Origin of the sequence: Streptomyces sp. MMBL 11-1 (assembly GCF_028622875.1) — a bacterium.
Classification (GTDB): domain Bacteria; phylum Actinomycetota; class Actinomycetes; order Streptomycetales; family Streptomycetaceae; genus Streptomyces.
In genome coordinates, this window is sequence record NZ_CP117709.1 from 1,422,612 (window position 1) to 1,480,282 (window position 57,671).

The 57,671-nt window shown below is 71.7% G+C and carries 45 protein-coding genes and 1 pseudogene (2 of these 46 cut by a window edge); 14 read left to right on the top strand and 32 right to left on the bottom strand.

The features are described from left to right. Together PSQ21_RS06070 and PSQ21_RS06075 are read left to right on the top strand one after the other, a co-directional pair. On the top strand, positions 1-221 hold the 3' portion of the coding sequence (locus tag PSQ21_RS06070) for a hypothetical protein (protein WP_274029372.1). Its footprint begins 1 nt before the window's first position; the window shows 221 of its 222 coding nt (coding positions 2-222); only part of the start codon is in view: it crosses the left edge, with 2 bases visible at positions 1-2; its stop codon occupies positions 219-221. Positions 222-296: 75 nt separating this feature from the next. After that, positions 297-1,535: a TerD family protein gene (locus PSQ21_RS06075; protein ID WP_274029373.1), complete on the top strand. Its 1,239-nt coding sequence runs from the start codon at positions 297-299 to the stop codon at positions 1,533-1,535. A gap of 108 nt (positions 1,536-1,643) precedes the next feature. Here the strand turns inward: PSQ21_RS06075 and PSQ21_RS06080 are convergent, their stop codons facing one another. The 4 genes and pseudogenes from PSQ21_RS06080 to PSQ21_RS06095 all read right to left on the bottom strand — a co-directional run bounded on the left by PSQ21_RS06080 (position 1,644) and on the right by PSQ21_RS06095 (position 4,522). Next, positions 1,644-1,868 (bottom strand): hypothetical protein, encoded by a 225-nt coding sequence (locus PSQ21_RS06080; protein WP_032752687.1) that lies wholly within the window; start codon positions 1,866-1,868, stop codon positions 1,644-1,646. 28 nt (positions 1,869-1,896) lie between these two features. Further along, positions 1,897-2,099 (bottom strand): annotated as a pseudogene (locus tag PSQ21_RS06085) (hypothetical protein); the annotation flags it as partial. A 91-nt stretch (positions 2,100-2,190) separates the two neighbouring features. Further along, positions 2,191-3,684 (bottom strand): hypothetical protein, encoded by a 1,494-nt coding sequence (locus PSQ21_RS06090; protein ID WP_274029374.1) that lies wholly within the window; start codon positions 3,682-3,684, stop codon positions 2,191-2,193. 97 nt (positions 3,685-3,781) lie between these two features. Next, positions 3,782-4,522: an antibiotic biosynthesis monooxygenase gene (locus PSQ21_RS06095; protein ID WP_274029375.1), complete on the bottom strand. Its 741-nt coding sequence runs from the start codon at positions 4,520-4,522 to the stop codon at positions 3,782-3,784. A gap of 171 nt (positions 4,523-4,693) precedes the next feature. Between PSQ21_RS06095 and PSQ21_RS06100 the strand changes: the two genes are divergently transcribed. Continuing rightward, positions 4,694-5,479 carry a phosphodiesterase gene (locus PSQ21_RS06100; RefSeq protein WP_274029376.1) on the top strand — a complete coding sequence of 262 codons (786 nt, stop codon included), beginning with the start codon at positions 4,694-4,696 and terminating at the stop codon, positions 5,477-5,479. A gap of 92 nt (positions 5,480-5,571) precedes the next feature. Here PSQ21_RS06100 and PSQ21_RS06105 read toward each other — a convergent pair whose 3' ends face one another. After that, entirely contained in the window at positions 5,572-6,237 is a 666-nt protein-coding gene (locus PSQ21_RS06105) for a DUF4232 domain-containing protein (protein ID WP_397992294.1), read from the bottom strand. 171 nt (positions 6,238-6,408) lie between these two features. Between PSQ21_RS06105 and dapA the strand changes: the two genes are divergently transcribed. After that, positions 6,409-7,290, top strand: a complete 882-nt coding sequence (gene dapA / locus PSQ21_RS06110; protein ID WP_274029377.1) for a 4-hydroxy-tetrahydrodipicolinate synthase — start codon at positions 6,409-6,411, stop codon at positions 7,288-7,290. A gap of 37 nt (positions 7,291-7,327) precedes the next feature. Here the strand turns inward: dapA and dapD are convergent, their stop codons facing one another. The 7 genes from dapD to PSQ21_RS06145 all read right to left on the bottom strand — a co-directional run bounded on the left by dapD (position 7,328) and on the right by PSQ21_RS06145 (position 12,738). Next, positions 7,328-8,326: a 2,3,4,5-tetrahydropyridine-2,6-dicarboxylate N-succinyltransferase gene (gene dapD, locus PSQ21_RS06115; protein WP_274029378.1), complete on the bottom strand. Its 999-nt coding sequence runs from the start codon at positions 8,324-8,326 to the stop codon at positions 7,328-7,330. 132 nt (positions 8,327-8,458) lie between these two features. Further along, positions 8,459-8,968, bottom strand: coding sequence for a peptidase S26 family protein (locus PSQ21_RS06120; protein WP_274029379.1), 510 nt, complete (start codon positions 8,966-8,968; stop codon positions 8,459-8,461). After that, positions 8,965-10,941 (bottom strand): ABC transporter ATP-binding protein, encoded by a 1,977-nt coding sequence (locus PSQ21_RS06125; RefSeq protein WP_397992363.1) that lies wholly within the window; start codon positions 10,939-10,941, stop codon positions 8,965-8,967. Before PSQ21_RS06125 ends, PSQ21_RS06120 begins: the two co-directional genes overlap by 4 nt. Further along, on the bottom strand, positions 10,938-11,582 hold the full coding sequence (locus PSQ21_RS06130; RefSeq protein ID WP_274029381.1) for a redoxin domain-containing protein: 645 nt from the start codon (positions 11,580-11,582) through the stop codon (positions 10,938-10,940). The genes PSQ21_RS06125 and PSQ21_RS06130 overlap by 4 nt, the downstream gene beginning before the upstream one ends. After that, the gene (locus PSQ21_RS06135; protein WP_274029382.1) at positions 11,579-12,142 is read right to left on the bottom strand and encodes a MauE/DoxX family redox-associated membrane protein; all 564 of its coding nucleotides are present in this window, start codon (positions 12,140-12,142) and stop codon (positions 11,579-11,581) included. Before PSQ21_RS06135 ends, PSQ21_RS06130 begins: the two co-directional genes overlap by 4 nt. Before the next feature lie 112 nt (positions 12,143-12,254). After that, positions 12,255-12,470 carry a hypothetical protein gene (locus tag PSQ21_RS06140; protein WP_274029383.1) on the bottom strand — a complete coding sequence of 72 codons (216 nt, stop codon included), beginning with the start codon at positions 12,468-12,470 and terminating at the stop codon, positions 12,255-12,257. A 46-nt stretch (positions 12,471-12,516) separates the two neighbouring features. Next, positions 12,517-12,738 carry a hypothetical protein gene (locus PSQ21_RS06145; protein ID WP_274029384.1) on the bottom strand — a complete coding sequence of 74 codons (222 nt, stop codon included), beginning with the start codon at positions 12,736-12,738 and terminating at the stop codon, positions 12,517-12,519. A 431-nt stretch (positions 12,739-13,169) separates the two neighbouring features. On the opposite strand from PSQ21_RS06145, the gene PSQ21_RS06150 reads away from it, so the two are divergent. Continuing rightward, on the top strand, positions 13,170-15,569 hold the full coding sequence (locus PSQ21_RS06150) for an AfsR/SARP family transcriptional regulator (RefSeq protein ID WP_274029385.1): 2,400 nt from the start codon (positions 13,170-13,172) through the stop codon (positions 15,567-15,569). A 183-nt stretch (positions 15,570-15,752) separates the two neighbouring features. Here the strand turns inward: PSQ21_RS06150 and PSQ21_RS06155 are convergent, their stop codons facing one another. Together PSQ21_RS06155 and PSQ21_RS06160 are read right to left on the bottom strand one after the other, a co-directional pair. Then, the gene (locus tag PSQ21_RS06155) at positions 15,753-16,328 is read right to left on the bottom strand and encodes a TetR/AcrR family transcriptional regulator (RefSeq protein WP_274029386.1); all 576 of its coding nucleotides are present in this window, start codon (positions 16,326-16,328) and stop codon (positions 15,753-15,755) included. Then, positions 16,328-16,654: a DMT family transporter gene (locus PSQ21_RS06160; protein WP_274029387.1), complete on the bottom strand. Its 327-nt coding sequence runs from the start codon at positions 16,652-16,654 to the stop codon at positions 16,328-16,330. Before PSQ21_RS06160 ends, PSQ21_RS06155 begins: the two co-directional genes overlap by 1 nt. A 299-nt stretch (positions 16,655-16,953) precedes the next feature. Here PSQ21_RS06160 and PSQ21_RS06165 point away from each other — a divergent pair, with 299 nt between their 5' ends. After that, the gene (locus PSQ21_RS06165) at positions 16,954-17,943 is read left to right on the top strand and encodes a hypothetical protein (protein WP_274029388.1); all 990 of its coding nucleotides are present in this window, start codon (positions 16,954-16,956) and stop codon (positions 17,941-17,943) included. A 23-nt stretch (positions 17,944-17,966) separates the two neighbouring features. On the opposite strand, the gene PSQ21_RS06170 is transcribed toward PSQ21_RS06165, so the two are convergent. The 9 genes from PSQ21_RS06170 to PSQ21_RS06210 all read right to left on the bottom strand — a co-directional run bounded on the left by PSQ21_RS06170 (position 17,967) and on the right by PSQ21_RS06210 (position 25,178). Continuing rightward, positions 17,967-18,332: a VOC family protein gene (locus PSQ21_RS06170; RefSeq protein WP_274029389.1), complete on the bottom strand. Its 366-nt coding sequence runs from the start codon at positions 18,330-18,332 to the stop codon at positions 17,967-17,969. A gap of 86 nt (positions 18,333-18,418) precedes the next feature. Then, entirely contained in the window at positions 18,419-18,757 is a 339-nt protein-coding gene (locus PSQ21_RS06175; RefSeq protein WP_003969897.1) for a metal-sulfur cluster assembly factor, read from the bottom strand. Then, the gene (gene sufU / locus PSQ21_RS06180; protein WP_274029390.1) at positions 18,754-19,209 is read right to left on the bottom strand and encodes a Fe-S cluster assembly sulfur transfer protein SufU; all 456 of its coding nucleotides are present in this window, start codon (positions 19,207-19,209) and stop codon (positions 18,754-18,756) included. Before sufU ends, PSQ21_RS06175 begins: the two co-directional genes overlap by 4 nt. Before the next feature lie 10 nt (positions 19,210-19,219). After that, complete coding sequence (locus PSQ21_RS06185; protein ID WP_274029391.1) at positions 19,220-20,488, bottom strand: cysteine desulfurase; 1,269 nt, start codon at positions 20,486-20,488, stop codon at positions 19,220-19,222. Beyond that, complete coding sequence (gene sufC, locus PSQ21_RS06190) at positions 20,485-21,249, bottom strand: Fe-S cluster assembly ATPase SufC (RefSeq protein ID WP_007448470.1); 765 nt, start codon at positions 21,247-21,249, stop codon at positions 20,485-20,487. The genes PSQ21_RS06185 and sufC overlap by 4 nt, the downstream gene beginning before the upstream one ends. Before the next feature lie 7 nt (positions 21,250-21,256). Next, positions 21,257-21,574, bottom strand: a complete 318-nt coding sequence (locus PSQ21_RS06195; protein WP_097867842.1) for a bifunctional 3-phenylpropionate/cinnamic acid dioxygenase ferredoxin subunit — start codon at positions 21,572-21,574, stop codon at positions 21,257-21,259. Further along, the gene (gene sufD, locus PSQ21_RS06200; RefSeq protein ID WP_274029392.1) at positions 21,574-22,755 is read right to left on the bottom strand and encodes a Fe-S cluster assembly protein SufD; all 1,182 of its coding nucleotides are present in this window, start codon (positions 22,753-22,755) and stop codon (positions 21,574-21,576) included. Before sufD ends, PSQ21_RS06195 begins: the two co-directional genes overlap by 1 nt. A 261-nt stretch (positions 22,756-23,016) precedes the next feature. Then, complete coding sequence (gene sufB, locus PSQ21_RS06205; RefSeq protein WP_003969891.1) at positions 23,017-24,438, bottom strand: Fe-S cluster assembly protein SufB; 1,422 nt, start codon at positions 24,436-24,438, stop codon at positions 23,017-23,019. Continuing rightward, positions 24,435-25,178 (bottom strand): helix-turn-helix transcriptional regulator, encoded by a 744-nt coding sequence (locus tag PSQ21_RS06210; protein WP_274029393.1) that lies wholly within the window; start codon positions 25,176-25,178, stop codon positions 24,435-24,437. The genes sufB and PSQ21_RS06210 overlap by 4 nt, the downstream gene beginning before the upstream one ends. Positions 25,179-25,314: 136 nt before the next feature. On the opposite strand from PSQ21_RS06210, the gene PSQ21_RS06215 reads away from it, so the two are divergent. The 3 genes from PSQ21_RS06215 to PSQ21_RS06225 all read left to right on the top strand — a co-directional run bounded on the left by PSQ21_RS06215 (position 25,315) and on the right by PSQ21_RS06225 (position 28,091). After that, positions 25,315-26,256, top strand: coding sequence for an ABC transporter ATP-binding protein (locus tag PSQ21_RS06215; protein WP_274029394.1), 942 nt, complete (start codon positions 25,315-25,317; stop codon positions 26,254-26,256). Further along, positions 26,253-27,020, top strand: a complete 768-nt coding sequence (locus tag PSQ21_RS06220; protein WP_274029395.1) for an ABC transporter permease — start codon at positions 26,253-26,255, stop codon at positions 27,018-27,020. Before PSQ21_RS06215 ends, PSQ21_RS06220 begins: the two co-directional genes overlap by 4 nt. Before the next feature lie 87 nt (positions 27,021-27,107). Beyond that, positions 27,108-28,091: a COX15/CtaA family protein gene (locus tag PSQ21_RS06225; protein WP_274029396.1), complete on the top strand. Its 984-nt coding sequence runs from the start codon at positions 27,108-27,110 to the stop codon at positions 28,089-28,091. A 152-nt stretch (positions 28,092-28,243) separates the two neighbouring features. Here PSQ21_RS06225 and PSQ21_RS06230 read toward each other — a convergent pair whose 3' ends face one another. Both PSQ21_RS06230 and PSQ21_RS06235 read right to left on the bottom strand, forming a co-directional pair. Further along, positions 28,244-28,621 carry a hypothetical protein gene (locus PSQ21_RS06230; protein ID WP_274029397.1) on the bottom strand — a complete coding sequence of 126 codons (378 nt, stop codon included), beginning with the start codon at positions 28,619-28,621 and terminating at the stop codon, positions 28,244-28,246. Positions 28,622-28,713: 92 nt separating this feature from the next. Beyond that, the gene (locus PSQ21_RS06235) at positions 28,714-29,667 is read right to left on the bottom strand and encodes a heme o synthase (RefSeq protein WP_274029398.1); all 954 of its coding nucleotides are present in this window, start codon (positions 29,665-29,667) and stop codon (positions 28,714-28,716) included. Positions 29,668-29,952: 285 nt separating this feature from the next. Between PSQ21_RS06235 and tkt the strand changes: the two genes are divergently transcribed. From tkt to pgl, 5 genes are read left to right on the top strand one after another with little or no spacing between them, the layout of a single operon-like run. Next, the gene (gene tkt / locus PSQ21_RS06240) at positions 29,953-32,040 is read left to right on the top strand and encodes a transketolase (protein ID WP_274029399.1); all 2,088 of its coding nucleotides are present in this window, start codon (positions 29,953-29,955) and stop codon (positions 32,038-32,040) included. 34 nt (positions 32,041-32,074) lie between these two features. Beyond that, positions 32,075-33,193, top strand: coding sequence for a transaldolase (tal, locus tag PSQ21_RS06245; protein WP_069756315.1), 1,119 nt, complete (start codon positions 32,075-32,077; stop codon positions 33,191-33,193). A gap of 5 nt (positions 33,194-33,198) precedes the next feature. After that, the gene (gene zwf, locus PSQ21_RS06250) at positions 33,199-34,731 is read left to right on the top strand and encodes a glucose-6-phosphate dehydrogenase (protein WP_274029400.1); all 1,533 of its coding nucleotides are present in this window, start codon (positions 33,199-33,201) and stop codon (positions 34,729-34,731) included. Next, on the top strand, positions 34,728-35,768 hold the full coding sequence (gene opcA / locus PSQ21_RS06255; protein WP_274029401.1) for a glucose-6-phosphate dehydrogenase assembly protein OpcA: 1,041 nt from the start codon (positions 34,728-34,730) through the stop codon (positions 35,766-35,768). Before zwf ends, opcA begins: the two co-directional genes overlap by 4 nt. Further along, positions 35,765-36,547 carry a 6-phosphogluconolactonase gene (gene pgl, locus PSQ21_RS06260; protein WP_274029402.1) on the top strand — a complete coding sequence of 261 codons (783 nt, stop codon included), beginning with the start codon at positions 35,765-35,767 and terminating at the stop codon, positions 36,545-36,547. Before opcA ends, pgl begins: the two co-directional genes overlap by 4 nt. 95 nt (positions 36,548-36,642) lie before the next feature. On the opposite strand, the gene PSQ21_RS06265 is transcribed toward pgl, so the two are convergent. The 7 genes from PSQ21_RS06265 to PSQ21_RS06295 all read right to left on the bottom strand — a co-directional run. Further along, positions 36,643-37,431, bottom strand: a complete 789-nt coding sequence (locus PSQ21_RS06265; protein WP_274029403.1) for a barstar family protein — start codon at positions 37,429-37,431, stop codon at positions 36,643-36,645. A 170-nt stretch (positions 37,432-37,601) separates the two neighbouring features. Then, on the bottom strand, positions 37,602-38,828 hold the full coding sequence (locus tag PSQ21_RS06270) for a cytochrome P450 family protein (protein ID WP_274029404.1): 1,227 nt from the start codon (positions 38,826-38,828) through the stop codon (positions 37,602-37,604). Further along, positions 38,828-39,904, bottom strand: coding sequence for a hypothetical protein (locus PSQ21_RS06275; protein WP_274029405.1), 1,077 nt, complete (start codon positions 39,902-39,904; stop codon positions 38,828-38,830). Before PSQ21_RS06275 ends, PSQ21_RS06270 begins: the two co-directional genes overlap by 1 nt. A 134-nt stretch (positions 39,905-40,038) precedes the next feature. Then, complete coding sequence (locus PSQ21_RS06280) at positions 40,039-40,824, bottom strand: ABC transporter permease (RefSeq protein ID WP_274029406.1); 786 nt, start codon at positions 40,822-40,824, stop codon at positions 40,039-40,041. Next, positions 40,821-41,834 (bottom strand): ATP-binding cassette domain-containing protein, encoded by a 1,014-nt coding sequence (locus PSQ21_RS06285; RefSeq protein WP_274029407.1) that lies wholly within the window; start codon positions 41,832-41,834, stop codon positions 40,821-40,823. Before PSQ21_RS06285 ends, PSQ21_RS06280 begins: the two co-directional genes overlap by 4 nt. 127 nt (positions 41,835-41,961) lie before the next feature. Beyond that, a complete protein-coding gene (locus tag PSQ21_RS06290; RefSeq protein ID WP_274029408.1) occupies positions 41,962-42,996 on the bottom strand; it encodes a hypothetical protein in 1,035 nt (344 codons plus the stop codon). 60 nt (positions 42,997-43,056) lie between these two features. After that, positions 43,057-57,671, bottom strand: partial view of a non-ribosomal peptide synthase/polyketide synthase gene (locus tag PSQ21_RS06295; RefSeq protein ID WP_274029409.1) — the 3' portion only. The gene runs 3,550 nt beyond the window's last position; 14,615 of the gene's 18,165 nt are visible here — the last part of the coding sequence; the start codon falls outside the window, past its right edge; the stop codon is at positions 43,057-43,059.

Sequence of the window (57,671 nt, forward strand, 5' to 3'; positions counted from 1 at the left end):
TGCCGAGACCTTCCGGATTCCAGTACGAACAGCACGGCGACCAGAGCGTCACCATCACCCACCACGGCCGCCCCGCGGGCACCCTGCGCGGCGGCCGGGCGGCGAAGTTCCTGGCCGAGGTGGGCTCGGGCGACGCCCAGCTGGTGATGGCGCGCTGGACCGGCGCGTACAAGCACGGCAACGAGCGCACCGCCCGCGACCACCCCCGCAACCGCCGCTGAGAGCCCTCCGACGGCCATCCTCCGGACGGCCGAAGGTAAGGGAACGGCAAAGCCGGGTCGTTCGTTACCCCGTGCATGACCGCAATGACCCCCGGCTCGAACATCCCTCTCTCCGCCGCCCGCGTGGCGGTGGACGTCGCCGCTCCGGTGCGGCTCGACGTCTCGGGCCTGCTGCTCACCGCCGACGGCAAGGTGCGCTCCGACGACGACTTCATCTTCTACAACCAGCCCTCGGGCCCGGGCGTGACCTACCGCTCCGGCGGGGGCTCCACGCCCGACGCGATCGTGGTGGACACCGCGGCCGTCCCGCCGGGCATCGAGAAGATCGTCGTCACCGCGAGCCCCGACGCCGCGGGCCAGACCTTCCAGGGCGTCGAGCCCACCGCCACCGTGCGCAACGCGGATGACGGCAGCGCGCTCGCCACCTTCACCCCGCCGCGGCTGGGCACCGAGACGGCGCTCGTGGTCATCGAGATCTACCTGCGCAACGGGGCCTGGAAGGCCCGCGCGGTCGGCCAGGGTTACGCGAACGGGCTGGCCGGGATCGCCACGGACTTCGGCGTCTCGGTCGAGGAGCCCGCGGCCCCGGTCGCCCCTCCGGCTCCGACGGCCCCCGCCCCGGCCGCCGCCGCGCCGCCCGCTCCGGTCGCCGCCCCCGTCGACCCGCGGATCACCCCGCCCGCTCCGGCCGCCCCGCCCGCTCCCCCGGCGGCCCCGGCCGCGCCCGCGGGCTCCGGGAAGATCAACCTGGACAAGGGCCGGGTCAACCTCCAGAAGAACCAGACCGTGTCCCTCGTCAAGGGCGGCGCCCCGCTGCTCTCGCGGGTCAGGATGGGCCTGGGCTGGGAGCCCGCCTTCCGCGGCAAGGACATCGACCTGGACGCGTCGGTGATCGCCTACGGCCCCAACCGCAACCACCTGGACAGCTGCTACTTCGGCAAGCTGACCATCCTGAACGGGGCGATCAAGCACTCCGGCGACAACCTCACCGGTGAGGGCGCGGGCGACGACGAGGTGATCATGGTGGACCTCGGCCGGATCCCCGCCGAGGCGACCGGCCTGGTCTTCACGGTGAACTCGTTCACCGGCCAGAAGTTCAACGAGGTGGCCAAGGCCTACTGCCGGCTGATCGACGACGCGTCCGGCGAGGAGCTGGTCCGCTTCGACCTCACCGGCGCCGAACCGCAGACCGGCGTGATGATGGCCAAGCTCATCAAGCAGTTCACCGGCGAGTGGGAGATGACCGCGATGGGCGAGTTCGTGAAGTCACGCACCGTGCGGGGCATGGTCAAGCCCGCCGCCAAGTCCCTGTAACCACCGTGGGCCCTCGCCGGGGGGCCGCAACGGAGTCCGGGGCGCCTGAAGGGATTCAGGCGCCCCGGGTCCGGAGAAGACGGACGCTGCTCGTACTCGTCCCGCGTCTCAGAGCTTGGTCAGTTTGGAGTACGGGCTCAGGATCCTTCCCTGACGCCCCGAGAAGTCGATGAGGACTGCGTCGTTGTCGCCCTCGACAGCAAGGATCCTGCCGAGCCCGAACTGGTCGTGCGACACCCTGTCGCCCACATCGAAGCATTCGACCGGTGGGGCCTCCTGGGCCGGGCGGTTGAAGGGACTGGAAGGCAGGTGACGCCGGGCTGACTGTTTCATTAAGTCGAGTATGCGCCCTGTGAGGGCCCTACGCCATGCCCGTCGGCGCCCGGGGCCCCAGACGTGCCGGATTCGTAATCAGCGCCCACCACGGCCGGTCAGCGCTTCCTCCCGCCTCCAGCGGCGGAACCAGGCGGCACGCCGCACCGGAAAGACCCCCGAACGTGTGGCGGTTTCCGTCACCGGACGGGCGTGGCCGGACCGGTATCCGGCCGGATTCCCGGTGGGGACGGCGAGCCACTGACAGCCGCTTTGTAAGAGCGGAGCTCCTCGGCCGAGCGGCGCTCGGGCGGAGCCCCGAGCGCCGCTCCGGGCCGAGCCCTCAACCGCCCGCGCGCGAGCGGGCCTTGAACGCCGCCTTGCGGGCGCTCTTGGCGGCCTTCTTGTCGCTGTGCAGCCGGCCCATGGCCTCCAGCACATCGGCGGTGGCCGGGTGGTCGACGCGCCAGACCTCGTCGAAGAAGCCGCTGTGCTGCGCGGAGAGCCCCTCGACCAGTCCCTGGAGCTCGTCCAGCTCGCCGTCCGCGTCCAGCTGGGCGGCGATGGTGTCGATGGCCAGCCAGAAGATCATGTTCTCCGGCGGGGCGGGCACGTCGGCCGCGCCGCGCTCCGCGAGCCAGACGCGGGCCAGGCCGCCCAGCTCGGGGTCGCCGAGCACCGCGCGCACGGCGGGCTCCGCCTCGGGGCCCGCCAGGGCGAGGGCCTGCTGGCAGTGGAGGCGGCGCAGCGGCGCGCCCTCGTCCGCGCCGCGGGCGGCGGCCAGCAGCTCGGCCGCAGCGGACACCGCGCCCTCCGCGCCGTGCCCCGCGAGCCAGAGCTTGACCTCGGCGCGGGCGGCGGACTCCGGGTAGTGGGCGATGCCGTCGAGGAGGGCGTCGGCGCCCTTGCCCGCGAGGTCGCCGACGGCGGGGGCGTCCATCCCGGCCTCCAGCATCCGGGCCCGGACGCCGTACAGGCCGAGGGGGGTGAGCTTGACCATGCCGTACCGGGTGACGTCCTCGTCGTCGGCCCCGGCGGCGGAGGCGTCCGCGGCTTCGCCCTCCTCGACCAGCAACGCCTCGTCGACCGGGCGGTATTCGACGATCCCGATGGGTTCGAGGAGCCGGAACTGGTCGTCGAGGCGCATCATCGCCTCGGACACCTGCTCCAGGATGTCGTCGGTCGGCTCACCCATGTCGTCGGGGACGATCATCGAGGCGGCGAGGGCGGGCAGCGGGACCGGTCCTTCGCCCGCGCCGTTGTCCGCGAGGGTGAGCAGGTAGAGGTTGCCGAGGACGCCGTCGAGGAACTCCGCCTCGGCCTCCGGGTCCCAGTCCAGGGCGTCGAAGTCGATCGAGCCGTCCTCACCGACGAGGTCCGCGAAGTCGTCCAGGACGGGCGCGGTGGCGTCGGCGTGCACGGCGTCCAGGCCGTCGAGCCAGATGTCCAGCACGTCCTGCGGGGAGCCGCCGGTGAGGAGGGCCAGGTTCTCGCCCGTGGTGACGGTGCCCTCGGCCTCGCCGTCCGTGCCCCCGTCGCCCTCTGCCTCGCCCTCCTCGGGGTCGGTGACGTCGAGGAGGCCGGTGTCCACGGCGAGCCGCCAGGCCTCGCTGGCGTAGGCGGCACCGTCCTCGTCCGCCTGGAGGCCGAGGTGCTCGGCGGCGGCGGGCAGCTGGTCCTCGACGAGCTCGCCGCCGGCGCCGACCCGGGTGTCCGGTCCTGCCCACCGGGCGAGCTTGACGGCGCGGACGAACAACGGAGCGGCGAGCGCGTCCCGTGCCAGTTCGGCCTCGGAGTTCAGCCGCACCGGCGGCAGGGAGGGGCGCTCTGCGGACATCGGTGGTTCTCCTCGGTGCGTGCTCGGGGCATACGGAGTGCGTACGCGGTTCAGCCGCCCAAGCCTAGACGCAATGCGCCGCGTGCCGCCCGCCGCTTCACCACATACCGCCCGCCCGCGCCCCCTGTGCGCCGGCGCCCGGCTCCAAGCTGAGCACGGGGGTGTAGCGGTGCACGCCGCCGCCGGTCATGCCCGGGTAGTTCTGGACGCGTTCCCAGCGCGGGGACGGGGAGCCGATGCCCTCTCCGGGTGCGGCGAGGGCCGCGATGTGGTGCTCGGCGCTCTCCCACTCGGCGTAGTTGAGGACCCGGGTGCCGTCGGTGCTGACGTGGAAGTGCGCGGAGATGCCGCCGGGGGGCAGTTCGGCCTCTTCGCCGAGCGCCTCGAACACCGCGTCCACCCAGTCGCGTTGGCGGGCCGGGTCGGGCCCGTCGAACTCGACGTCCACGATGACGAGGCAGCCGGTCTTCCGGGTGTCGCCCTCGGCCCGGAGACCGGAGCGGTACAGCTCGTACGTGCGCAGCGCGAGGCGCTCGATGCCGGGGACGGCGGCGTCGATCTCGGCGTTGCGGTCGCCGCGGCTGTCCCGTACGAATTCCTGGTAGGCCTGCTCGTCGGCCCACTGGGAGTAGTGCAGCAGGGTCGCGCCGTCCTCCCCCGCGTAGACGCTGTAGGAGAGCAGGCCGGGGTGCGGCCATTCCCGGCTCTCCCAGGTCTTCCGGATGGCGTCGACGGCCGCTCGCTGCCGCCGCGGTGTCCCCACGTTCCAGGTGCTGGCCTTGGCGATCCGGGCGTCGGTGCGGGCCGGGTCGGGGCGGTCGGTGAGGTGCGTGGTCATGGCGGTGGTCCTTTCGTCACGCGCGCCGGTCGGTGCGCCGTGACCACCACGGTGTCTCCTCAAGTCCGGTTGAGGTCAAGGCCGTTGTGCCGGGCGGCGGGCCGCGCCCTGTTCGCCCACGGCGTGAGCGGCCTCGGGTGCGCCGGAGGCCGCCGGGGAAGGACCGTGGACATGACCCTCTCCGTGGCACACCTGAGCGACCCGCACCTGACGACCGGCCCCCGGGCGGCGGCCCCCGCCGCCGGGTTGCGGGCCGCCCTGCGCCGGGTGCTCGCCCTGGACCCGCTGCCGGACTGCGTCGTGATCACCGGCGATCTCACCGAGGGCGGGGAGCCGGGCGCGTACGCGGCCCTGCGCGAGGAGGTCGGCGCGTTCCCGCTGCCCCTGCATCTGGTGACGGGCAACCACGACGCGCCGGAGGCTCTCGTGGGCGCGTTCGGCGGGACGCGCTTCCTGGGCGGGGGGACGCGGACGTCGTACGCGGTGGAGCACCCGGCGTTCACCGTCGTGGTCCTGGACTCCCGGGTGGCCGGTGCGCCGGGCGGCCGGCTGGGGGCCGAGCAGCTGTCCCGGCTGGACCGGGAGCTCTCCCGACGCCCCGGCGCACCGGCCCTCGTCTGTCTGCACCATCCGCCGGTTCCGGTCGGCATTCCGTTCCTGGACGGGATGCGCCTGGCGGACGGCCCCGCGCTGGCGGAGGTGGTCGCCGCGCACCCCAGGGTCGCGCGGGTGCTGGCGGGCCATGTGCACCGCCCCGTCACGGCGCCTTTCGCGGGCAGCACGCTGGCGGTCGCGCCGAGTACGTACCGGCAGAGCGGGCTGGTGCTACGGGAGGGGGTGCCGGGCTACCGCGACGAGCCCCCTGCCTTTCTGCTGCACGTCCTGCCGGAGGGGCCGTCCGGCACCGACTGGGTCACCCATACCGTCCCCACGGCCGCAACCGCGCCGGACCGCTGACGCCGCCGGACCTCCGGACCCTCCCCGTCCCCGCCCCCGTCCCCGCCCCCGTGCCCGAGCTTGCGCGCCAAACCGCTGACGGCCTCGCCTCATCAGGTGCCGAGTTCGGTGCGCCAGGCCGTCGTGTTGAGTTCGTCCATCAGCCGGATGTCGTGACCCTCCAGCGGGAAGACCCGCGCCGGGAGACCGGGGGCGGCGGAGATCTCCAGGGCGTCACCCTCGATGAGGTCGCCGCCCTCGGGGGTGGAGACCCAGGCGAGGATCGACTTGACGGTGCGGCCGGGGTCCAGCAGGACCTTCTTCGGGCCCGGGTCGCCGCCGAAGTACGAGCCGTCCTCGTTGACCTTGACGGGGAGGCCCCGGCCGTCCTCGCCGAGGGCGCGTACCGAGGGGTAGCCGTCGACGGCGTAGGGCTCGCTGCCGCAGTTGGTGAGCGTGAGCACGACGGCCCGGTGCATCATCCCGGTCTCCACCGGGCCCATGTCCACCACGGCCCCGGAGGCGGGGCACTTCCCGGGCGGGGCGGGGGTCGGGGCGGTCTGTGCCGTGTCGCCGTAGGCGGGCGCGGGGGTCGGTGGCAGCGTCTCGGCGCGGACGATGCCGGAGCGGGGCGGGGAAGCGGACGGGGCGGGGTCCCGTTCCTCGCCCTCGCCGGCCGGGACGAGGAAGCCGGAGCAGCCGGTCAGAGCGGTCAGCGTCGCCGCCAGCAGCACGGCCGAGGCCTGTCTCCGCACCCGTACGCACACACCCATGCCCATGCCCCCCACCTCTCGCCGCCCCGTCGGCGCGGCCTGTCGTCCATGTGCTGATCATGTCAGAAGAGGTGTCGAGAGCAGCCTCCGCACCCGCGGACTCTTCAGCGTCTCTTGCCAATCGCCCCAAGAAGATCTAAGTGGACCTACACGGTGCCGGGAGCCGACACTTCGGACATGACCGCCACCGCACCACGCCCCTTCGGCCGCACACTCTGCGCCATGATCACGCCCTTCACCGCCACCGGGGCCCTGGACCCCGACGCCGCCCGTGCGCAGGCCGCGCGCCTGGTGGCGGAGGGCTGCGACGGGATCGTCCTCAGCGGCACCACGGGCGAGTCCCCCACGACGACGGACGCCGAGAAGGCCGCTCTGCTGCGGGCCGTCCGCGCGGAGGTCGGTGCCGGGGTGCCGCTGCTCACCGGCGTCGGGGGGCCGGACACCGCGCACACCCTGCGCCTGGCGCGGGAGGCCGAGGAGGCGGGCGCGGACGGGCTGCTGGTGGTGAGCCCGTACTACAGCCGCCCTCCACAGGCAGCCGTCGAGGCGTATTTCCTGCGGGTCGCGGACTCCACCGGTCTGCCGCTGATGCTGTACGACATTCCCGGCCGCACCGGCGTGCGGATCGAGCCGGAAACCCTGCTGCGGCTGGCTGAGCACCCGCGCGTGGTGGCGGTCAAGGACTGCTCCTACGACCTGCTCGGCTCGACGAAGGTGATGGCCCGCACCTCGCTGGCGTACTACTCGGGCTGCGAGGAGCTGAATCTGCCGCTGTACGCGGTGGGCGGTGCGGGGTACGTCAGCACGGTCGCGAACGTGGCCCCGCGCCAGGTACGGGCTCCGCTGGACGCGTTCGACGCGGGCCGCACCGACGAGGCGGCCCGGCTCAACGGGCTCACGGCGCGCCTCGTCGAGCTGATGATGGCGAGCGGCCTCCCCGGAACCGTCACCGTGAAGGCGCTGCTGGACGCCGGGCCGGTCCGGGAACCGCTGCAGCCCGCCGGGCGCGGGGCGGCCGACGGGCTGCGTGCGGCGTACGAGGAACTCCTCGCGGCCTGATCTCCTGGCGGCCTGATCTCCTCGCCTGGTGAACGGGTCAGTTGTGGGCGTGCAGGACCTCGTTGAGCCCGCCCCACACCGCGTTGTTCGGGCGGGCCTCGACGGTGCCGGTGACCGAGTTGCGGCGGAAGAGGATGTTGGAGGCGCCGGACAGCTCGCGGGCCTTGACGACCTGGCCGTCCGGCAGCGTGATCCGCGTGCCGGCGGTGACGTAGAGACCGGCCTCGACGACGCACTCGTCGCCGAGCGCGATCCCGACGCCCGCTTCCGCGCCGACCAGGCAGCGCTCGCCGATGACGATGCGCTCCGTGCCGCCGCCGGAGAGGGTGCCCATGGTGGACGCGCCGCCGCCGATGTCCGAGCCGTCGCCGACAACGACGCCCGCGGAGATGCGGCCCTCGACCATGGAGGTGCCGAGGGTGCCCGCGTTGAAGTTGACGAAGCCCTCGTGCATGACGGTGGTCCCGGCGGCGAGGTGCGCGCCGAGCCGGACGCGGTCGGCGTCGGCGACGCGTACGCCCTTGGGGGCGACGTAGTCCGTCATCCGGGGGAACTTGTCGACCGAGGTGACCTGGAGGTGCAGGCCCTCGGCGCGGGCGTTGAGCCGCACGCGCTCCAGGTCGTCGACGGCGACCGGGCCGAGCGAGGTCCAGGCGACGTTGGCGAGCAGCCCGAAGAGCCCGTCCAGGTTCTGGCCGTGCGGCCGGACGAGCCGGTGCGAGAGCAGGTGCAGGCGCAGGTAGGCGTCGTGCGCGTCGAGCGGCTTGTCGTCGAGCGAGGAGATGACCGTGGACACGGCGACGATCTCGACGCCGCGCCGGGCGTCCACGCCGAGGGCCTTGGCGGCGCCCTCACCGAGCCGGTTGACCGCCTCGTCCGGGCTGAGGCGCGTCGTACCGGCCGGGCCGGGGTCGGAGGTCAGCTCGGGGGCGGGGAACCAGGTGTCGAGGACGGTGCCGTCACCGGCGACGGTGGCGAGGCCGGCGGCGACGGCGCCGGTGGTGCGGGCAGAACCCTGGGAAGTCGTGTCGGTCATGAACAGCAACCTAACCGGCCGGGGCCCGCTCGGGCGAACCGGTCTCAGCGTGCGGCCTCTCCCCCGCCGCCCTCGCGCGCTCCCCCGGTGCGGGCAGTCGCCGCGCCGCCGGCACCGCTCCTCCGACACCCCTCAAGTGCTGTCCCGCGATTCCCGGCGGGCGCGCGGCAACAGCCCTCGGCGCGTGCCCGGCGGCTCCTGCCCGGGTCCTGATCCGCCGGGACGTACGGGGGTGTGCCGAGGCAGGGGGCGTATCACCCTGCCGGTCAGCAGAGTGCGGGGGACATAGCCGAAGCGGCGGGAGTCGAGGCTCACGGGCTGGTTGTCGCCCAGGACCAGGTAGTGGCCGGAAGGCACGACCGAGCCGGGCGGGACGTCCAGCCGCTCGGCCATGAGCGCGGGGACCGGGTCGCCGGGGCCGGCGGCGATCCGTTTGATGATCAGGCCCTCGCGCGTGAGCCCCTCGTCCCGCGCGCCGGAGGGCGGTTCGAGGACGACGACATCGCCCCGGGCCACCCGGCGCGGGCCACGGCGCACCAGGACGCGGTCCCCGTCGTGGAGGGCGGGTTCCATGCTCGGGCCGGTGACGGTGACGGCCAGCAGGCGGGTCCGCAGCAGACGGCGGGCGAGGCGCACGATCACGGGGGTCCTCCGCCCGGGGAGGCTCCCGCCACCACGTCGGCGGGCGGCCTCGGCGCGGCCCCGGTGGCGTGGACCGGCGGGGCGGGTAGGGAAGACCCCGCGTCGTGCGCGACGGCGTCGGGCGCGTACCCGCTGGCCTGGAGGGTGAACAGCCGGGCGTACACCCCGGAACGGCGCATCAGATCGGCGTGCGGTCCCCGTTCGACGATCCGGCCGTCCTCCAGGACCACGATCATGTCCGCGTCGCGCACGGTGTTGAGGCGGTGGGAGATGAGCAGCCCCGCCCGGCCCGCTCGGTGGCGTCGCAGCCGGTGGTGGATCTCGTACTCCGCCTCGGGGTCGAGGCCGGAGCCGGGTTCGTCCAGGACGAGGAGGTCGGCGTCGTCCCGGATCAGGGAGCGGGCGAGGGCGAGCCGCTGCCACTGGCCGCCGGAGAGGACGACGCCGGTCGTGGCGTCGTCCTTGTCCTGCTCGCTGAAGAAGATCCGGCTCAGCAGGGTGTCATAGCCGTGGGGCAGGCCCGTCAGCCGGTCGTGGACTCCCGCGACGCGGGCGGCCTCTTCCACCCGGTCACCGTCCCGGAGTGCGGTGAGGTCGCCGAGGGCGATGTTCTCGCGGGCGGTCAGGTCGTACTCCATGAAGTCCTGGAAGGTGGCCCCCATCCGGCGGCGCAGCTCACGCGGGCACAGTTCGCGCAGGTCGACGCCGTCCCAGAGGATCTGTCCCCGGGTGGGATCGTAGAACCGGCACACCAGCTTCACCAGCGTGGACTTCCCGGCGCCGTTGAGACCGACGAGGCCCACGGCCTGTCCGGCGGGCAGGACCAGGTCGACGCCCCGGAGCACCCAGGGCTGGTCCTCCCCGTACCGGAACCACACATCGCGGAACTCCACCGAGTGGCGCAGCGGCGGCACGGGGCGGGGCCGGACGGGCAGGGGCAGGTCGGGCTCGGCGTCGGTCACGGCGAGGAAGTGGCGGAACATCAGGAGGGCGTGGTGGCCCGTGGCGAATTCGACGGCGAGTCCGGCCAGCGCCGACTGGACCGCGGGCAGTGCGGTGACCAGGACGGTCACCCCGCCGACGGTGATCTGCCCGGAGCGGGCTGCCGAGACCGCCCACAGCAGTCCGGCCCCCGCCACCAGGGCGGAGAGCAGCGCGAGCCCCGCCTGGACGGCCAGCTCCTGCCGGTCCATGCCCCGTTTCGCCGCATCCGAGGTACGGCGCTCCGCGACCATCCGGTCACCGAGGAAGCGCCCCAGGCCGAAGAGCCGGATCTCCTTCGCGGCCCGCAGGTCGGTCAGCAGGGCGCTGTAGAACAGCTCCCGACGCTCCACCGGGCCCACCGACCAGACGAGGGCGGCCCGTCGGCGGCTGAGCGCGATCTCGGCGCCGAGGACGAGGACGCCGGAGGTCAGGACGGCCGCCGCCATCCAGGGGCCCAGCAGGGTGAGCGCGCCGAGGAATCCGGTGAGGGTCACCGCCGCGCCGACGGTGCCGATGACGCTGCCGACCGCGTCGACCGGTGCGGAGCCGCCGTACTGACGGGCCATCCGCAGCCGGTCCAGGAAGCGCGGGTTCTCGTAGGGGCCGATGCCCGTGAACCGGTCGACGGCGGTGTGCAGTTCGATCTGCGCGCGCAGCCCGACCGCCCGGCCGAGCTGGGCCCGCAGATACTGGAGGAACTGGGGGACGACGGCCAGGGCGACCCCGCAGCCGACCAGCAGCAGGACCGGACCGGTGAGGGAACCGCCGGCGGAGGGGGCGGCGACCAGGCGGTCGATCACGGCCTTGAGGGTCCAGGCGGCGGCGACCGGGGCGGCGGACGCGGCCACCGTGAGCGTCAGCCAGCCCGCCAGGGTGGCGGGCGCCGCCCGGCCGGCCAGGCGGACCGCGGCGACCAGGACGGTACGGAGCGGGGAGGGGCGGGGCTCGTCACCGGGCCGGGCGACGACGACGGGGGCGGGCCCGGTCATCGGGCCGCGACGGGGGTGCGGGGCCACAGTCCGACTTCCGTCACCACGAGACCGCCGTCGGGGCCGCGCCCGACCCGTACGCAGCTGGGAAAGGCCTTGACGGCGAACGCCGTGGTCACCGGGCCGTCATAGGGTTCCTTGACGGTCGGCACCACGGCGGCCAGAGCGGCGGCCATGGATCCGGTGTCCTCGCCGGACCTGTCCGGTCCGCGTGAGTCCCGATCCCCGTGCGAGCCGTGCGAGCCCTGTGTGTCGTGCGAGCCGCGTGTGTCGTGCGTGTCGCTGACGACGACGGCGAGCACCTGCCGGGCCTCCTCGGGGCTGTCCGCGTACCGGGCGACGAAGCCGGGCAGCTTGTCGCGACAGGGCGCGCAGGTGGGCGAGAAGAACGCGACGAGGGTTCCGTCGGCGAGGTCCCGGTCGGTGACGGGGCTGTCGGGCGGGCCGGCGGTGAAGGAGGGCACAGGGGTGCCGACGCTCGCGGTCCCGGACATGCCTCCGGGGGAAGCGGCGGCCGGCACCGCTGTCCGCCCCAGCAGGTCGGAGTGTTCCCGCAGCCGTCGGACGACGCCGACGGTGAGGACGAGGTCGACCAGGGCCAGGGCTCCGACGGCGAGGACAGCGGCGGCGAGCGGACTCACGGGGCGGTTTCCTTTCGGGGCAGGGGACGAAAGAGCGCGGCGAGGTCGTCGAGGACCGTGACGAGCAGGCCGAGGACCGCGCCCGCGAGGACGGCGGTCAGCACCGCCACCGGGTCGCCCGCGGCGGGGCCGGGGACGGCCGTGGCGACGAGGCCGGTGACCGCGAGGGCCAGCAGGATGGAGTTGCGTACGGCGTGTACCGCGCCGAGCGGAGTCGCCGTACGGCCGAAGCAGTGGCAGGGTGTCCGACGGCCGCTGCGGGCGGCGGCGACGGCCAGCGCGGTGAACGCGGCGAGCAGTACGGCGGCGAGGCCGAGCCCGGCGACGAGTACGGCCGGCGGGGCGAGGGGGCCGGGCAGCGCGAAGGCGGGTACGAGGACGGCCTCGGCGGCCACCACCAGCGCGGCGAGGAGGCGGGCGGGCACCGGTACGGGGAGCCGCAGGGCTCGCACGGTCCCGGTGAACTCCACGAAGGCGGCCGGGTTCCGCACCTTGCCGAGGACGGAGCGGGTGAACACCAGCAGCAGACAGCCACGGACCGCCCAGACGACGAGTTCCACGACGGTGTGTCCTTTCCGAGGGGGTGGCCGCGAAGGCACCGACAGGGCGGCACGCGCCCGGGGTGCAGCCCCTGAGAGGCCACCGTCAGGTCGCCTCTCAGGGGTCATGCCGTCAGCAGACGGCGCAGCGCTTGCCCTGGTACACACGGGTCCCGTCGGAACAGACCAGATCGGTGTAGATCGCCTTGAAGCCGGTGCGGTGGCACATCGGGACCATCGTCGAATTACATATTTCCTCGGTCCAGCACTCGACGGCGGCAGCCGCCTCCGCCCGGGGAACGAGGCGGTCGACCAGCGAATCGGACAGATTCCGGATCCACTCGCGCATGATGATCCTTTCGACTCGGTGAAGAAGGAGCGGTGCTGAGGTCAGGTCAGCCGTTGCACCAGGCGCAGCGGACGCCCTTGTAGGTGCGGGTGCCGTCGGCGCACACCCGGTACATGAAGTAGCCCCAGCGACTGGTGCTGCCGCAGAGCTGGAGCGGGCCCTGCATGCAGGTCTCCTCGACCCAGCACTCGGTGGCGGCGGCAGCCTCGGTCTTCGGGACCAGGCGGTCGATCAGGGCATCGGAGAGGCTCTCGAACCAGGCACGCATGAAAGGTCCTTCGGTCGGTGGATGAGCGGCCGGCCCGGGGCGGACCGGCCGGTGCGGCGCTCGCAGCGGTGGCGCGGGGGCGGCGGACCGCCGTCCACCCGGAAGTGGCGGACCGCGGTCGTACGGAGGGCCTGTTCCGGCCCCGTCGCGGGGCGGGGACGCCCTGTCGGCGGGCCCGCTCCTTCCGACGCCCGGTGGGGCCGACCGCCGGGGGTGCCCGAGGGGTCGGCCAGAGAGCCGGGCGCGTTCTGGAACCGCTGGTCCATGGAAGTCCTCTCGGTGGGTGGGAGGACCCACGGTGTGCTCCCGGCCGGTTGCGCAGGAGCGCCTTCGACCCCGTCAGCTTCCGTGGGCGCTCTTGCACGAACCTTGATCGGATCTAAAACCGGCGACGGCCGGCGGTAGGGCACTCAGCAGACGGGCGGAGCGCGTTGGCAATCTGGTACGGAGTCCTCGGGGAGATCGAGGCCCGGCGGGACGGACGCCGGCTGGACCTCGGCCCGGCCCGGCAGCGGACCGTCCTGGCGGCGCTGCTGATGGATGTGGACCGGGTGGTTCCGGTGGAGGGTCTGGCGGAGCGGGTCTGGGGCGACCGGCCGCCGCGCCGGGTCGCGGCGGCGGTGCACACCTATCTGTCACGGCTGCGGCGGGTGCTGGAGCGGCCCGCGCCGGACGCCGTCGTACCGGAGGGCGCCCGTGAGGGGCGGCCCGCGATCGTGCGGCGGCCCGGCGGCTACACGGTGCCGGCCGGTCCGGGCACGGTGGATGTGCATCTCTTCCACGATCTGGTCGCCCGCGCGCGGTCGGCCGACGGCGACGGGGCGCTGGAGCTGTACGACCGGGCGCTGGCGCTGTGGCGGGGTGAGCCGTTCGCGGCGGTGGACACCCCGTGGTTCAACGCGGCGCGGGCCTCGCTGTCGGAGCAGCGGCACGCCTGCCGCCTGGACCGCAACGATCTGGCGCTGCGGCTGGGGCGCCACGGCGCGCTCCTGCCGGAGCTGGGCGCCTGCCACGACGAGCGCCCCTGGGACGAGCGGCTGACCGCCCAGCTGATGATCGCGCTGTGGCGGAGCGGACGCACGGCCGAGGCGCTGCGCTGCTTCGAGCGGGTACGGTGCGCGCTGGCGGAGGAGTTGGGCAGCGATCCGGGGCCGGAGCTGCGGCGGCTGCATCAACAGGTGCTGGCAGGTGATCCGGCGCTCGGGCCGGTGCGGCGACCGGACTCGCCGGTGGCGGACTTCCGCACGGCGTCCGGAGCCCCCGCGGGAGCGGACTCCCGCCCACCCTCCGACGGTTCGCCGGCCGGGGCGGTACCGCGCGAACTGCCGTCGGCGGGTAGGTACTTCACCGGGCGTACGGCTGAACTCGCCCTGCTGGACGCGGCACTGGACCGGTCGCCGGACGAGACGCCGGGCACCGCGACGACCACCGGCCCCGGCGCGGGGGCGGTGTGTGTCATCAGCGGCGGTGCGGGGGTGGGCAAGACCTCGGTGGCGCTGCACTGGGCGCACCGGAACCTCCGCCGTTTCCCCGACGGGCAGTTGTACGTGGATCTGCGCGGGTTCGCCCGCTCGGGCGGCCCGCTGACGCCCGTCGCGGCGCTCCGGCTGCTGCTGTGCGGTCTCGGCGTCGACCCGGCGGCGGCGCCGGCGGGCCGGCAGGCGCTCGCCGGGCTGTACCGGAGCCTGGTCGCGGACCGCCGGGTGCTGATCGTGCTGGACGACGCCGCCGACGCCGAACAGGTGGCGGCGCTGCTGCCGGGGAGTACGGGGGCCGCCGTACTGGTGACCAGCCGCCGCCGGCTGACGGGCCTCGCCGTCACCCAGGGGGCGCACACGGTGCCGCTGTCCACGCTGTCCCGGGCGGACTCCCGGGAACTCCTCGGGCACCGGTTGGGCGAGGCGCGGCTGGCGGCCGAGCCGGAGGCGACGGCGGCCGTCCTGGAGGAGTGCGCGGGTCTGCCGCTGGCGCTCGGCGTGGTCGCGGCGCGGGCGGCGGCCCGGCCGGGCTTTCCGCTGGCGGGCCTCGCCGAGGAGCTGCGGGACGCGACGGGCCGGCTGACCGCTCTGGGGACGGGTGATCCGTCGGCGGACGTCCGGACGGCGCTGCGTCTGTCGTACCGGGCGCTGAGCGGTGCCGCGGCCGGGGCGTTCCGGTTGCTGTCGGCGGTGCCGGGGCCGGACATCGGGCTGGGCGCCGCGGGGAGTCTGCTGGGCTGTTCCCCGGGGTCGGCGCGGGTGCTGCTGCGGGAGCTGGAGGCGGTCCATCTGCTGGAGCAGCACGGGCCCGGCCGGTACCGGGTGAACAGGCTGGTGCGGGTGTTCTCGGCCGAGCTGCGGGAGGCGGGGCCGTGCGAGCGGGCACTGCGGCGGGTGCTGGACCACTACGCGCACACGGCGTGGGCGGCCCGTCGGCTGCTGGGCCCGTACGGGCGTCGGCCGGTGTGGCTGGGGCCGCCGCTGCCGGGGGTGACCCCGGAACGGCCCGCCGACCGGCGTGCGGCGGGGGCGTGGTTCCACGCCGAGTGGGCGTGTCTCGCCGCGGCCCGACGGCTGGCGGAGCGGCGGGGGTGGGACTCGGTGGTGTGGGAACTGGCGCGGGTACTGGACGGCCTGGTGCCGCAGCAGGGCCGGGCGTACGGGGCGGGGGGCAGGGCCGCGGGAACGGGGAGGGGCGAGCTGCCCGGCGGGGCGCGCCGCCGCGTGGTCCACGGCCGTCGCCCGGGGTATCCCATGGCGGAGACCGGGGCGCGGGGAGGCGGTACGGACGGCGGGGGCGGCGGGGGCCGGGCACCGGCGGGGGCCGCGCCGACGTTGCCGTGTCTGGCGTGAGGGATCACGGCGCTGCCTCGCGGGTGGTGGTCCGCGTGATACCCGGCACCGGTGCGGCAGGTCAGGGCCCCGCGCTCCGGCACGTCCCGACGGAGCGGCGGTCGCGCTCCCCACGGGCCCACCGGTGTCGGCTCGGACGTGACGTACAAGGAGACGGCGCGGGGCTGGCTCGCGGTGAACGGATCATCGAGTGCTGGCGCCGTCCGCGATCCGGGTCAGCATCTTCCGGGTGCAGGGCGCGTCGAAGGTGCCGCCGGTGAGCAGCACCTGGAGACAGATGCCGTCCATCAGCGCGACGAGCGCCCTCGCGGTCTCCTGGTCGGTGTGCCGGGAGAGCAGTTCGACGGCCTCCCCGGTCCACTCGGCGGCGACGGGGCGCAGCGCGGGGCGGCGCAGGGCGGCGAGGTACAGCTCGTACTCCAGCTCGATCGCCCCGCGCTCGCCCGCGAACCACCGGTCCAGCAGGCGGGTCAGCTCCTCGGCGAGGGCGGCGGGTCCGGCGGGTCCGGCGGGTCCGGCGGGGCCCGCCAGGACCTCGCTGCCGCGCAGGGCCTGCACGAAGTTCTCGTTGCACCGGCGCAGGGCGGCGACCAGGAGTTCGTCGAGGGAGCCGAAGTGGTACGTGGTCGAGCCGAGCGGCACGTCGGCCTCGGCGGCCACGGTGCGATGGCTGAGACCGGCCAAGCCGTCGGCCGCGATCACGCGCAGCGCCGCGTCGATGATCCGCGTCCGTCGCCCTGGGTCGTACCGCCGGGCCATCAGTGCGCCCCGCCCAGGTTGAGGACGACGACCCCGGCCACGATCAGGGCGATGCCCGCGATCTTGACCAGGCCGCTGGACTCCCCCAGGAAGAGGATCCCGATGAGGGCGACGGCCGCGGTGCCGACCCCGGCCCAGATGGCGTACGCCGTGCCCACGGAGAGCGTCTTGAGGGTCTGCGCGAGCAGGGTGAAGGCGATGAGGTAGCCCACCGCGGTGCCGATCGAGGGCCAGAGCCGGGTGAAGCCCTCGCTGTACTTCATGGCGGTCGTCCCGGCCACCTCCGCCGCGATGGCGGCGGCCAGCAGTCCGTATGCGTATCCCATGTGTACGACTGTACCCAACGTTGCGTACGGCCGTACATATCATCGGCCCACGTCGGGGGCGCTACGGTGTGCCGACCGACCACACGGCCCGGCGACCGGGCCGACGACACAACGGAGACGCAGTGGCGCAGGACGCAGGGTGGGGCAGCGGCCCGTACGGGGGCGCACCTCACGGTGGGGGGCCCTTCCACGGGGGCGCGCAGGGGCCGGGCGGCGGCTGGAACGGCGGGTGGGACAGCGGATGGGCCGCACCGCCCAAGCCGGGGGTCATACCCCTGGCGCCGCTGAGGATCTCGGACATGCTCAGCGGCGCCTTCTCGACCCTCGGGCGGTACTGGAAACCGCTGATCGGGATGGCGCTGACCCTGTTCGGCGCGGCGACGCTCGTGATGATCCTCGCCCTGGTGGTCGCCGCCTCCGCCGTCGCCACCCACTGGGACGAGCTGACGTCCGACTCCCCGGGCTCCCCGGACGCGGCGGAACTCGTCCCGCTGGGCATCGCGTTCGGCGTACTGATGATCATCGGCGTCATCGTCTACCTGCTGGCGTCGGCCGTGGTGCAGGCGGCGGTCCCGGTGGTCCTCCAGGAAGCCGTCCTGGGCCGCCCGATCCGCTTCGGCACCGTCTGGAGCCGTGCCTGGTCGCGGGTCTGGTCCATCATCGGCACGGTGTTCCTGACCGGCCTGATCGCGATCATCCCGATGGCGCTCCTCATGACCGCCATCGCCGGGCTGACGATCTACACCGTCTCGCTGGGCGACGAGGACGGCGTCGTGCCACTGATCGTGATCGGCCTCATCGGCACCCTGCTCGTCGCCCCCGTGGCGGTCTGGCTCTGGGTGCGGTTCTCCCTGGCCCCGACGATCGTGGTCTTCGAGAACCAGCGCCCGGTCGCGGCCCTGCGCCGCTCGGCCCAGCTCGTGCGGGGCAGTTGGTGGCGGGTCTTCGGCGTCGGGCTGCTCGCCTACGCGCTGGCGGCCATGATCGGCTACACGATCCAGCTGCCGTTCCAGATGATCGGCCTGCTCCCCGGCCTGTTCGACCCGGCGGACATGGACGCCGACGCGAGCGGCGGGGAGCTCATCGCCCTGTTCGGCGGCCTGATGCTGCTCTCGTTCATCAGCCAGCTGATCGCCCAGCTCTTCACGGCGATCTTCCCGCCGCTGGTCGTCGGCCTGCTGTACGTCGACCGCCGGATACGCGCGGAGAACCTGGGCCCGGTGCTGGCCGAGGCGGCGGGAGCGACACTGCCCGAGCAGTACGGCCCGCCGCCGCCCGCCCCCGTGTGAGTTCGAAGGGGCCGGGCCGGGGCTCAGTCGGTCAGGGTCCGCTTGGGGCGCAGCACACAGAACTCGTTGCCCTCCGGATCGGCCATCACCACGAAGGTGGCGTCCGGCCCCTGCCCGACGTCCACCCGCCGGGCGCCGAGCGCGAGGATGCGCTCGACCTCGGCGTCCCGGTCGTCGGGGGTCAGATCGATGTGCAGTCGGTTCTTGACGGTCTTCCCCTCCGGTACGGCGAGGAAGCACATGCCCGGAAACGCGGTCTCGTGGGCGCCGATGACGATCTCCTCCTCGTCCTCGAAGAGCACCTGCCAGTCCAGCACCGCGCTCCAGAAGCGGGCGAGGAGCGGCAGGTCGTGAGCGTCGACGGCGATGTGGTAAATGGAGACGGCCATGCCCGCCAGTGTGCCTGGCGGGCATGGCCGTTCACCACTGCCCCGGGGACGTGTCAGATGTCGGACCCGTCCGAGGGGGGGACGCGTCAGACGTTGAAACCGAGCGCGCGGAGCTGCTCGCGTCCGTCGTCGGTGATCTTGTCCGGGCCCCACGGCGGCATCCAGACCCAGTTGATCCGCAGCTCGTTGACGATGCCGTCCGTGGCGGACTTCGCCTGGTCCTCGATGACATCGGTCAGCGGGCAGGCCGCGGACGTCAGGGTCATGTCGAGGGTGGCGATGTTGGCGTCGTCGACGTGGATGCCGTAGATCAGGCCCAGGTTGACGACGTCGATGCCCAGCTCGGGGTCGACGACGTCGTACAGCGCCTCGCGGACCTCCTCCTCGGAGGCCGGCTTCATGGTCGCGGTCTCGTTGTCGCTCATGCGGTCTTCCCTTCGGACAGCGCCTTGGCCGTCGCGTCCTTCCACGCCATCCAGCTCAGCAGCGCGCACTTGACCCGGGCGGGGTACTTGGAGACGCCGGCGAACGCAACGGCGTCCTCCAGCACCTCCTCCATCGCGTCGTCCGGCTCCAGCTGCCCCTTGGACTGCATCAGCTCCAGGAAGGTCTCCTGGATCTTCCGCGCCTGGGACAGCTCCTTGCCGACGAGCAGGTCGTTCAGCACGGAGGCGCTGGCCTGGCTGATGGAGCAGCCCTGGCCGTCGTAGCTCACGTCGGCGATGGTCTCACCGTCGTACTTCACCCTGAGCGTGATCTCGTCGCCGCACGTCGGATTGGTGTGGTGCACCTCCGCGTCACCGTCCCGCAGGCCACGCCCGTGGGGGTGCTTGTAGTGGTCCAGGATCACTTCCTGGTACATCGAATCAAGCTTCACCAGTCAACCCTCAGCCGAAGAAGTTCCGGACGTGCTCCAGACCGTCCACCAGGGCGTCGACCTCGGCGGGCGTGGAGTACAGATAGAACGACGCTCGCGTCGTCGCGGGAATTCCGTACCGCAGGCAGACCGGGCGGGCGCAGTGGTGGCCGACCCGGACGGCGATGCCCAGCTCGTCGAGGACCTGGCCCACGTCGTGCGGGTGGATGTCGCCGAGCGTGAAGGAGATCGTGGCGCCGCGGTCCTCGGCCGTCGCCGGACCGATGATCCGCAGGTCGGGAACCTCCAGAAGGCGCTTCACCGCGTACTCGGTGATCGCCTTCTCGTGGTTGTGGATCTTCTCCATGCCGATCGCCGAGAGGTAGTCCACGGCCGCGCCGAGGCCGACGGCCTGAGCGATCGGGGGCGTACCGGCCTCGAACTTGTGCGGCGCCGGAGCATACGTCGACGAGTGCATCGACACGGTCTCGATCATCTCGCCGCCGCCGAGGAAGGGCGGCAGGTCCTCCAGGAGCTCCTGCCGGCCCCACAGCACGCCGATGCCCGTCGGGCCGACCATCTTGTGACCGGTGAAGGCCACGAAGTCGGCCTGGAGCGCCTGCACGTCGAGCACCATGTGCGGGGCCGCCTGCGAGGCGTCGATGCAGACCAGCGCGCCGACCTGCTGGGCGCGGCGGATGATCTGCTCGACCGGGTTGACGGTGCCCAGGATGTTCGAGACCAGCGTGAAGGAGACGATCTTCGTCTTCTCGGTGATGATCTCGTCGATGTTCGACAGGTCGAGCCGGCCGTCGTCGGTGATGCCGAACCACTTCAGCTTCGCACCGGTGCGCTGCGAGAGCAGCTGCCACGGCACGATGTTGGAGTGGTGCTCCATCTCCGTGGTGACGATCTCCGTGTCGCTGTCCACCCGATAGGGCTCGTCCGCCCAGCCGAGCATGTTCGCCACGAGGTTGAGCGACTCCGAGGCGTTCTTGGTGAAGATCACCTCGTTGCGGCTCGGCGCGTTGATGAAGGCCGCGACCTTGTCACGGGCGCCCTCGTACAGCGCGGTGGCCTCCTCGGCGATCGTGTAGACGCCGCGGTGCACGTTCGCGTTGTGGCGCTCGTAGTACGTGTTGAGCGCGTCGAGGACCTGGCGCGGCTTCTGCGAGGTCGCCGCGGAGTCCAGGTAGATGACCTTCTTGCCGTCGTGGACCGTGCGGTCCAGGATCGGGAAGTCCTTGCGGATCGCCTCGGTGTCGAGGAGGCCGGTGAGCCCCTGTCGGGCGTCAGTCACGCGGAAGCGCCACCCTTCGTGTAGGCCTCGTAGCCCTCGTTCTCCAGCTGGTCGGCCAGCTCGGCGCCGCCGGAGGCCGCGATACGGCCGTTGGCGAAGACGTGCACGAAGTCGGGCTTGATGTACTTCAGGATGCGGGTGTAGTGCGTGATCAGCAGCGTGCCGACCTCGCCGGTCTCGCGGACCCGGTTGACACCCTCGGAGACGGTCTTGAGCGCGTCGACGTCCAGGCCGGAGTCGGTCTCGTCCAGGACGGCGATCTTCGGCTTGAGGAGCTCCAGCTGGAGGATCTCGTGGCGCTTCTTCTCACCGCCGGAGAAGCCCTCGTTGACGTTGCGCTCGGCGAAGGCGGGGTCCATCTGGAGTCCGGCCATCGTCTCCTTGACCTCCTTGACCCACGTCCGCAGCTTGGGGGCCTCGCCGCGGATGGCGGTGGCGGAGGTGCGCAGGAAGTTGGAGACCGAGACACCGGGGATCTCGACCGGGTACTGCATGGCGAGGAACAGGCCGGCGCGGGCCCGCTCGTCGACGGACATCTCCAGGACGTCCTCGCCGTCCAGGGTGACCGTGCCGCCGGTGATCGTGTACTTGGGGTGACCCGCGAGCGAGTACGCGAGGGTGGACTTGCCGGACCCGTTGGGGCCCATGATGGCGTGGGTCTCGCCCTGCTTCACGGTCAGGTCGACGCCCTTGAGGATCTCCTTCGTGGCGTTGTCGGCCTCGACGGTGACGTGCAGGTCGCGGATTTCAAGCGTTGCCATGGGTGACTCAGGACTCCTGGGTGACGGAGACGAGCACATCGTCCCCTTCGATCTTGACGGGGTATACGGGGACGGGGCGCGTCGCGGGAAGACCGGACGGCTTGCCGGTGCGGAGGTCGAACGACGATCCGTGCAGCCAGCACTCGATCGCGCAGTCCTCCACCTCGCCCTCCGAGAGGGACACGTTCGCGTGCGAGCAGATGTCGTTGATCGCGAACACCTCGCCCTCGGTGCGGACGACGGAGACGGGTGTGCCGTCGAGCTCCACCCGCTTGGGGGTGTCGTCCTCCAGCTCACTCAGCGCACAGACCTTGACGAAGGCCATCAGACGGACGCCTTCAGCTCGGTCTCGATCTTCTCGATGAGACGCGCTTCGACGTCCGGCAGGCCGATCTGCTGGACCAGCTCGGCGAAGAAGCCGCGCACGACGAGTCGGCGGGCCTCCTCGGCCGGGATGCCGCGGGACTGGAGGTAGAAGAGCTGCTCGTCGTCGAAGCGGCCGGTCGCCGAGGCGTGGCCGGCGCCGACGATCTCGCCGGTCTCGATCTCCAGGTTGGGTACGGAGTCGACCCGGGCGCCGTCGGTGAGGACGAGGTTCCGGTTCATCTCGTAGGTGTCGGTGCCCTCGGCCGCGGCCTGGATGAGGACGTCGCCGATCCAGACGGCGTGCGCGCCGTCGCCCTGGAGGGCGCCCTTGTACACCGCGTTGGACTTGCAGTGCGGGGTGTTGTGGTCGACCAGGAGGCGGTGCTCCTGGTGCTGGCCCTTGTCGGTGAAGTACAGGCCGAAGAGCTCCGCCTCGCCGCCGGTGGCCGCGTAGGCCACCCGGGGGTGCAGGCGCACCAGGTCGCCGCCGAAGGTGACGACGATCGACTTGAAGGAAGCGTCCCGGCCCACCAGCGCGTTGTGCTGGCCGACGTGGACGGCCGTGTCGTCCCAGTCCTGGACGGAGACGACGGTCAGCTTCGCGCCGTCGCCCAGCACGTAGTCGACGTTGGCGGCGAGCACCGCGTCACCCGTGTGGTCGATGACGACGACGGCCTCGGCGAAGGCTCCCAGCTGGATGAGCTGGTGGCCGTACGCGACGCCGCCCTCGCCGTGCACGGCGATCCGGATCGGCTCGGTGAGCACGGCTTCCTTGGCGACGGTGACGACCGAGGCCTGCTCGAAGGAGCTGTACGCCTGGGCGGCGACCCGGTCCACCGGGGTGCCGGCCTTGCCGAGCCGGGAGTCGTCGCGGCCGACGGTCTCGACCGTGACGCCCTCGGGCGCCTCGATGGCGACCTTCACGCCGCCGCCGCTCGCGACCGCGGTGCCGTCGTGCAGCCCGCGCAGCCGCTCCAGCGGCGTGAAGCGCCACTCCTCCTCGCGGCCGTGCGGGACGGGGAAGTCCGCGACGTCGAAGGACGGGGGTGCGCTCATACGGGTGGCGACGGTCGACTCGGCGGCCACCGCGATGGAGCCGGCGGTGGTGGAGCCCGCCGGAGTGTTCTGAGCCTCAGCCATGGCTGTCGTAGTGCTCGCTTTCTTCAGTCAAGAACTCGGGGGATTCGGTGGGGCGGGGACGGCCGCGGACGGCCGTCCCGGTGGTCCTCGGGCGAGGACCTAGGACCTCTCGTTCGGATCATGCCGGGCTCGCGGACCCCGGCACGCGCATCTGCGGCGTTGTCGTCGGTCGCCAATGCTCCGCAGTGACTCCCTCCTCCGCCTTGCAGCTGCACGCACCGGACCCCGCTCCCTGATCCGGCCCGATCCGAACGACAGGACCTAGCCGACCGAACCCTCCATCTGCAGCTCGATCAGCCGGTTGAGCTCCAGGGCGTACTCCATGGGCAGCTCCTTCGCGATCGGCTCGACGAAGCCGCGCACGATCATCGCCATGGCCTCGAACTCGGTGAGTCCGCGGCTCATGAGGTAGAAGAGCTGGTCCTCGGAGACCTTGGAGACGGTCGCCTCGTGGCCCATCGACACGTCGTCCTCGCGGACGTCGACGTAGGGGTAGGTGTCCGAGCGGGAGATCGTGTCGACGAGCAGGGCGTCGCAGAGCACGTTGGACTTCGCGCCCGGCGCGCCCTCGCCGATCTCGATCAGACCGCGGTAGGACGTACGGCCGCCGCCTCGCGCCACCGACTTGGAGACGATGTTGGAGGAGGTGTTCGGGGCCATGTGGACCATCTTGGCGCCGGCGTCCTGGTGCTGGCCCTCGCCCGCGAAGGCGATGGACAGCGTCTCGCCCTTGGCGTGCTCGCCCATCAGGTAGACGGCCGGGTACTTCATGGTCACCTTGGAGCCGATGTTGCCGTCGACCCACTCCATGGTCGCGCCCTCGTAGGCCACGGCCCGCTTGGTGACCAGGTTGTAGACGTTGTTCGACCAGTTCTGGATGGTCGTGTAGCGGCAGCGGCCGCCCTTCTTCACGATGATCTCGACCACGGCGCTGTGCAGCGAGTCCGAGGAGTAGATCGGGGCGGTGCAGCCCTCGACGTAGTGGACGTAGGCGTCCTCGTCGACGATGATCAGCGTCCGCTCGAACTGGCCCATGTTCTCCGTGTTGATACGGAAGTAGGCCTGGAGCGGGATGTCCACGTGGACGCCCTTGGGCACGTAGATGAACGAGCCGCCGGACCAGACGGCCGTGTTCAGCGAGGCGAACTTGTTGTCACCGACGGGGATGACGGTGCCGAAGTACTCCTTGAAGAGCTCCGGGTGCTCCTTCAGCGCGGTGTCGGTGTCCAGGAAGATGACGCCCTGCTCCTCCAGGTCCTCGCGGATCTGGTGGTAGACGACCTCGGACTCGTACTGCGCGGCGACGCCGGCGACGAGGCGCTGCTTCTCCGCCTCGGGGATGCCGAGCTTGTCGTACGTGTTCTTGATGTCCTCGGGCAGGTCCTCCCAGGAGGCCGCCTGCTTCTCCGTGGACCGCACGAAGTACTTGATGTTGTCGAAGTCGATGCCCGACAGGTCCGAGCCCCAGTTCGGCATGGGCTTCTTGCCGAAGAGCTTGAGGCCCTTGAGCCGCAGCTTCAGCATCCACTCGGGCTCGTTCTTCTTCTCCGAGATGTCGCGGACGACAGCCTCGGAGAGACCGCGCTTCGCCGCCGCGCCTGCCGCGTCGGAGTCGGCCCAGCCGAATTCGTACGTACCCAGACCCTCGAGCTCAGGGTGGGCAGTCTCCGTGGGGAGCGTCATGCGGGGTTCCTCCCGGCCGTGCTTGCAGATGCTGAATGGGTGGTCTGTGGGGGTGGAGCGTGGCCACTGCGCGGCACGTAAGTCGTGCACACGCCATCGCCATGGGCGAGGGTGGCCAGACGCTGCACATGGGTCCCGAGGAGGCTGGAGAAGAATTCCGTCTCCGCCTCGCACAGCTGTGGGAACTGCTCGGCGACATGCGCCACCGGGCAGTGGTGCTGGCACAGCTGCTCGCCCTGCTGCGGTCCCGGCGCGCTTCGCGCCATAGCAGCGTACCCGTCGGCCGACAGGGCCTTGGCCAGGGCCTCGGTGCGCCCTTCGGGCGCCACGGCCTCGACCGCGGCGCGGTACGCCTCGCCCGTCGCGGCCATCCGGGCGCGGGCGAAGGCGAGGACCGCCTCGTCGCCCCCGGACTCGGCGATGAAGCGCAGGGCGTCGGCCGCGAGCTTGTCGTAGGACTGGTCGAAGGCGTCCCGGCCGCAGTCCGTCAGGGCGAACACCTTGGCGGGCCTGCCGCGGGTCCGCGCCCCGTAGACCCGCTGTTCGCGGGCTTCGACGACCCCGTCGGAGACGAGTGCGTCCAAGTGGCGGCGGACGGCGGCCTGGGTGAGGCCGACGCGCTTGGCGAGATCCGCGGCGGTGGAGGGGCCGTGGTCCAGGATGGAGCGCGCGACCCGGTTGCGCGTCGAACGCTCACCGGTCGCGAGTTCCTCCTGAGGAGCCCGTCCGTCATATTTCACAACACCATTGTTGCGTAATTCGTTCGGCCCTGACAACCACGGCCCGGAACGATCTACGGTGCGGTTCGTCACTTAGGGTTACCTAATCTGGCCCCGGGAGCCGCCCCCTCGGGGACCCTGCCTAGACTTGACCGCCATGGAGAACGAGCCCGTCGTACAGGTCAAGGGCCTGGTGAAGCGGTACGGCACGAAGACCGCGGTGAACGGCCTCGATCTGGTGGTCGCGACCGGCGCGGTGACCGCCGTCCTCGGCCCGAACGGCGCCGGGAAGACCACCACCATCGAGACCTGCGAGGGCTACCGCCGCCCCGACGCCGGCACCGTACGGGTCCTCGGCCTCGATCCGGTCGCCGACGCCGAGCGGCTGCGCCCGCGGATCGGGGTGATGCTCCAGTCCGGCGGCGTCTACTCCGGAGCACGCGCCGACGAGATGCTCCGCCACATGGCCAAGCTGCACGCCCACCCCCTCGACGTGGACGCCCTGACCGAACGCCTCGGCCTCGGCGACTGCGGCCGGACCGCCTACCGGCGGCTCTCCGGCGGCCAGCAGCAGCGCCTCTCGTTGGCCATGGCGGTCGTCGGACGGCCCGAGCTGGTCTTCCTGGACGAGCCGACCGCCGGTCTCGACCCGCAGGCCCGCCGATCCACCTGGGACCTGGTGCGCGAACTGCGCGCCGACGGGGTGTCCGTGGTGCTGACCACCCACTTCATGGACGAGGCCGAGGCGCTCGCCGACGACGTCGCGATCATCGACGCGGGCCGGGTCATCGCCCGGGGCAGCCCGGAACAGCTCTGCCGGGGCGGCGCCGAGAACACCCTGCGCTTCACCGGACGCCCCGGGCTGGACCTCGGCTCCCTCGTCAAGGCGCTGCCCGACGGCTCCGGGGCCGCCGAGCCGCTGCCGGGGACGTACCGGATCACCGGGGTCATCGACCCGCATCTGCTGGCCACCGTGACCTCCTGGTGCGCCCAGCACGGCGTGATGCCCGAGGGCATCTCGGTGGAGCGGCACACCCTGGAGGACGTCTTCCTCGAACTGACCGGCAAGCAACTGACCGGCAAGGAGCCGCACGCATGAGCGCCGGTACGTACACCCCGCGCCCCGGCGCGGCCCCGCTCCCCCGGATGATCGCCGCGCAGACCGCGCTGGAGACCCGGATGCTGCTGCGCAACGGCGAGCAGCTGCTGCTGACGGTGATCATCCCGGCGCTGCTGCTGGTGCTGTTCAGCGCGGTCGACATCGTGGACACCGGCTCGGGCGCGTCGGTCGACTTCCTGGCCCCGGGCATCCTGGCGCTCGCCGTGATGTCGACCGCCTTCACCGGCCAGGCCATCGCCACCGGCTTCGAGCGCCGTTACGGGGTCCTCAAGCGGCTCGGAGCCTCCCCGCTGCCCCGCTGGGCCCTGATGACCGCGAAGACGCTGTCGGTGCTGGTCACCGAGGTGCTCCAGATCGTCCTGCTGACGGCGATCGCCTTCGCGCTCGGCTGGTCGCCGCACGGCAACCCGCTCTCCGTGCTGCTGCTGCTCGTCCTCGGGACCGCCGCGTTCTCCGGGCTCGGGCTGCTGATGGCGGGCACGCTGAAGGCGGAGGCGACGCTCGCCGCCGCCAACCTGGTGTTCCTGCTGCTGCTGGTCGGCGGCGGGGTCATCGTGCCGCTGGAGAAGTTCCCGGACGCGGTGCAGTCGATCCTGGGCCTGCTGCCCGTGTCGGCGCTCTCCGAGGGGCTGCGGGACGTCCTCCAGCACGGTGCGCCGATGCCGTGGGCCCAGGCCGGGATCCTGGCGGTGTGGGCAGCGCTGGGGCTCGGCGCGGCGGCGAGGTTCTTCCGCTGGGAGTAGCCCGCAGGGGCCGTACGGCTGGACGTGTCCGGGCAACCGGGTACGAACCCACCCCCTCGTGAAAACATGCACAAGCCCCGTCCTACGATGGTCCGCGTGGAAACCCCCATCTCCCTCATCGCCAAGCGCTGGACGCCGTCCACCAAGGTGGTGAAGCGCGCCGCGCTCTCCGCCGTCCTGATGAGCGTCTTCATCATCGTCACCGGCGGGGCCGTCCGGCTCACCGGTTCGGGTCTCGGCTGCGACACCTGGCCCAAGTGCACCGACGACAGCCTCTTCGCGACGCCCGAACAGGGGCTGCACGGCGCGATCGAGTTCGGCAACCGGATGCTGACCTACGTCCTGTCGGCCGCGGTCGGCTGGGCGATCATCGCCATCAGTTCGGTCAAGCCGCGCCGCCGCAAGCTCGCCCGGCTGGCCTGGCTGCAGTTCTGGATCGTGCTGGGCAACGCCGTCCTCGGCGGGATCACGGTCTGGGCGGGCCTCAACCCCTGGACGGTGGCCGGGCACTTCCTGCTGGCCAACGCGCTCCTCGCGGTCGCCGTGGTCACCTGGGTGCGGGTCGGCGAGGGTGACGGCCCGCCGCGCCCCCGGGCTCCGCTGCCGGTACGGCGCCTGGCCTGGGCCATCGTGGCCACCACGGTGGTCCTGATCGTCCTGGGCACCTCGGTGACGGGTTCAGGCAAGCACGCGGGCGACAGCAGCGACGTACCGCGCATGCCGTGGGACTGGTCGGCCGCCGCCCATGTCCACGCCATCTCCGCCTGGGTCGTCTGCGCCCTGGCCATCGCGATGTGGCTGGCCCTGCGGGTGGTCGACGCCCCGTCCGACACCCGGGCCCGCGCCCGCGACCTGCTGATCGTGCTGCTCGCCCAGGGCGCGATCGGGTACGTCCAGTACTTCAGCGACGTCCCCGAGATCCTGGTCGGCGTCCACATGTTCGGCTCGGCCATCCTGTGGATCGCCGTGGTCCGGCTCGTCCTGAGCATGCGCGAGCGCGGCGACGACGCCGGCGCCCCGCTGCCGGGCCCGTCCGCCGAGCGGCCGGAGTCGACACCGGCGGCGGTCTGACACGGACGGGCATGCGTGAGGGGCGGCGGGCCGGTGGCCCGCCGCCCCTCACGTATGCCGTGCGTCCGCACGTCCCGACGGGTGAACCCCCTGTCAGGTGTTGCCCCTCGGCGCCGGGAGCGGCCCTGTCGCCTCAGCGGCCGGGTGTCGTCTCAGCGGTCGTTGGAGGGGCCGCCGACCTGGATGCCGGCCATGCGGGACCACTCGTACGGGCCGGTGCGGACCTTGAGTGCGAACTCGCCGTCGAACTCCTCGTGCAGGGTGATGCCGGACTTCCGCGCCGCGTTCTCCGCCACGGCGTAGGTCGGGGCCACGAGGTCGCCCCAGGCGCCGTCCTCGCCGACCAGGACGATGCGGGCGCCCGCCTGGCCGAGGTAGGCGAGCTGCCCCTCCGCGCCGCCGTGCTCCTTGGCGAAGGCGCCGATCTCGCGGGCGAGCTTCACCGCCCTGCGGTCGGCACGCGCCGCCTTCCTGGCGTCCGTGCGTGAGGTCTGCCCGCTGTCGCTTGCGTCTGCTGCCTTCTCTGCCATGAACAGGATGCTACCGATGGGTAGATGAACTGGCGACGGGCGGGGCGCGTGGCCTGTGCCACGCGCCCCGCCCGTACGGCCGGAGAGGAACCTCAGCGGAGGAAGGGGTCCACCGCGACGGCGAGGAAGAGGAGGGAGACGTAGGTGATGGACCAGTGGAAGAGCCGCATCTCCTTGAGCTTGGCCCCGGTCACCCCGGCCTTGGCCCGGTTCTGCAGGCCGTGGGCCTCCCAGAGCCAGGCGCCGCCGGACAGCAGCGCCACCGAGGTGTAGAACCAGCCGGTGTAGCCGAGCGGGGTGAGCAGCAGCGAGACCGCGACCATCACCCAGCTGTAGAGGACGATCTGCTGGGCGACCACCCGATTGGAGGCGACCACCGGGAGCATCGGGACGCCGACCCGGGCGTAGTCGTCCTTGACCTTCATCGACAGCGGCCAGTAGTGCGGCGGCGTCCAGAAGAAGATGACGGCGAAGAGGATGACGGCGGCCCAGGAGAGCTCGTTCGTCACGGCGGACCAGCCGATGAGGACCGGCATGCAGCCCGCGATGCCGCCCCAGACGATGTTCTGGGAGGTGCGGCGCTTCAGCAGCATCGTGTAGACGACGACGTAGAAGAGCAGCGCGCCGAGCGCGAGAGCGGCCGAGAGCCAGTTGACGAGCAGACCGAACCAGACCGTCGAGATCACCGCGAGGGCGATGCCGAAGGCGAGGCATTCGCGGGGGCTGATCATGCCCGTGACCAGCGGACGCTGGGACGTGCGGTCCATCAGCGCGTCGATGTCACGGTCGATGTACATGTTCAGCGCGTTGGCGCCACCGGCGGAGAGATACCCCCCGATGGTGGTGGTGAGAACGAGCCACAGGTCGGGTACACCCTGGGCAGCGAGGAACATCACCGGAACGGTGGTGATGAGCAACAGCTCGATGATCCGTGGCTTGGTAAGCGCCACGAAGGCCTTGACGCGGGCCCCGAACGGGCGATGGCCCCCCGGGCTGGGAGTCAAGGCGACCCCTGCGGGTCGGGACTCGACGGCCGTCACGCACACCCCTGACAGAGAAATCCCAGCAAGCTCCGGGCGAGGAGGCCCGGTGAAGACTTGCGCGAACCCGTTCACTCTAGACGTTGCGGATACGCCGTCCTTCGCGGGGGTGGGGTCGTGTTGGGGGTGACCCTTGACCGGTGTGCGCATTCCACGGGAGGCGAACTCCACCGGTCGCCCACACCCTGGAAAGTGCTCGGAAAGTGTGCGTGTCAACGGGGGTAGGCTCGACAGCGCCCGGTGCGGTAACAGTCACCGGCCTACGACAGTGGAGAGGAGCCCTGACTCAGGGTGAGCATCAAGCCGACCACCGCAGACTTCCAGTGGACCGATGTGGACCAGCGGGCCGTGGACACCGCCCGTGTTCTCGCCGCGGACGCCGTACAGAAAGTCGGAAACGGCCACCCGGGCACGGCGATGAGCCTGGCTCCCGCCGCGTACACCCTGTTCCAGAAGGTGATGCGGCACGACCCCGCGGACGCCGAGTGGACCGGCCGCGACCGGTTCGTCCTCTCCGCCGGCCACTCCAGCCTGACGCTCTACATCCAGCTCTACCTGGCCGGCTACGGCCTGGAGCTGGAGGACCTCAAGACCTTCCGCACCTGGGGCTCCAAGACCCCGGGCCACCCGGAGTACGGCCACACCACCGGCGTCGAGACGACGACCGGCCCCCTGGGCCAGGGCGTCGCCAACGCGGTGGGCATGGCCATGGCCGCCCGCTACGAGCGCGGCCTCTTCGACCCCGAGGCGGCTCCCGGCACCTCCCCGTTCGACCACATGGTGTGGGTCGTCGCGGGTGACGGCTGCCTCCAGGAGGGCATCTCGGCCGAGGCGTCCTCGCTGGCCGGACACCAGAAGCTGGGCAACCTGGTCCTGCTCTGGGACGACAACCACATCTCCATCGAGGGCGACACGGAGACCGCGGTCTCCGAGGACACGTGCAAGCGGTACGAGGCCTACGGCTGGCACGTCCAGCGCGTCGACCAGCTCCCCAGCGGCGACCTGGACCCGGCCGGTCTGTACGCGGCGCTGCAGGCGGCCAAGGCCGAGACCGAGCGCCCCTCGTTCATCGCGGCCCGCTCGATCATCGCCTGGCCCGCCCCGAACGCCCAGAACACCGAGGCCGCGCACGGCTCGGCGCTCGGCGACGACGAGATCGCGGCGACCAAGCGGGTCCTCGGCTTCGACCCGGAGCAGACCTTCGAGGTCTCCGACGAGGTCATCGGCCACACCCGCGAGGCGCTGGACCGCGGCCGTGAGGCCCGCGCGGAGTGGGACAAGTCGTTCGCCGCCTGGCGCACGGCCAACCCGGAGCGCGCCGCCTCCTTCGACCGGATCGCCGCGGGCGAGCTGCCGGAGGGCTGGGAGGAGAAGCTCCCCGTCTTCGAGCCCGGCAAGTCCCTGGCCACCCGTGCCGCCTCCGGGAAGGTGCTCCAGGCGCTCGGTGAGACCGTGCCCGAGCTGTGGGGCGGCTCCGCCGACCTGGCCGGGTCGAACAACACCACGATCGACAAGACGTCGTCGTTCCTCCCGGTGGGCAACCCGCTGCCGGAGGCCGACCCGTACGGCCGCACGATCCACTTCGGGATCCGCGAGCACGCCATGGCCGCCGCCATGAACGGCATCGCGCTGCACGGCAACACCCGGATCTACGGTGGCACCTTCCTGGTGTTCTCCGACTACATGCGCAACGCGGTGCGGCTCTCCGCGCTGATGCACCTGCCGGTCACCTACGTGTGGACGCACGACTCGATCGGCCTCGGCGAGGACGGCCCCACCCACCAGCCGGTCGAGCACCTGGCCTCCCTGCGCGCCATCCCGGGCCTGAACATCGTGCGCCCGGCCGACGCCAACGAGACCGCCATCGCCTGGGCCGAGATCCTGCGCCGCTACACCAAGGAGTTCGGCAAGGGCGCCCCGCACGGTCTGGCGCTGACCCGGCAGGGCGTGCCGACGTACGAGGCGAACGAGAACGCGGCCAAGGGCGGCTACGTCCTGTTCGACGCCGAAGGCGGCGAGCCGCAGGTGCTGCTCATCGCGACCGGTTCCGAGGTCCACCTCGCCGTCGGGGCGCGCGAGCAGCTCCAGGCGGCCGGTGTGCCGACCCGGGTCGTCTCGATGCCGTCGGTCGAGTGGTTCGAGGAGCAGGACCAGGGTTACAAGGACAGTGTGCTGCCGCCGTCGGTGAAGGCGCGCGTCGCCGTCGAGGCGGGCATCGGCCTGACCTGGTACCGGTACGTCGGCGACGCCGGCCGGATCGTCTCGCTGGAGCACTTCGGGGCCTCGGCCGACGCGAAGGTGCTGTTCCGGGAGTTCGGCTTCACGCCCGAGCACGTGGCCGCCGCCGCGCGGGAATCCCTCGCCGCCGCCACGCGCTGACGCCGATAGATACGACTAGTAGGAGATGCAACTCATGACAGACGCACTCAAGCGCCTCTCCGACGAGGGCGTGGCGATCTGGCTCGACGACCTGTCGCGCAAGCGGATCACGTCCGGCAACCTGGCCGAGCTGATCGACCAGAGCCATGTCGTCGGCGTCACCACCAACCCGTCGATCTTCCAGAAGGCGATCTCCTCGGGCGACGGTTACGAGCAGCAGCTCACCGACCTCGCCGCCCGCAAGGTCACCGTCGAGGAAGCGCTGCGCATGATCACGACGGCGGACGTCCGCGACGCCGCCGACATCCTGCGCCCGGTCTTCGACGCCACCGACGGCCAGGACGGCCGGGTCTCCATCGAGGTCGACCCGCGCCTGGCCCACAACACCACGGCCACCGTCGCCGAGGCCAAGCAGCTGGCGTGGCTGGTCGACCGGCCGAACACGCTCATCAAGATCCCGGCGACCAAGGCCGGTCTGCCGGCGATCACCGAGACGATCGGCCGAGGCATCAGCGTCAACGTGACGCTGATCTTCTCGCTGGAGCGCTACCGCGCGGTCATGGACGCCTACCTGGCGGGCCTGGAGAAGGCGAAGGCCGCGGGCCTGGACCTCTCCAAGATCCACTCGGTGGCCTCGTTCTTCGTGTCCCGCGTGGACACCGAGATCGACAAGCGCCTGGACGCGATCGGCTCGGACGAGGCGAAGGCGGCCAAGGGCAAGTCCGCCCTGGCCAACGCCCGCCTGGCCTACGAGGCGTACGAGGAGGTCTTCTCCTCCGACCGCTGGGCCCCGCTGGACAAGGCGCAGGCCAACAAGCAGCGTCCGCTGTGGGCCTCGACCGGCGTCAAGGACCCGTCGCTGAAGGACACGCTGTACGTCGACGACCTGGTGGCGCCGAACACGGTGAACACCATGCCGGAGGCGACGCTGGAGGCGGTGGCCGACCACGGCGAGATCACCGGCAACACCGTCGCCGGCGGATACGACCGGGCGCGCGCCGACCTCGACGCGATCAAGAAGCTCGGCGTCTCGTACGACGACGTCGTACAGGTGCTGGAGGACGAGGGCGTCGAGAAGTTCGAGGCGTCCTGGAACGACCTGCTCAAGTCGACCGAGGCGGAGCTGTCGCGCCTCGCCCCCTCGGAGGGCTGACCACTTTGTCTGCTGTTCCCGGAGCCAACCCGCTCCGTGACGCACAGGACCGACGGCTCCCGCGTATCGCGGGGCCGTCGGGCCTGGTCATCTTTGGCGTCACGGGCGATTTGTCCCGTAAAAAGCTGATGCCCGCCGTCTACGACCTGGCCAATCGCGGCCTGCTGCCGCCGGGCTTCTCGCTCATCGGCTTCGCGCGCCGCGACTGGGAGGACGAGGACTTCGCCCAGGTCGTCCACGACGCCGTCAAGGAGCACGCCCGTACGCCGTTCCGCGAGGAGGTCTGGCAGCAGCTCATCCAGGGGATGCGCTTCGTCCAGGGCAACTTCGACGACGACGAGGCGTTCGAGACGCTCAAGGCCACCATCCAGGAGCTCGACAAGGCGCAGGGGACGGGCGGCAACTTCGCCTTCTACCTCTCCGTGCCGCCGAAGTTCTTCCCCAAGGTCGTCCAGCAGCTGAAGAAGCACGGTCTGGCCGACCAGAAGGAGGGCTCCTGGCGGCGCGCCGTCATCGAGAAGCCGTTCGGCCACGACCTGGCCAGCGCGCAGGAGCTCAACCAGCTCGTGCACGACGTCTTCCCGCCCAACGAGGTCTTCCGGATCGACCACTACCTGGGGAAGGAGACGGTCCAGAACATCCTGGCGCTGCGGTTCGCCAACACGATGTGGGAGCCGATCTGGAACCGGTCCTACGTCGACCACGTACAGATCACGATGGCCGAGGACATCGGCATCGGCGGCCGGGCCGGCTACTACGACGGCATCGGCGCCGCCCGTGACGTCATCCAGAACCACCTGCTCCAGCTGCTGGCGCTGACCGCGATGGAGGAGCCCGGCTCCTTCCACCCCAAGGCGCTGGTCGCCGAGAAGCTCAAGGTCCTCACCGCCGTCGAGCTGCCCGAGGACCTCGGCAAGCACACCGTGCGCGCCCAGTACGAGCACGCGTGGCAGGGCGGCCAGGAGGTCCTCGGCTACTGCGAGGAGGAGGGCATCGACCCCAGGTCGACGACCGACACCTACGCGGCGATCAAGCTGACGATCAACAACCGCCGCTGGGCGGGCGTGCCGTTCTACCTCCGCACCGGAAAGCGGCTCGGCCGCAGGGTCACGGAGATCGCGGTCGTCTTCAAGCGCGCGCCCTACCTGCCCTTCGAGTCCGGCGCCACGGAGGAGCTGGGCGGCAACGCCCTGGTCATCCGGGTGCAGCCGGACGAGGGCGTCACCGTGCGCTTCGGCTCCAAGGTGCCCGGCACCTCGATGGAGGTCCGGGACGTCACGATGGACTTCGCGTACGGCGAGTCGTTCACGGAGTCCAGCCCGGAGGCGTACGAGCGGCTCCTCCTGGACGTCCTGCTCGGCGACGCCAACCTCTTCCCGCGCCACCAGGAGGTCGAGCTGTCCTGGAACATCCTCGACCCGATCGAGGAGTACTGGGACAAGCACGGCAAGCCCGCGAAGTACGCGGCCGGCACCTGGGGCCCCACCGAGGCCGACGAGATGCTCGCACGCGACGGACGGAGCTGGAGGCGGCCATGAAGATCGATCTCACGGAAACCACGTCCAGCAAGATCAACCAGGCGCTGGTGTCGGCCCGCCGGGCCATCGGCACCCCCGCCATCGGCATGGTCCTCACGCTGGTCATCGTCACCGACGAGGAGAACGCGTACGACGCGCTCAAGTCGGCCGGTGACGCCTCCCGCGAGCACCCCTCGCGGATCATCGCGGTGATCAAGCGGGTCAGCCGCTCGCCGCGGGCCCGCCGGGACGCCCGGCTCGACGCCGAGGTCCGGGTCGGTTCCGACGCGGGCACCGGCGAGACCGTCGTCCTGCGCCTGCACGGCGAACTGGCCAACCACGCCCAGTCGGTGGTCCTTCCCCTGCTGCTGCCGGACGCCCCGGTCGTGGTGTGGTGGCCCGAGGGCGCGCCCTCCGACCCGGCGAACGACCCGCTGGGGGCCCTCGCCCAGCGCCGGATCACCGACACCTACTCGGCCGAGCGCCCCATCGAGGCACTGGCGGTACGGGCGGCGACGTACAGCCCGGGCGACACCGACCTGGCGTGGACCCGGATCACCCCGTGGCGCTCCATGCTGGCCGCGTCGCTGGACCAGCAGCCCGCCGAGGTGATCGGCGCGACCGTCGAGGGCGAGAGCGACAACCCGAGCTGCGAGCTGCTGGCCATGTGGCTCGCGGACCGGCTCGGCGTCCCGGTGGAGCGCATGGTCTCCGAGGGCCCCGGCCTCACGGCGGTCCGGATGGAGACGAAGAACGGCGTGATCGTCCTCGACCGCGCCGACGGCACGCTGGCCACGCTCTCCATGCACAACCAGCCGGACCGCGGGGTGGCGCTCAAGCGGCGCGACACCGCCGAGCTGCTGGCGGAGGAGCTGCGGCGGCTCGACCCGGACAACACCTACGCGTCCGCGGTGAAGTTCGGCGTCGACCGGCTGCACGCGGGCGGCGAGGTCAAGGCCGCGCCGGTCGGGGGCGCCGAGGAGAAGGCGGACAGGGCCGCCGAGGCCAAGGCTCCCGCCGCGAAGAAGGCCCCGGCCAGGAAGGCGGCGTCGAAGTGACGCCTCCCCAGCTGGTCGTGCACCGCGACAAGGAGCTGATGGCGCAGGCGGCGGCGGCCCGGCTGATCACGAAGATCGTGGACGCCCAGGCCTCCCGGGGCCACGCCTCGGTGGTGCTGACCGGCGGGCGCAACGGCAACGGCCTGCTGGCCGCGCTCGCCGCCGCGCCCGCCCGGGACGCGGTCGACTGGGCGCGCCTGGACCTGTGGTGGGGCGACGAGCGGTTCCTGCCCGAGGGCGACCCGGAGCGCAATGTCACCCAGGCCCGCGAGGCGCTGCTCGACGCGGTGGAGCTGGACCCGGCCCGGGTGCACGCGATGCCCGCGTCCGACGGCCCGTACGGCGACGACGCGGACGCGGCGGCAGCCGGTTACGCCGCCGAACTGGCCGCCGCCGCGGGCCCCGAGGACCATGGCGCGGTGCCCGCGTTCGACGTGCTGATGCTGGGCGTCGGCCCGGACACGCATGTGGCCTCGCTCTTCCCGGAGCTGCCCGCGGTACGGGAGACCGGGCGCACGGTCGTCGGTGTGCACGGGGCTCCCAAGCCGCCGCCGGTCCGCGTCTCGCTCACGCTGCCGGCGATCCGCGCGGCGCGCGAGGTGTGGCTGCTGGCGGCGGGCGAGGACAAGGCGGAGGCGGCGGCCATCGCGCTGTCCGGGGCCGGGGAGATCCAGGCCCCGGCGGCGGGCGCGTACGGGCGCGACCGCACGCTGTGGCTGCTGGACGCCGCGGCGGCCTCGCGGCTGCCGCGCGCGCTGTATCCGCGGGCGTCGGCCTGAGCGTTCCACGCCCCGAAGGCCCGGCCCTCTCTTCCTGAGCGGGCCGGGCCTTCGGCGTGAAACGCCGCCCGCCGCTCAGGGAGCGGCGGGAAACATCACTCCGGGGACAGCTCGGTCTCCACACCCGCCCCCTCGAACAGCGAGAGAACACTGTCGGTGAAATCGCCGCCCAGCGCTTCGCGGGAGGCCGCGAAGTCATGCCACACCAGGCGGAACGGAGCCGCTCCGTCGCGCCGCATGGTCCGAAGACAGTCGTGGACCGCGTCGCGGTTCGAACCGAAGTAGCCGCCGGGTCCGTTGACGGCTTCTCCCAGGGCGCAGTAGAAGCCGTCCCTCGTGGTGAATCCGGAGCCGTCGATGACCGCCGTCCCGCCGGTCCCGTAACGCGTCGCGTTCCGTCCGGAGTCGAACCAGGCGGTCTGCACGACGTGCAGCCAGCTCTCGTGCCAGTCGGACGGGTGGCGGGCCCATTCTCCGTGCTCGACGGGGCGGCTCTCGGCCCATCTCCGCCAGATATCGCCGGCCCGGGGGTACTCGCAGGTGTGCCCGAAGGAGTAGTCGAGGTCGGGGCGGTCCGCGCCGGAGGCCACGAGCTCGTGCCGGAACGCGGCGCACACCCTCCCGAGGTAGTACACCCCGATCGTTCTCCCCTGCCGGTCGACGACCCGCAGCTCGGCTTCCCCGGTCTTCCGGCGGGCACGGCCGACCTGGTGCGTCCGGACGAAGGTGACGGTCTCCGGCGGCTCCCGGTCCTCCTCCACGAAGTAGTTCAGAAGATCTTCGGCAGCGATCAGAACCGCCCCGGACTCCCGATCGACAAGTCGATACAGGACTTCCCGCGCCTCGTCCTGCGAGGCGTCGGTGCCTTCACTCTCGGGGCTCATACGTCATCGTTCCGTTCCCTGGGGAAAGCCGCAGCCGCGCGCCGCCTTCGTACATCCTGCGGCATGGACGGCTCGCCCCGTGGTGCGGGTCAACACCGTGGCGATGACCGGGCCGCCGCTCCGGCCGTGGCCCGGGCCGGGGGTTCCCGGGCCCGGGCCGCGGCCGATGGTCAGAGGACGACCGGCAGGTGGGACACGCCGCGGACCAGCAGGCTCGGCCGGTACTGCAGTTCGGACGGGTCGACGGCGAGGCGGAGGTTGGGGAAGTGCTCCAGCAGCGCGGTGAGCGCGACCACGCTCTCCACCCGGGCCAGCGGCGCGCCCATGCAGTAGTGGACGCCGTGGCCGAAGGCCAGGTGGCTGCTGTGGCCCGAGCGGCCCGTGTCGAACTCCTGCGGACGGTCGATGTAGCGCGGGTCGCGGTTGGCCGCTCCGATGGCGGCGAGCACCGACTCCCGCGCGGGGATGGTGACTCCACCGATTTCCACGGGCTCCGTGGTGTAGCGGAACGTGGCCAGGTGCGACGGTGTGTCGAAGCGGAGCACCTCCTCCACCACGGCCGCCACCGAGGCGGGGTCGGTGCGCAGCCGGTCCCATTCGGCCGGCCGCTGGAGCAGGGCGATCACGGCGTTGCCGATCAGACTGATCGTCGACTCGTGACCCGCGCCGAGGAGCAGGAAGATCATGGAGAGGAGCTCGGACTCCGACAGCCTGTCCTCGCCGTCGGTGACCGTGATCAGCTCGCTGATGATGTCCTCGGCGGGGTTCTCCCGCTTGCGGGCCACGATCTTGACGAGGTAGTCGATCAGCGAGGAGGCCGCCGACTGGGCCTCCTCCGGGTCGGTGACGTTGGTGACCGAGTCGAACCAGCCGTGGAAGGTCTCCTGGTCCTCCGGCGGGATGCCGAGCATCCCGCAGATCGTGGCGGTGGTCAGCGGAACCGCCAGCGCCTCGATGAGGTCCACCTCCTGACCCTCGGTCAGCTTGTCGAGGAGCTCGGCGGCCAGCTGCTCGACGCGCGGTCGCAGGGCCTTGGCGGGCCGGGCGGTGAACGCCTTCGCCACCACCTTGCGCAGCCGGGTGTGCTCGTCCCCGTCGCTGTTGAGCATGTGCCGGGTGAGCACCGTGCTCGGGTCGAGGGAGCCCTCCTCCGGCTCCGGCGGCGGGCCGCCCGCCCCCAGGATGTCCATGGCGTGCAGCGGGTTCTTGTGCACGGTGGGGTCGGTCAGGATCTGCCGGACATCGTCGTAACGGGTGATGACCCAGGTCTGGGGGCCACCCGGGTACATCGTCATCCTGACCGGCCCCTGGTCGATCAGCTGGGCGAAGAGGCGATGGGGGTTCGCTATGAATTCCGGTTCCATGAGAGTGCTCGGTACGGCGCTGGACTCTGACATCAGGAACTCTCCTCAGACGGAAGCCCGCGGTGCCCGTCGCAGTGGGCACACGCACCGCGGGTGCGGTAGTGATACATAAAGGCCGCCGCGCAGAGGGTCGCGCCCCAGGCGGCGAACGTCAGATACGTGATGTAGAAGCCGAGCGGCTCCATTTCCCCCATGCGTTCGGCGGACAGTTCGTGGACCCCGGTGACGTTCGCGGTCATGGCGACCGTGCCCAGCACTCCGTACGGCGTGAGCGCGGCCGCCACCACCAGGGGCGGGACCATCGCGAGCAGCCGGGGAACGGCTCGGCCGCCGAGCAGCGGAATCCAGCGCGGGAAGGTCTCGCCCCAGGACATGACCAGACCGAGGGTGAGCACGGAGCCGGCGACGGTGAGCAGCGCGAGTACCCACAGGGCGGGTGCGGTGTCGGGGGCGCTGAGATCGGCAGCGCCCTTCTCCGTGACACCGAACGCCACGTCCATCGCCCAGAGCACGTGCGGCAGGGCGAATCCGAGGGTGGGCACGGCGACGGCCGCGTACCCCGCGGCCTTCTCCCAGCGGCGCCGCTGCCCGCTGCCGCCGCCGAAGCGTCCGCAGTGGCCGCAGGCCCTGTGCAGGCGCCTGCGGTACGAGACCGCGGCCCCCACGAAGAGCGCTCCGCCCACGACGGCGAACAGCTTCATGAGGAAGGGCGGCCAGTCGATGGCGTCGAAGTGCGCGGTGAACACACTGGCCAGGTCGAGGGTGAGGGTGCCGGGTGCGACGGTGAGGAAGATCGCGGCGAAGACCCACAGCGCCCTGCCCGCGAGGCCGGGGCGCACGGTGCCCGGCCTGACCCGTACGGTCGCCAGCGCCGCCACGGCTGCCGCCGCGCAGAGGGCGGCGAGCCCGCCGTAGAGCACCCACGGCACGTCGATGTCACCGAACGGTCTGCCCCAGTCGCTGCCCAGTGCCCAGGAGAGGACGAACGCTCCGTAGACGACGGCCCAGCCGGCGGCCGCGGGCGCGACCCGCTCCGCCCACCACGGCGCCGAGGGAGACGGTGCCGGCTGCTGGGGGTCAGGGGCGGTGACGTCCTGGGTTACGCGCATGTTCCGTCCTCGGTGGAAAGGGATGCCGCAGCAAAGTGATCTCTGCTCTCACCCTGCCCGCGGACCGAATCGGCGGACATCCGGCCAGACGATGAACCTTCTCCCCCGCGCGGGGGAGAAGGAAGGCGACAGGATCAACCGACGGCCTTGCGATAGGAGCGCAGCGCGAGCGGAACCACGATGGCCAGCAGGATCAGCATCGATCCGAAAGCGACGGGAATGGGATGCTGCGCGGGAAAGGAATCGCTGGCGGCGGCTCCGGGATTTCCCCACAGCTCGCGGCAGGAACCTGCCACCGCGCTGACCGGATTCCATTCGGCGACGGTGCGCAGCCAGCCGGGCAGCCCGGTGAGCGGGATGAAGGCCGACGACAGGAAGGCCAGGGGGAACGTGAGGACGAATCCGACCGAGTTGACGGCCTCCACGCTGCGGAGCGCCAGCCCGATCCAGCAGCCGATCCAGGACATCGTGAGCCCCTGGAGAAGCAGCAGTCCGAATCCCGTCAGGCCGTTGAGGATTCCCTCGTTCATGCGCCAGCCGATGGCATAGCCGACGCCCCCCATCACCACACAGGTGATGGCGGCCAGTGCCATGTCCGAGACCGTACGGCCGATCAGCACCGACACCCGGGAAATGGGCAGCGATCTGAAGCGGTCGACGAGACCGTTGTTCAGGTCTCCGGTGACCCCGAGGGCCGTCGTCTGGATTCCGGAGAGCATCATCTGCACGAAGATGCCCGCCATGATGAACTCACGGTAGCTTCCGTTCGGCACCTCCATGGCGCTGCCGAACAGGTAGCCGAAGAGCAGAACGTACGCCACCGGCATGAGGGTGACGCTCAGCAGTTTGGTGGGCACCCGGCGGATGTGCCGCATCTGGCGGCCGACGAGTGCGCCGGAGTCGCTCAGCACGCCGATCATGCGGCTGCCCTCTCCTGGGTGGGTGCGGTGGTGGCCGGATCCGTGGCCGGGTCCTCGGCCGGCTCGCTCCGGTCGGACCTGCCGGTGAGCGAGAGGAAGACATCGTCGAGGGACGGCCTGCGGACGGAGAAGTCCTGGACCTCGACCCCCGCGGCCTCCAGGGCCGCGGCGGCCGCCGTGATGCCCCGTACGCCGCCGGTGAGCGGAATCGTGATCCGCCCCTCGGTCTCCTCCACGAGGATCCGGTCGTCCGGCGCGACCTTGGCCAGTGCTTCCGCGGCGAGCCCCAGGTGGGCCGCGTTCACCGTGGACACCTCCAGACGTTCGCCGCCGACCGTGCGCTTCAGTTCGGCGGGGGCTCCCTCGGCGATGACGCGCCCCGCCTCGATGACGGCGATGCGGTCGGCCAGCTGGTCGGCCTCTTCCAGGTACTGCGTGGTCAGCAGCACGGTGACACCGCGCGCGACCTGGTCCCTGACCATGCCCCACAGGGCGATCCTGCTGGCCGGGTCGAGGCCGGTGGTCGGCTCGTCGAGGAAGATGACCTGCGGCTCCGAGAGGAGGCTCGCGGCCAGGTCGAGCCTGCGGCGCATGCCTCCGGAGTAGGTGTGGCTGGGCCGGTCCCCCGCTTCGGTCAGATCGAACTGATCGAGGAGTTCGGCCGCCTTCGTCCTGGCGCCCTTGCGGCCGAGGCGGTGGAGACGGCCGATCAGCGTCAGGTTCTCGCGCCCGGTGAGCAGTTCGTCGACGGCCGCGTACTGACCGGTGAGACCGATCCTGCGGCGCACCTCGCCGGGCTGCGCTGCCACGTCGAACCCGGCGACCCTGGCCCTGCCCCCGTCCGCCGCGAGCAGCGTGGTGAGCACCCGGACGGCCGTGGTCTTGCCCGCGCCGTTGGGGCCGAGAACGCCCAGGACCGTTCCCGCGGGCACCGAGAGATCGATCCCGCGCAGGGCTTCGTGTCCGCGATATCGCTTCCGCAGCCCTTCTGCTTCTATGGCAACGTCCACCAACAACCTCACTCGATAAGGGACAAAGCGGGGTGGGGTTCCGGAAGACGTCCCGGTCCCGCTGCCAGAAAAACAGCTCAGGTCGCGGATTGGACGTTCGGCCGCCCGTGCTGGCAGGAAACTGCCGTCAGCCCGAGAGCCCGCACCTGCGGCAGGCACCACGTGTTCGGTAGTGGTAGACGATGGCGGCGGCGCCCAGCGACACGCCCCAGGCGAAGAAGGTCGCGTACGTCAGCTGGTTGCCGACGTGCTCGATGCCCTCCAGCTTTCCCTCGGCGGGCCGGACCAGGCCGAGGGCGTAGCCGATCGTGGCCACGATGCCCCACAGCCCGTACGGCGTCAGCGCGGCCGCGGCCAGCAGGGGCGGCCCCATCACCAGCGTCTTCGGCAGTTTCCGGCCACCGATGAACGGCACAGCGGCGGGGACCCGTTCGCCCCACGGCCGTACCAGGGCGAGCGTGGCGACCCCGGCGGCCGCGGCCACCGCGCCGAGCGCGGCCACCGCCACCGCCAGCCCCGGCTTGCTGAGCTCGTCGGCGTTCTCCTGCGGGATACCGAAGGGCACCCCGAGCGCCCAGAGCCAGTGCGGCACGGCGAAGCCGAGCAGGGGCAGCACCGCCGCCGCGTACCCGATCCAGTCCACGCGCGGCCGTGGCCCGGTACGCGCCGGACCGCGGCCGCAGTACGCACAGGCCTCCCGGACCCGGCGCTGGTGGGCGAGGACCGAGAGCCCGAACACCGCACCGCCCGCGACAAGGAACACCCGGTGCAGGAAGTCCGCCCACTCGATGTCGTCGAGATGCAGCGTGACGACCCCGGCCAGATCTAGGATCAGCGTGCCGGGGCCCGCGGCGAGCAGCAGGGCGCACGCCCCCCAGCCGACCACCGGCTGCAGGCCGGCGGGGAGCATCCTGTCCCGCGGCCCGACCGTCGCGAAGGCCGAAGCCGCGGCGGCGGCGCCGGCGGCGGCGACGGCGAGGTCGGTGCGGGCACCGCCCGGGCCGGCGCTGCGCGGGCGGTCCGCCTTCCCCACCGTCGCCCAGTGCAGCCGCAGGGCGGTGTTGCCGAGCGCCCAGGCACAGGCCGCGTACCCGGCCCAGGACCGGGGCACCGTCCGGTCCTTCGCGCCCCGGTCGGTCGTGTTCCGGGCGTTCTCCGGCATGTGTCTCCGCCTCTCTCTTCGTTCTCTCGGCTCTCGGCTCTTCGCTCTTCGCTCTTCGCGTCAGCCCGCCGAACGGAGCGCGTCGGTCAGGACCGCAGCGATCCGCTCCAGGGCCTGCGGCTGGGTCATGTGGTCGTGCTCGCAGTCCAGGAGGTGCTCCTCGACCCGGCCCTTCACATGTGCGTCCCACTGACGGGCCAGCGCCGCCGGGTCGTCCTTCCCGCGCGCGGCGACGAAGACGTGCACATCGCCTTCGTACGAGCCGAGGGTGACGCCCGGCAGGATGCGGGCGAAGTTCTCGCCCACATCGGCGAGCGCCACGATGTGCCGCTCCTCCAGGCCCGCGAGGGCGCTGTCCCCGCGCTGCAGCAGCGCCATGACGGAGCTGTACGTGAGCGGTTCGTCGCCGAGCTCCGCCCGGTCCAGGCCGAGGAACTGGAGCAGAGCGCCGAGCACGTCCTGCTTCCTGGACTCGGGGTCCTGATCCTCCTGTGCCTCCCGCTGCTGCTCTTCCTGCGTGTCCTGCCCGTCCTGCTGAGCCGGATACACATCGAGCATCGCGAGCAGCCGCACCTCGTCGCCCGCGTCCTGCAGCGCGGTGGCGATCAGGTGGGAGACGATCCCGCCGAGCGACCAGCCGAGCAGGTGGTACGGGCCCGACGGCTGCACCGAACGGATCTGCGCCAGGTAGTCCTCGGCCAACTCCTGCATGCTGCCGGGGAGTTGATCGTCCTGTCGGGCGAGCCCGCGCGCCTGCAGCGCGTACACGGGCTGGTCCGACGGCAGATGGCGCAGCAGCCCCGAGTAGGTCCAGCCGATGCCCGCGCCCGGGTGGACGCAGAACAGCGGCGGCCTGGAGCCGTGCGGGCGCAGCGGCAGCAGCACGTCCAGTGGGTCCTGCTCCATCCCGCCGCCGAGCCGCTCGGCGAACGCCCGTACGTTCGGCGCCTCCATCAGCGCCCGGATGCTGACCTTCGCCCCCAGCGTCGAACGGACCCTGCCGATCAGCCTGGTGGCGATCAGCGAGTCACCGCCGAGCTCGAAGAAGCCGTCCTCGGCGCCGACCCGCTCCAGGCCGAGCACCTCGGCGAAGAGCCCGCACAGCACCTCCTCGGTCGGGGTGCGCGGCGCCCCGCCGTCGGCGGTGGCCGCCGTCCCGGGCTCGGGCAGCGCCCTGCGGTCCAGCTTTCCGTTCGGCGTCAGGGGCAGCGCGTCCAGCACCACCACCGCCGCGGGCACCATGTACCCGGGCAGCCCCACCGCCACCCGCCGACGCAGCGCGGCGGCGTCGGGCCCCGGTCCGTCGCCCGCCGCGGCCACCACGTAGGCGACCAGCCGCTTCTGTCCCGGCTCGCCCTCCCTGGCGACGACCGCGGCCTGCGCGACCTCGGGCAGTGCGGTGAACGCGGCCTCGATCTCGCCGAGTTCGATGCGGAACCCGCGGACCTTGACCTGCCCGTCGGCCCGCCCGACGTACCGCAGCTGGCCGTCCTCCTCCCACCGCACCAGGTCACCCGTGCGGTACATACGGGAGCCCGCGGAACCGTACGGGTCGGCGACGAACCGCTCGGCGGTCAGTCCCGGCCTGTTCCAGTAGCCCCGGGCCAGCCCCGGCCCCGCGACGTACAGCTCGCCGACCGCGCCCGCGGGCACGGGACGCAGCTCCGGGCCCAGCACGTACACGGTGGTGTCGGGCAGCGGCAGGCCGATGGGCGGCGCCTGGGTGCCGGACACCGGCCAGGTGATCGTCGCGGCCACGGTGGTCTCGGTCGGTCCGTACCCGTTGACCAGCAGCCGGCCCGGCGACCAGGTGGCCACCAGGTCGCCGGTGCACACGTCACCGCCGATGACCAGTCCGCGCAGGTCGGGCAGGTCCGCTTCGGGCGCGCCGGCCAGTGCGGCGGGCGGCAGCGAGGCATGGGTGATGGCGTGGTCGGCCAGCACGTCGACGAGCGTCTCGCCCGCCAGCGGCCCCTCCGGCGGCACGACGAGCGTCGCACCGGCCAGCAGCGACAGGGTCAGCTCCAGCACGGAGGCGTCGAAGCTCGGCGAGGCGAACTGCAGCACCCTGCTGCCAGGGCCCACCCGCACGCGCTCGCGCAGCCCGGCGGCCAGGGCCGCCACGCCGGTGTGTGTGACCACGACGCCCTTGGGGCGGCCGGTCGAACCCGAGGTGTAGATGACGTACGCGGGTGAGTCGAGCGACGCGTCACCGCGCCGTTCGTCCGCGGACAGGCCGTCCCCGGACAGCGCGAGGATCTCCGCCGCCGTCGCGGGCTCGTCCAGGACGAGCCTGGGCAGCGGGCCGCCCGGCAGCCCGTCCGCCCGGGCCGCCGATGTCACCAGCAGCGCCGGGCACACGTCGTCGAGCATGAACGCCACCCGCTCGGCCGGGTACTCCGGGTCCACCGGCACGTACGCGGCCCCGGTCTTCGCCACCGCGAGCGACGCGACGACCATGTCCGCGCCGCGGGGCAGCGCGAGGGCCACGAACCGCTCGGGCGCCGCGCCGTCGGCGATCAGGCGCCTGGCGAGCCGGTTGGCGCGGGCGTCGAGCTCCGCGTACGAGAGCACGGTGCCGGCACTGTCCAGCGCGGGTGCCTGCGGATCCGCCGCCACCCGGGCCTCGAAGAGCGCGGCGAGCGTGCCGGGTTCGACCTCCCGCGCGTCGTTCCCGGTGGCTTCGGCGAACCGCTCACGCTCCCGCTCGTTGAGGACGTCCAGCTCGGCCAGCGGCAGTCGAGGCCGCTCGACGAGGGTCTCGAAGAGCGCGAGCAGCCGCTGCGGCAGCTCCTCGGCCAGCCCGGCGGGCAGCGCGTCGGGACGGTAGCCGAGCTTGAGGCGCAGGCGGGTCCCGGACATCATCGCGGCGATGCTCAGCGGGTAGTGCGTGCCGTCCTGCGTTCCGGTGCCCGCGATGCCGACCTCGCCGTCGGCGACCGGCAGCGCATCGGGCTCGGCCGGGTAGTTCTCGAACACCGTCACGGTGTCGAAGAGCTCCCCCAGACCGGCCAGCCGCTGCACATCGGCCAGGCCGAGCCACTGGTGGGCGATCAGGCCCGCCTGCTGGTCCTGGAGCGTGCCGAGAAGATCGGCCAGGGTCCCCGCCGGGTCCAGCCGCACCCGCACGGGGAGGGTGTTGATGAACAGGCCGACCATGCTCTCGATGCCCGGGATCTCCGGCGGGCGTCCGGCGACGGTGCCGCCGAACACCACGTCCTGACGGCCCGTCAGCCTGCCGAGAAGCACGGCCCAGACGCCCTGCACCACGGTGTTGAGGGTCACCCCGAGGCCGCGTGCGGCCGCGGTGAGGGCCGCCGTCAGCTCGTCGGTCAGCTCGACCGAGAGCTCCCGCGCCGGTGCCTCCTGACCGGGTACGCCGGGCAGGCCCAGCAGGGTCGGCTCGTCGAGCCCTGTGAGCACCTCGCTCCAGGCCCGCCGTGCCACGTCACCGTCCTGCCCGGCCAGCCACTCCAGGTAGTCGCGGTACGGAGTCGGCCTGGGCAGGCCCGCGTCGTCGCCGCCCTGCGCGTACAGCGCGGCGAGCTCGCCCATCAGGACGGGCACGGACCAGCCGTCCATCAGGATGTGGTGGTTGGTCAGGACGAAACGGTAGCGGTCGGCGGCCGTGCGGATCAGGGCGAACCTCAGCAGCGGCGGCGCCGTGAGATCGAACCTGCGGGCCCTGTCCCGCGCCATGAACAGCGCGAGCTCCCGCTCGGACTCCTCCGGTGCGAGACCGCTGAGGTCCGCCTCGTACCAGTCCGCTTCGGCCTCGGCGGGCACGACCTGCACCGGCTGCCCGAGCCCCTCGCCCCAGAACGCGGCGGTGAGGTTGGGGTGGCGGCGCAGCAGCGTCCCGGCCGCGGCCCGCAGGGCCGCCGCGTCGACGGCGCCCCGCAGATCGAGCGTGAGCTGGACCGTGTAGTGATCGGCGTCGCCCTCATCGTACTGGGCGTGGTAGAGCAGTCCCTCCTGGAGCGGCGCGAGGGGAAGCACATCGGCCGGCCTCGGCCACGTCTCCTCGATCCGGTCGATCTCGCCCTGGGAGAGCGGGACCAGCGGCAGGTCGGACGGGGTGCGGCCACCGGCGCCCGGCTGTGCGGTGTGCGTGGCGACGGCTTCGAGGCCGTGCGCCCACGCCTCACCCAGCTCCCGCACGTCCTGCTCGCCGAGCAGTTCGCCCGGCCAGGTGAGGGTGGCCACCAGACGCGGCCCCTGGGCGTAGTCCTCGGCGAGGACATTGATCTCCAGCGGGTGCGCCAGCGGCATGTCGGGCCCGCTGCCGCCCGCCGCGCCGTCGGCGAGCTCCACGACCGTACGGTCGCCGTCCTCCGGGGCCGCCAGGTCGAGCGGGAAGCGGCCGAGGTAGTTGAAGGCGATCTGCGGGTCGGCGAGGTCCGCCAGCTCCGCCGCCGTCTCCGGGTTGAGGTGGCGCAGCAGTCCGTAGCCGAGCCCGTGGTCGGGCGCGGCGCGCAGCTGCTCCTTGATCCGCTTCAGCGCGTCGCCCGCGGCCCGTCCGCCGGTACGCGCCGCGGACAGGTCGAGCCCGCCGAGGTCGAGCCGCACCGGGTGCATGCTGGTGAACCAGCCGACCGTGCGGGACAGGTCGACACCGTCGACGACCTCCTCGCGGCCGTGGCCCTCCACCGTGACGAGCAGCCGGTCGGCCGCGGTGCCGCGGCGCTCCCGCCACTGGGCGACGGCGAGCGCGAGGCCGGTGAGCAGCACGTCGTTGGGGCCCGCGTGGAACGCCGTCGGGACCGCGGACAGCAGGCGCGCGGACAGTTCGAGGGGCAGGCTCACCCTGATCGCCTTCGCGGTGCCCGCGACATCGCGCTTCCGGTCGATCGGGCGGTCGGCGAAGCGCGGTTCCGCCCCTTCGAGCACGGAGCGCCACAGGGGCAGTTCCGCCACGCGTTCCGGGGTGTGCGCGAGCTCCGTCAGCTGCTCGGACCAGCGCCTGAGCGAGGTGCCGACCGGGTCGAGCACGGGCGTGCGGCCCGCGTCGAGCGCCTCCCACACGGTCTTCAGGTCCGGCATCAGGATGCGCCAGGACACCCCGTCCACGACCAGGTGGTGCAGGACGAGGACGAGCTGGCTCCCCCCGTCGGGGCCCGCGTCCAGGAGGACGGCCTGGAGCATGACGCCGTTCTCCGGGTCGAGCCTGAGTTTGGCCGCCTCGCGCTGGGCGACGGCCAGGTCCCGCAGCGCGTCCTCGTCGAGGCCCGCCGCCGGCACCCGGCTGACGCACGCCCGCGCGTCCACCGCGCCCCGCGGCCGGACCTCCAGCGACCAGTGCGCCGCGCCGTCGGCCCCCTCGGCTTCCTCCCGTACGAGCGTCAGCCGCAGCGCGTCATGGTGGTCGAGCAGCGTCTGGACGACGGCGGCCAGGTGCGCGGGGTCGCTGCCCTCGGGGACGGCCACCTGCATCGACTGGTTGAACGCGTCGACGGGGCCGCCCACCTGGCGCAGCCAGTGCACGACGGGGGTGAGCCGGACCGGCCCGACGCCGTTGTCGGGGAGTGCCCGCCGCGCTTCGTCGGCCTCGCTGGCCACAGCGGCCAGTGCCTCGACCGTACGGTGCCTGAAGACGTCACGCGGGGTGAGGGAGAGGCCGTCCCTGCGGGCCCTGCTGACCAGTTGGATGGAGATGATGCTGTCCCCGCCCAGGTCGAAGAAGCTGTCGTCGATGCCGACCGTCTCCAGACCGAGCACCTCGGCGAAGAGCCGGCGCAGGGTCTCCTCGCGCGGGGTGCGCGGGGCGCGTCCCGAGGACTCGGCGGCGAAGTCCGGTGCGGGCAGGGCCCTGCGGTCCAGCTTTCCGTTGGCCGTCAGCGGCAGCGCGTCCAGCACGACGAAGGCGGCCGGGACCATGTAGTCGGGGAGCAGGTCCGCGACATGGGACCGCAGGTCGGCGGCGAGCGGTTGCCGTCCCGGCTGCGGGACCACGTAGCCCACGACGCGCTTGTCCCCCGGCCGGTCCTGGCGCACCACGACGGCCGCCTGGGCGACCTGCGGGTGCCGGGCCACGACGGACTCGATCTCACCGGGCTCGATGCGGAAGCCGCGTACCTTCACCTGGTCGTCGGCGCGGCCGAGGAAGACGATGTCCCCCGCCCGGTCGCGGCGGACCAGGTCGCCCGTGCGGTACATGCGGGAACCGGCGGGACCGTAGGGGTCGGCGACGAAGCGTTCCGCGGTGACGCCGGGCCGCTGCCAGTAGCCACGGGCCAGTCCCGCGCCCGCGATGTACAGCTCGCCGGACGAGCCGACGGGCAGCCGGCCCAGCCCCTCGTCCAGGACGTACAGCCGCATGTTGTCCAGCGGCCGGCCGATCGGGACGAGGTCGGGCACGGGCCGGTCGGGACGCAGCACGTGGTGGGAGGCGAACGTGGTGGTCTCGGTCGGCCCGTAGCCGTCGACGATCACCAGATCGGGGCAGCTCTCCCTGACCCGGCGCACGGCGGCGGCCGGGACCACGTCGCCGCCGGTCCACACCTCGCGCACCCCGGCGAGGGCACCGGGGGCCTCCTCCGCGAGGACCCGGAAGAGGCCCGCGGTCAGCCAGACTCCGCTGACCCGGTGTTCGGCGATGGTGCGGGCCAGAACGGGCACGTCCAGGTCGCCGGGCGGCGCCACGACCACCTCGCCGCCGGACAGCAGCGGCACCCACAGTTCGTAGGTCGAGGCGTCGAAGGCCTGCGGCGAGTGCAGCAGCACCCGGGTGTGGGCGCCGTTCGAGAAGGCCCGGTCGTGGGCCAGGTGCAGCACGTCGCGGTGGCGGACGGCGACGCCCTTGGGCGCCCCCGTGGAACCGGAGGTGTACATGATGTAGGCGAGCCGGTCGGGGGCTCCGGGGGCCGCGGGGTCGGGCAGCGGCCACGCGGCCGCCGCTTCGGATCCGGCGAACTCCTCGGCCCGCGGGTCCTGTTCGTCGACACGCAGGACCCGGGCGGCGCAGTCGAACTGCCCGGTCCACGACTCCGCGTCGGTGAGCAGGGCGACCGCGCCGGTCTCCCTGACCATCTGATCGAGGCGAGCCGAGGGTGCACGGCCGTCCAACGGTACGTACACACCACCGGCCTTGAGCACGGCGAGCTGGGACACGACCAGCTCGGGCGAGCGGCGCTGGAGCAGGGCGACCCGTCCCTCGGCCGGCAGCCCGGCGGCGAGGAGCCTGCGGGCGAGCGCGTCGGCGCGTGCGTCGAGCTCGGCGTAGGTCAGCTGTCCCTCGCCGCTGCTGACGGCGACCGCCGCTGGGTTGCGGAGCACCTGGGCGGCGAACCTGCCGTGCACGGACTCGGCGGCCTCGGGGACGTCGAAGGCCGTGTCGTTCCACTGGTGCAGCGCGTGGTGCTCGTCCGCTTCGAGCAGGTCGATGCGGCCGATCGCCCGGCCGGGCTCGGCGACGGCCGCGGTCAGCAGCCGGGTCAGTCGGTTCGCGAGCGCGGTGGCCGTGGCCGGGTCGAACAGGTCGAGGGCGAACTCCAGGTGCCCCTCGATTCCGGCCGCGGCGCCGTCCTGCCCGTACTCCTCGAAGAAGCTGAAGGAGATGTCGAACTTGGCCCCCTCGATGCCTACTTGGTGCTGTTCGAGGCACAGGCCGGGCAGCTCGGCCGAGACTCCGCCGGTGTTCTGCAGCGTCAGCATCACCTGGAAGAGCGGGTGTCTGGCCAGTGACCGTGACGGGTCGATGACCTCGACGAGGCGCTCGAACGGCACGTCCTGGTGGGCGTAGGCGGCGAGGTCGCTGTCGCGGACCCTGCGCAGCAGGTCCTCGAAGGTCGGGTCGCCCGAGGTGTCGGTGCGCAGGACGAGGGTGTTGACGAAGAACCCGATCAGATCGTCGAGCGCCTCGTCGGTACGGCCCGCGATGGCCGTACCGATCGGGATGTCCTGTCCCGCGCCGAGGCGCGACAGCAGCGCCGACAGTCCGGCCTGCAGCACCATGAAGACACTGGATCCGCTGGTACGGGCCGTCTCCAGCACCTTCGCGTGGAGGTCGGACTCCAGGCGGAAGGACACGCGTCCGCTGCGTCCCGAACTCTCCGCGGGGCGGGGGCGGTCGACGGGCAGGGAGAGTTCTTCGGGGAGGCCGGCGAGGTTCTCGGTCCAGTAGGCGAGCTGCTGGGAGATGGGGCTGTGCGGGTCCTCCTCGGAGCCCAGCACCTGCTGCTGCCAGAGCGTGTAGTCCGCGTACTGCACCGGCAGCGGCTCCCACTCCGGCACCCCGCCGGCCCGCCGCGCCGCATAGGCGTCGGCCAGGTCCCGGGCGAGGGGGGCCATCGACCAGCCGTCACCCGCGATGTGGTGCAGCACCAGGAGCAGGACGTGCTCCCGCTCACCCAGCTCGAACAGATGCGCCCGCAGAGGCAGCTCGACCGCGAGGTCGTACCCGGACGCGGCACCTTCCGCCAGCAGTGCGTCCAGTTCGGACGCTTCGGCCGTGCGGATGTTCACCTTCGGCGTGGCGGTCGCGGGGTCGAGCACGACCTGGTGGGGGACGCCGTCGGTCTCGGGGAAGACGGTGCGCAGGCTCTCGTGGCGGGTCACCAGGTCGGCGATGGACGCCTGCAGCGCCGCACGGTCCAGCTCACCGGTCAGACGCATCGCGATGGGCAGGTTGTAGGCAGCGCTCTGCCCGTCGAAGCGGTTGATGAACCAGAGCCGGCGCTGCGCGAACGACAGCGGGACCAGCTCGGGCCGCTCCACCGGCCCCAGCGCCGCCCGCACCCGGTCGGTCGCCCCCGACAGACGCTCCGCCAGACCCGCGACCGTCGGCGCCTCGAAGACGGTACGGATCGCCAGCTCGACACCCAGCACCGAACGGATCCGGCTCATCAGCCGCGTCGCCAGCAGCGAGTGACCACCCAGATCGAAGAAACTGTCATCGGCTCCGACATCGGTGACGCCCAGCACCTCGGCGAAGAGACCGCACAGGATCTCCTCCTGAGGCGTCCGCGCCGCCCGGCCCGTGGAAGGGGACGAGAAGTCCGGTACGGGGAGTGCTTTGCGGTCGAGTTTGCCGTTCGGCGTCAGCGGCAGCGCCTCCAGCACCACCACCGCCGAGGGCACCATGTACTCCGGCAACGACCGGCCCACGAACGCCCGCAACTCAGCCACATCCGGCACCACACCCGCCACCGGAACCACATACGCCACCAGCCGCTTGGCCCCCGGCCGGTCCTCCCGGGCCAGCACCGACACCTGCGCCACCGACGCATGCCCCGACAACACCGACTCGATCTCACCCAGCTCGATCCGGAAACCCCGGACCTTCACCTGATGATCAACCCGGCCCACAAAATCGAGCTGCCCATCCGCACCCCACCGCACCACATCACCCGTGCGATACATACGAGACCCGGCAACACCGAACGGATCAGCCACAAACCGATCAGCAGTCATACCCGGACGACCCAGATAACCACGAGCCAAACCCTCACCCGCGATATACAACTCACCCGCAACACCCACAGGAACCGGACGCAAACCACCATCCAGCACATACACCCGGGTATTACGAATCGGCGAACCCACCGAAGGAGCACCAACCCGCTCCCCCAGAACCCCCGCAGTCGACCAGATCGTCGTCTCCGTAGGCCCGTAAAGATTCACCACCCCGGAACCAAGACCCCGCATGGCGTCACCCAGCACACCCGGCAACGCCTCACCACCCACCAGCATCCGCAACCCACGCACACCATCCGGCACATGAGCCACCAACGCCTGCCACAACGACGGCGTCCCCTGCATCACCGTCACACCCGAACCCACCACCAAACCAGCCAGCGCCCACGGATCAGCCACCACATCCTTCGACGCCAACACCACACCCGCACCAGAGACCAACGGCAAATACAACTCCAGCCCCGCAATATCAAACGCGACCGTCGTCACCGCCAGCAACCGATCCGAACCACCCAACGGGAACAACACACCCATCCCCGCCAGGAAATTCTCCAGACCACCCCGAGGCACCACCACACCCTTCGGACGACCCGTCGAACCCGACGTATAAATCACATACGCCGCATCAGCCGCGACCAACCCCGCAACACCAACCGGATCACCATCACCCTGACCGGCCAGAGCCTCCACCACACCCGGCGAATCGAGCACAAGACGCTCAACCCCCGCCCCGGCAGCCGGCTCCACCAACAACCCGCCAGAAGTGATCAACAACACCGGACGCGCGTCATCGAGCACATAACCAATCCGCTCCTGCGGATGATCCGGATCAATCGGCACATACGCCGCACCCGACTTGAACACCGCGAGCAACGCCACCACCAACTCCACCGACCGAGGCAGAGCCACACCCACAAGATCACCACGACCGACACCCCGACCCGTCAGCAGCCGGGCAAGACGGTTGACACGCGCATTCAGCTCCGCATACGAAACCTCAACACCGTCGAAGACCACCGCCACCCGATCGGGAACCAGCGCCACCTGCGCCTCGAACCGCTCCACAACCGAACCCGGCACCTCACCGGCACCCGTGTCGTTCCACCCCTCCAGCACCCGCTCACGCTCACCGGCCGCCAGCACATCCAACTCACCCACCCGACACCTCGGCCGCGCCACCGCCTGATCCAGCAAGCGGATGAAGCGCTGGGCGATGCCCTCGACCGTCTCGGCGTCGAAGAGGTCGAGACTGAACTCCAGGTCGGCCAGGAGGCCGGCCGGTGAGCCGTCCTCGTCGCGCTTCTCGGCGAAACTGAAGGAGAGGTCGAAGCGCGCGGTGTCCAGACCGATCGGCTGTGCGCCTGCCTGCAGGCCCGCCAGTTCCCAGTCGGATGCGGAGACGGCCTGCAGTCCGAGGGACACCTGGAAGAGCGGGTGCCTGGAGAGCGACCGCGCCGGGTTGACCACCTCGACGAGCCGCTCGAACGGCACGTCCTGGTGGGCGTAGGCGGCGAGGTCGCTGTCGCGGACCCTGCGCAGCAGGTCCTCGAAGGTCGGGTCGCCCGAGGTGTCGGTGCGCAGGACGAGGGTGTTGACGAAGAACCCGATCAGATCGTCGAGCGCCTCGTCGGTACGGCCCGCGATGGCCGTACCGATCGGGATGTCGTCTCCTGCGCCCAACTTGCTGAGCAGCGCCGCGAGTCCGGCCTGGAGCACCATGAAGACGCTGGACCGGTGCTCGCCCGCGAGGTCGTTGACCGCGCGGTGCAGGTCGGCGTCGAGCGAGAAGGCGACGCGCCCGCCACGCCCGCCGGCGACGGCGGGGCGGGGGCGGTCGACGGGCAGGGAGAGTTCTTCGGGGAGGCCGGCGAGGTTCTCGGTCCAGTACGCGAGCTGCTGGGAGATCGGGCTGTGCGGGTCCTCCTCGGAGCCCAGCACCTGCTGCTGCCAGAGCGTGTAGTCCGCGTACTGCACCGGCAGCGGCTCCCACTCCGGCGCCCCGCCGGCCCGCCGCGCCGCATAGGCGTCGGCCAGGTCCCGGGCGAGGGGGGCCATCGACCAGCCGTCACCCGCGATGTGGTGCAGCACCAGGAGCAGGACGTGCTCCCGCTCACCCAGCTCGAACAGATGCGCCCGCAGAGGCAGCTCGACCGCGAGGTCCATGGCGACCCGGACGGCCGCGGACAGCGCGTCGTCCAGCTCGTCCTCGCTCGTCCGGACGGTGTCGAGCCCGATCTCCACCGCGGTGGGGTCGAGCACGACCTGGTGGGGGACGCCGTCGGAGTCGGGGAAGACGGTGCGCAGGCTCTCGTGCCGGGTCACCAGGTCGGCGAGAGCCGCCTGCAGCGCCGCACGGTCCAGCTCACCGGTCAGACGCATCGCGATGGGCAGGTTGTAGGCAGCGCTCTGCCCGTCGAAGCGGTTGATGAACCAGAGCCGGCGCTGCGCGAACGACAGCGGGACCAGCTCGGGCCGCTCCATCGGCCCCAGCGCCGCCCGCACCCGGTCGGTCGCCCCCGACAGACGCTCCGCGAGACCCGCGACCGTCGGCGCCTCGAAGACGGTACGGATCGCCAGCTCGACACCCAGCACCGAACGGATCCGGCTCATCAGCCGCGTCGCCAGCAGCGAGTGACCACCCAGATCGAAGAAACTGTCGTCGATGCCCACCGACGGCAGGTCGAGAACCTCGGCGAAGAGCGCGCACAGCTCGCGCTCCTGCTCGTTCCTCGGCTCCCTGCTCGCCTCGACAGGTCCCATGTCCGGTACGGGGAGTGCTTTGCGGTCGAGTTTGCCGTTCGGCGTCAGCGGCAGCGCCTCCAGCACCACCACCGCCGAGGGCACCATGTACTCCGGCAACGACCGGCCCACGAACGCCCGCAACTCAGCCACATCCGGCACCACACCCGCCACCGGAACCACATACGCCACCAGCCGCTTGGCCCCCGGCCGGTCCTCCCGGGCCAGCACCGACACCTGCGCCACCGACGCATGCCCCGACAACACCGACTCGATCTCACCCAGCTCGATCCGGAAACCCCGGACCTTCACCTGATGATCAACCCGGCCCACAAAATCGAGCTGCCCATCCGCACCCCACCGCACCACATCACCCGTGCGATACATACGAGACCCGGCAACACCGAACGGATCAGCCACAAACCGATCAGCAGTCATACCCGGACGACCCAGATAACCACGAGCCAAACCCTCACCCGCGATATACAACTCACCCGCAACACCCACAGGAACCGGACGCAAACCACCATCCAGCACATACACCCGGGTATTACGAATCGGCGAACCCACCGAAGGAGCACCAACCCGCTCCCCCAGAACCCCCGCAGTCGACCAGATCGTCGTCTCCGTAGGCCCGTAAAGATTCACCACCGCAGAACCAAGACCCCGCATGGCGTCACCCAGCACACCCGGCAACGCCTCACCACCCACCAGCATCCGCAACCCACGCACACCATCCGGCACATGAGCCACCAACGCCTGCCACAACGACGGCGTCCCCTGCATCACCGTCACACCCGAACCCACCACCAAACCAGCCAGCGCCCACGGATCAGCCACCACATCCTTCGACGCCAACACCACACCCGCACCAGAGACCAACGGCAAATACAACTCCAGCCCCGCAATATCAAACGCGACCGTCGTCACCGCCAGCAACCGATCCGAACCACCCAACGGGAACAACACACCCATCCCCGCCAGGAAATTCTCCAGACCACCCCGAGGCACCACCACACCCTTCGGACGACCCGTCGAACCCGACGTATAAATCACATACGCCGCATCAGCCGCGACCAACCCCGCAACACCAACCGGATCACCATCACCCTGACCGGCCAGAGCCTCCACCACACCCGGCGAATCGAGCACAAGACGCTCAACCCCCGCCCCGGCAGCCGGCTCCACCAACAACCCGCCAGAAGTGATCAACAACACCGGACGCGCGTCATCGAGCACATAACCAATCCGCTCCTGCGGATGATCCGGATCGATCGGCACATACGCCGCACCCGACTTGAACACCGCGAGCAACGCCACCACCAACTCCACCGACCGAGGCAGAGCCACACCCACAAGATCACCACGACCGACACCCCGACCCGTCAGCAGCCGGGCAAGACGGTTGACACGCGCATTCAGCTCCGCATACGAAACCTCAACACCGTCGAAGACCACCGCCACCCGATCGGGAACCAGCGCCACCTGCGCCTCGAACCGCTCCACAACCGAACCCGGCACCTCACCGGCACCCGTGTCGTTCCACCCCTCCAGCACCCGCTCACGCTCACCGGCCGCCAGCACATCCAACTCACCCACCCGACACCTCGGCCGCGCCACCGCCTGATCCAGCAAGCGTTCGAGCCTGTCGACCAGCCCCTGGACCGTCTCCATGTCGAAGAGGTCGAGACTGAACTCCAGGTCGCCGCGGAGGCCGGCCGGCGCGCCGTGCTCATCGCGCTCCTCGGCGAAACCGAAGGAGAGGTCGAAGCGCGCGGTGCCGAGTCCGACCCGCTCGGGGGCGATGCTCAGCCCGGGGAGCTCGACCGAGTAGCCGGCGACGTTCTGCACGTTGAGCGCCACCTGGAACAGCGGGTGCCTGGAGAGCGACCGCGCCGGGTTGACCACCTCGACGAGCCGCTCGAACGGCACGTCCTGGTGGGCGTAGGCGGCCAGTCCCGCGTCCCGCACCCGGCCGACGAGCTCGCGGAAGGTGGGGTCGCCCGAGGTGTCGGTGCGCAGCACGAGCATGTTCACGAAGAAGCCGACGAGCTCGTCGACCGCGTCGTCGGTGCGGCCCGCGATGATGCTGCCGACCGGCACGTCCGTGCCCGCGCCCAACTTGCTGAGCAGCGCCGCGAGTCCGGCCTGGAGCACCATGTAGAGGCTGGCCTGGTTCTCCCGGGCCACGGCGATGATCTTGCTGTGGAGCTCGGGGCTGAACCGGAAGTAGTACATGTCGCCGCGGTAGCTGGACTCGGCGGGGCGGGGCCGGTCCGTCGGCAGGCTCAGCTCCTCGGGAAGGTCGGCGAGGTGCTCCTTCCAGTAGGCGAGCTGCTGGGAGATGGGGCTGTGCGGGTCCTCCTCGGAGCCCAGCACCTGCTGCTGCCACAGGGCGTAGTCCGCGTACTGCACCGGCAGCGGCGCCCAGTCCGGCGCCCCGCCGGCCCGCCGCGCCGCGTAGGCGGAGGTGAAGTCGTGGGCGAGGGGGGCCATCGACCAGCCGTCACCCGCGATGTGGT

What these genes read in the sequence shown, in the direction of transcription:
- PSQ21_RS06075 (WP_274029373.1), top strand. Translation starts at nt 297, where the DNA reads ATGACCGCAATGACCCCCGGCTCGAACATCCCTCTCTCCGCCGCCCGC.
- PSQ21_RS06080 (WP_032752687.1), bottom strand. Translation starts at nt 1,868, where the DNA reads ATGAAACAGTCAGCCCGGCGTCACCTGCCTTCCAGTCCCTTCAACCGC.
- PSQ21_RS06090 (WP_274029374.1), bottom strand. Translation starts at nt 3,684, where the DNA reads ATGTCCGCAGAGCGCCCCTCCCTGCCGCCGGTGCGGCTGAACTCCGAG.
- PSQ21_RS06095 (WP_274029375.1), bottom strand. Translation starts at nt 4,522, where the DNA reads ATGACCACGCACCTCACCGACCGCCCCGACCCGGCCCGCACCGACGCC.
- PSQ21_RS06100 (WP_274029376.1), top strand. Translation starts at nt 4,694, where the DNA reads ATGACCCTCTCCGTGGCACACCTGAGCGACCCGCACCTGACGACCGGC.
- PSQ21_RS06105 (WP_397992294.1), bottom strand. Translation starts at nt 6,237, where the DNA reads ATGGGCATGGGTGTGTGCGTACGGGTGCGGAGACAGGCCTCGGCCGTG.
- dapA (WP_274029377.1), top strand. Translation starts at nt 6,409, where the DNA reads ATGACCGCCACCGCACCACGCCCCTTCGGCCGCACACTCTGCGCCATG.
- dapD (WP_274029378.1), bottom strand. Translation starts at nt 8,326, where the DNA reads ATGACCGACACGACTTCCCAGGGTTCTGCCCGCACCACCGGCGCCGTC.
- PSQ21_RS06125 (WP_397992363.1), bottom strand. Translation starts at nt 10,941, where the DNA reads ATGACCGGGCCCGCCCCCGTCGTCGTCGCCCGGCCCGGTGACGAGCCC.
- PSQ21_RS06140 (WP_274029383.1), bottom strand. Translation starts at nt 12,470, where the DNA reads ATGCGCGAGTGGATCCGGAATCTGTCCGATTCGCTGGTCGACCGCCTC.
- PSQ21_RS06145 (WP_274029384.1), bottom strand. Translation starts at nt 12,738, where the DNA reads ATGCGTGCCTGGTTCGAGAGCCTCTCCGATGCCCTGATCGACCGCCTG.
- PSQ21_RS06155 (WP_274029386.1), bottom strand. Translation starts at nt 16,328, where the DNA reads ATGGCCCGGCGGTACGACCCAGGGCGACGGACGCGGATCATCGACGCG.
- PSQ21_RS06160 (WP_274029387.1), bottom strand. Translation starts at nt 16,654, where the DNA reads ATGGGATACGCATACGGACTGCTGGCCGCCGCCATCGCGGCGGAGGTG.
- PSQ21_RS06165 (WP_274029388.1), top strand. Translation starts at nt 16,954, where the DNA reads ATGCTCAGCGGCGCCTTCTCGACCCTCGGGCGGTACTGGAAACCGCTG.
- PSQ21_RS06170 (WP_274029389.1), bottom strand. Translation starts at nt 18,332, where the DNA reads ATGGCCGTCTCCATTTACCACATCGCCGTCGACGCTCACGACCTGCCG.
- PSQ21_RS06175 (WP_003969897.1), bottom strand. Translation starts at nt 18,757, where the DNA reads ATGAGCGACAACGAGACCGCGACCATGAAGCCGGCCTCCGAGGAGGAG.
- sufC (WP_007448470.1), bottom strand. Translation starts at nt 21,249, where the DNA reads ATGGCAACGCTTGAAATCCGCGACCTGCACGTCACCGTCGAGGCCGAC.
- PSQ21_RS06195 (WP_097867842.1), bottom strand. Translation starts at nt 21,574, where the DNA reads ATGGCCTTCGTCAAGGTCTGTGCGCTGAGTGAGCTGGAGGACGACACC.
- sufD (WP_274029392.1), bottom strand. Translation starts at nt 22,755, where the DNA reads ATGGCTGAGGCTCAGAACACTCCGGCGGGCTCCACCACCGCCGGCTCC.
- sufB (WP_003969891.1), bottom strand. Translation starts at nt 24,438, where the DNA reads ATGACGCTCCCCACGGAGACTGCCCACCCTGAGCTCGAGGGTCTGGGT.
- PSQ21_RS06215 (WP_274029394.1), top strand. Translation starts at nt 25,315, where the DNA reads ATGGAGAACGAGCCCGTCGTACAGGTCAAGGGCCTGGTGAAGCGGTAC.
- PSQ21_RS06220 (WP_274029395.1), top strand. Translation starts at nt 26,253, where the DNA reads ATGAGCGCCGGTACGTACACCCCGCGCCCCGGCGCGGCCCCGCTCCCC.
- PSQ21_RS06225 (WP_274029396.1), top strand. Translation starts at nt 27,108, where the DNA reads ATGGTCCGCGTGGAAACCCCCATCTCCCTCATCGCCAAGCGCTGGACG.
- PSQ21_RS06230 (WP_274029397.1), bottom strand. Translation starts at nt 28,621, where the DNA reads ATGGCAGAGAAGGCAGCAGACGCAAGCGACAGCGGGCAGACCTCACGC.
- tal (WP_069756315.1), top strand. Translation starts at nt 32,075, where the DNA reads ATGACAGACGCACTCAAGCGCCTCTCCGACGAGGGCGTGGCGATCTGG.
- opcA (WP_274029401.1), top strand. Translation starts at nt 34,728, where the DNA reads ATGAAGATCGATCTCACGGAAACCACGTCCAGCAAGATCAACCAGGCG.
- PSQ21_RS06265 (WP_274029403.1), bottom strand. Translation starts at nt 37,431, where the DNA reads ATGAGCCCCGAGAGTGAAGGCACCGACGCCTCGCAGGACGAGGCGCGG.
- PSQ21_RS06270 (WP_274029404.1), bottom strand. Translation starts at nt 38,828, where the DNA reads ATGTCAGAGTCCAGCGCCGTACCGAGCACTCTCATGGAACCGGAATTC.
- PSQ21_RS06275 (WP_274029405.1), bottom strand. Translation starts at nt 39,904, where the DNA reads ATGCGCGTAACCCAGGACGTCACCGCCCCTGACCCCCAGCAGCCGGCA.
- PSQ21_RS06280 (WP_274029406.1), bottom strand. Translation starts at nt 40,824, where the DNA reads ATGATCGGCGTGCTGAGCGACTCCGGCGCACTCGTCGGCCGCCAGATG.
- PSQ21_RS06290 (WP_274029408.1), bottom strand. Translation starts at nt 42,996, where the DNA reads ATGCCGGAGAACGCCCGGAACACGACCGACCGGGGCGCGAAGGACCGG.